General features: G+C 43.4%; 50 protein-coding genes (2 of these 50 only partly in view). 35 read left to right on the top strand and 15 right to left on the bottom strand.

The window, feature by feature from the left end; all coding sequences use genetic code 11:
- Nucleotides 1-438, bottom strand: partial view of a TetR/AcrR family transcriptional regulator gene (locus tag DBZ36_RS12090; RefSeq protein WP_120355207.1) — the 5' portion only. Its footprint begins 216 nt before the window's first position; 438 of the gene's 654 nt are visible here — the first part of the coding sequence; the start codon lies at nt 436-438; its stop codon lies beyond the left edge, outside the window.
- A gap of 284 nt (nt 439-722) precedes the next feature.
- Here DBZ36_RS12090 and DBZ36_RS12085 point away from each other — a divergent pair, with 284 nt between their 5' ends.
- The 7 genes from DBZ36_RS12085 (at nt 723) to DBZ36_RS12055 (ending at nt 8,944) form a co-directional block, all read left to right on the top strand.
- Nucleotides 723-2,072, top strand: a complete 1,350-nt coding sequence (locus DBZ36_RS12085) for an NAD(P)-dependent oxidoreductase (protein ID WP_120355206.1) — start codon at nt 723-725, stop codon at nt 2,070-2,072.
- A gap of 1 nt (nt 2,073) precedes the next feature.
- A complete protein-coding gene (gene preA, locus DBZ36_RS12080; protein WP_120355205.1) occupies nt 2,074-3,348 on the top strand; it encodes an NAD-dependent dihydropyrimidine dehydrogenase subunit PreA in 1,275 nt (424 codons plus the stop codon).
- 19 nt (nt 3,349-3,367) lie between these two features.
- On the top strand, nt 3,368-4,693 hold the full coding sequence (locus DBZ36_RS12075; RefSeq protein WP_199711852.1) for an aspartate aminotransferase family protein: 1,326 nt from the start codon (nt 3,368-3,370) through the stop codon (nt 4,691-4,693).
- Nucleotides 4,694-4,704: 11 nt separating this feature from the next.
- A complete protein-coding gene (locus DBZ36_RS12070; protein ID WP_120355203.1) occupies nt 4,705-6,195 on the top strand; it encodes a CoA-acylating methylmalonate-semialdehyde dehydrogenase in 1,491 nt (496 codons plus the stop codon).
- A 173-nt stretch (nt 6,196-6,368) separates the two neighbouring features.
- Nucleotides 6,369-7,052 (top strand): SDR family oxidoreductase, encoded by a 684-nt coding sequence (locus DBZ36_RS12065; RefSeq protein WP_120355202.1) that lies wholly within the window; start codon nt 6,369-6,371, stop codon nt 7,050-7,052.
- Between the two features lie 142 nt (nt 7,053-7,194).
- Nucleotides 7,195-8,151, top strand: coding sequence for an SLAC1 family transporter (locus DBZ36_RS12060; protein ID WP_120355201.1), 957 nt, complete (start codon nt 7,195-7,197; stop codon nt 8,149-8,151).
- Nucleotides 8,152-8,374: 223 nt separating this feature from the next.
- Nucleotides 8,375-8,944, top strand: a complete 570-nt coding sequence (locus tag DBZ36_RS12055) for a hypothetical protein (protein WP_120355200.1) — start codon at nt 8,375-8,377, stop codon at nt 8,942-8,944.
- 57 nt (nt 8,945-9,001) lie between these two features.
- Here DBZ36_RS12055 and DBZ36_RS12050 read toward each other — a convergent pair whose 3' ends face one another.
- Together DBZ36_RS12050 and DBZ36_RS12045 are read right to left on the bottom strand one after the other, a co-directional pair.
- Complete coding sequence (locus DBZ36_RS12050) at nt 9,002-9,409, bottom strand: lysozyme inhibitor LprI family protein (RefSeq protein ID WP_120355199.1); 408 nt, start codon at nt 9,407-9,409, stop codon at nt 9,002-9,004.
- 49 nt (nt 9,410-9,458) lie between these two features.
- Entirely contained in the window at nt 9,459-9,857 is a 399-nt protein-coding gene (locus DBZ36_RS12045; RefSeq protein WP_147395023.1) for a hypothetical protein, read from the bottom strand.
- A gap of 260 nt (nt 9,858-10,117) precedes the next feature.
- On the opposite strand from DBZ36_RS12045, the gene DBZ36_RS12040 reads away from it, so the two are divergent.
- The 6 genes from DBZ36_RS12040 (at nt 10,118) to DBZ36_RS12015 (ending at nt 16,549) form a co-directional block, all read left to right on the top strand.
- The gene (locus DBZ36_RS12040) at nt 10,118-11,134 is read left to right on the top strand and encodes a TRAP transporter substrate-binding protein (RefSeq protein WP_120355197.1); all 1,017 of its coding nucleotides are present in this window, start codon (nt 10,118-10,120) and stop codon (nt 11,132-11,134) included.
- Nucleotides 11,135-11,189: 55 nt separating this feature from the next.
- Complete coding sequence (locus DBZ36_RS12035) at nt 11,190-11,735, top strand: TRAP transporter small permease subunit (protein WP_120355196.1); 546 nt, start codon at nt 11,190-11,192, stop codon at nt 11,733-11,735.
- A complete protein-coding gene (locus DBZ36_RS12030) occupies nt 11,728-13,050 on the top strand; it encodes a TRAP transporter large permease (RefSeq protein WP_120355195.1) in 1,323 nt (440 codons plus the stop codon). The genes DBZ36_RS12035 and DBZ36_RS12030 overlap by 8 nt, the downstream gene beginning before the upstream one ends.
- Before the next feature lie 35 nt (nt 13,051-13,085).
- The gene (locus DBZ36_RS12025) at nt 13,086-13,577 is read left to right on the top strand and encodes a gluconokinase (protein ID WP_120355194.1); all 492 of its coding nucleotides are present in this window, start codon (nt 13,086-13,088) and stop codon (nt 13,575-13,577) included.
- Between the two features lie 30 nt (nt 13,578-13,607).
- The gene (gene edd, locus DBZ36_RS12020) at nt 13,608-15,398 is read left to right on the top strand and encodes a phosphogluconate dehydratase (RefSeq protein ID WP_407641488.1); all 1,791 of its coding nucleotides are present in this window, start codon (nt 13,608-13,610) and stop codon (nt 15,396-15,398) included.
- A 143-nt stretch (nt 15,399-15,541) separates the two neighbouring features.
- The gene (locus DBZ36_RS12015) at nt 15,542-16,549 is read left to right on the top strand and encodes a substrate-binding domain-containing protein (protein WP_120355192.1); all 1,008 of its coding nucleotides are present in this window, start codon (nt 15,542-15,544) and stop codon (nt 16,547-16,549) included.
- 56 nt (nt 16,550-16,605) lie between these two features.
- Here the strand turns inward: DBZ36_RS12015 and DBZ36_RS12010 are convergent, their stop codons facing one another.
- Nucleotides 16,606-17,520 carry an aminoimidazole riboside kinase gene (locus tag DBZ36_RS12010; protein WP_120355191.1) on the bottom strand — a complete coding sequence of 305 codons (915 nt, stop codon included), beginning with the start codon at nt 17,518-17,520 and terminating at the stop codon, nt 16,606-16,608.
- Nucleotides 17,521-17,739: 219 nt separating this feature from the next.
- Between DBZ36_RS12010 and DBZ36_RS12005 the strand changes: the two genes are divergently transcribed.
- From DBZ36_RS12005 to DBZ36_RS11970, 8 genes are all read left to right on the top strand, one after another.
- A complete protein-coding gene (locus tag DBZ36_RS12005; protein ID WP_120355190.1) occupies nt 17,740-18,756 on the top strand; it encodes a LacI family DNA-binding transcriptional regulator in 1,017 nt (338 codons plus the stop codon).
- Nucleotides 18,757-18,930: 174 nt separating this feature from the next.
- Nucleotides 18,931-20,193 carry a sugar ABC transporter substrate-binding protein gene (locus DBZ36_RS12000; protein WP_120355189.1) on the top strand — a complete coding sequence of 421 codons (1,263 nt, stop codon included), beginning with the start codon at nt 18,931-18,933 and terminating at the stop codon, nt 20,191-20,193.
- 142 nt (nt 20,194-20,335) lie between these two features.
- Entirely contained in the window at nt 20,336-21,397 is a 1,062-nt protein-coding gene (locus DBZ36_RS11995; protein ID WP_199711851.1) for a carbohydrate ABC transporter permease, read from the top strand.
- Nucleotides 21,398-22,300 (top strand): carbohydrate ABC transporter permease, encoded by a 903-nt coding sequence (locus tag DBZ36_RS11990; RefSeq protein ID WP_120355188.1) that lies wholly within the window; start codon nt 21,398-21,400, stop codon nt 22,298-22,300.
- A gap of 65 nt (nt 22,301-22,365) precedes the next feature.
- Nucleotides 22,366-23,823 carry a glycoside hydrolase family 32 protein gene (locus tag DBZ36_RS11985; protein WP_120355187.1) on the top strand — a complete coding sequence of 486 codons (1,458 nt, stop codon included), beginning with the start codon at nt 22,366-22,368 and terminating at the stop codon, nt 23,821-23,823.
- The gene (locus DBZ36_RS11980; RefSeq protein WP_120355186.1) at nt 23,823-24,908 is read left to right on the top strand and encodes an ABC transporter ATP-binding protein; all 1,086 of its coding nucleotides are present in this window, start codon (nt 23,823-23,825) and stop codon (nt 24,906-24,908) included. Before DBZ36_RS11985 ends, DBZ36_RS11980 begins: the two co-directional genes overlap by 1 nt.
- An 83-nt stretch (nt 24,909-24,991) precedes the next feature.
- Complete coding sequence (locus DBZ36_RS11975) at nt 24,992-25,981, top strand: LacI family DNA-binding transcriptional regulator (RefSeq protein ID WP_120355185.1); 990 nt, start codon at nt 24,992-24,994, stop codon at nt 25,979-25,981.
- 143 nt (nt 25,982-26,124) lie between these two features.
- Nucleotides 26,125-28,068 (top strand): alpha-amylase family protein, encoded by a 1,944-nt coding sequence (locus DBZ36_RS11970; protein WP_120355184.1) that lies wholly within the window; start codon nt 26,125-26,127, stop codon nt 28,066-28,068.
- Nucleotides 28,069-28,129: 61 nt separating this feature from the next.
- On the opposite strand, the gene DBZ36_RS11965 is transcribed toward DBZ36_RS11970, so the two are convergent.
- From DBZ36_RS11965 to DBZ36_RS11955, 3 genes are all read right to left on the bottom strand, one after another.
- Nucleotides 28,130-28,837, bottom strand: a complete 708-nt coding sequence (locus DBZ36_RS11965; RefSeq protein WP_199711850.1) for a carbohydrate ABC transporter permease — start codon at nt 28,835-28,837, stop codon at nt 28,130-28,132.
- 119 nt (nt 28,838-28,956) lie between these two features.
- The gene (locus DBZ36_RS11960) at nt 28,957-29,826 is read right to left on the bottom strand and encodes a carbohydrate ABC transporter permease (protein WP_199711849.1); all 870 of its coding nucleotides are present in this window, start codon (nt 29,824-29,826) and stop codon (nt 28,957-28,959) included.
- A 312-nt stretch (nt 29,827-30,138) separates the two neighbouring features.
- Nucleotides 30,139-32,502: a glycoside hydrolase family 2 protein gene (locus DBZ36_RS11955; RefSeq protein ID WP_120355182.1), complete on the bottom strand. Its 2,364-nt coding sequence runs from the start codon at nt 32,500-32,502 to the stop codon at nt 30,139-30,141.
- A gap of 275 nt (nt 32,503-32,777) precedes the next feature.
- On the opposite strand from DBZ36_RS11955, the gene DBZ36_RS11950 reads away from it, so the two are divergent.
- On the top strand, nt 32,778-33,548 hold the full coding sequence (locus DBZ36_RS11950; protein WP_120355181.1) for an IclR family transcriptional regulator: 771 nt from the start codon (nt 32,778-32,780) through the stop codon (nt 33,546-33,548).
- A 33-nt stretch (nt 33,549-33,581) separates the two neighbouring features.
- Here DBZ36_RS11950 and DBZ36_RS11945 read toward each other — a convergent pair whose 3' ends face one another.
- Both DBZ36_RS11945 and DBZ36_RS11940 read right to left on the bottom strand, forming a co-directional pair.
- On the bottom strand, nt 33,582-34,655 hold the full coding sequence (locus tag DBZ36_RS11945; RefSeq protein WP_120355180.1) for a glycoside hydrolase family protein: 1,074 nt from the start codon (nt 34,653-34,655) through the stop codon (nt 33,582-33,584).
- A gap of 75 nt (nt 34,656-34,730) precedes the next feature.
- Nucleotides 34,731-35,978, bottom strand: coding sequence for an ABC transporter substrate-binding protein (locus DBZ36_RS11940; RefSeq protein WP_120355179.1), 1,248 nt, complete (start codon nt 35,976-35,978; stop codon nt 34,731-34,733).
- 343 nt (nt 35,979-36,321) lie between these two features.
- On the opposite strand from DBZ36_RS11940, the gene DBZ36_RS11935 reads away from it, so the two are divergent.
- Nucleotides 36,322-37,425 (top strand): ABC transporter ATP-binding protein, encoded by a 1,104-nt coding sequence (locus DBZ36_RS11935; protein WP_120355178.1) that lies wholly within the window; start codon nt 36,322-36,324, stop codon nt 37,423-37,425.
- Nucleotides 37,426-37,433: 8 nt separating this feature from the next.
- Nucleotides 37,434-38,516 carry a glycoside hydrolase family 117 protein gene (locus DBZ36_RS11930; RefSeq protein ID WP_120355177.1) on the top strand — a complete coding sequence of 361 codons (1,083 nt, stop codon included), beginning with the start codon at nt 37,434-37,436 and terminating at the stop codon, nt 38,514-38,516.
- 55 nt (nt 38,517-38,571) lie between these two features.
- Here DBZ36_RS11930 and DBZ36_RS11925 read toward each other — a convergent pair whose 3' ends face one another.
- A complete protein-coding gene (locus tag DBZ36_RS11925) occupies nt 38,572-39,663 on the bottom strand; it encodes a mandelate racemase/muconate lactonizing enzyme family protein (RefSeq protein ID WP_120355176.1) in 1,092 nt (363 codons plus the stop codon).
- A gap of 442 nt (nt 39,664-40,105) precedes the next feature.
- On the opposite strand from DBZ36_RS11925, the gene DBZ36_RS11920 reads away from it, so the two are divergent.
- The 5 genes from DBZ36_RS11920 (at nt 40,106) to DBZ36_RS11900 (ending at nt 45,849) form a co-directional block, all read left to right on the top strand.
- Nucleotides 40,106-41,575: a mannitol dehydrogenase family protein gene (locus DBZ36_RS11920; RefSeq protein ID WP_120355175.1), complete on the top strand. Its 1,470-nt coding sequence runs from the start codon at nt 40,106-40,108 to the stop codon at nt 41,573-41,575.
- Between the two features lie 10 nt (nt 41,576-41,585).
- Nucleotides 41,586-42,602 (top strand): alcohol dehydrogenase catalytic domain-containing protein, encoded by a 1,017-nt coding sequence (locus DBZ36_RS11915; RefSeq protein ID WP_120355174.1) that lies wholly within the window; start codon nt 41,586-41,588, stop codon nt 42,600-42,602.
- 8 nt (nt 42,603-42,610) lie between these two features.
- On the top strand, nt 42,611-43,639 hold the full coding sequence (locus DBZ36_RS11910) for an Ldh family oxidoreductase (RefSeq protein ID WP_120355173.1): 1,029 nt from the start codon (nt 42,611-42,613) through the stop codon (nt 43,637-43,639).
- A gap of 11 nt (nt 43,640-43,650) precedes the next feature.
- On the top strand, nt 43,651-45,078 hold the full coding sequence (gene aldA, locus DBZ36_RS11905; protein WP_120355381.1) for an aldehyde dehydrogenase: 1,428 nt from the start codon (nt 43,651-43,653) through the stop codon (nt 45,076-45,078).
- A gap of 75 nt (nt 45,079-45,153) precedes the next feature.
- The gene (locus DBZ36_RS11900) at nt 45,154-45,849 is read left to right on the top strand and encodes an SDR family oxidoreductase (protein WP_120355172.1); all 696 of its coding nucleotides are present in this window, start codon (nt 45,154-45,156) and stop codon (nt 45,847-45,849) included.
- Between the two features lie 45 nt (nt 45,850-45,894).
- Here DBZ36_RS11900 and DBZ36_RS11895 read toward each other — a convergent pair whose 3' ends face one another.
- The 5 genes from DBZ36_RS11895 to DBZ36_RS11875 form a co-directional block, all read right to left on the bottom strand.
- Nucleotides 45,895-46,662: an FCD domain-containing protein gene (locus DBZ36_RS11895; RefSeq protein ID WP_120355171.1), complete on the bottom strand. Its 768-nt coding sequence runs from the start codon at nt 46,660-46,662 to the stop codon at nt 45,895-45,897.
- A 256-nt stretch (nt 46,663-46,918) separates the two neighbouring features.
- Nucleotides 46,919-47,899 carry an ABC transporter permease gene (locus tag DBZ36_RS11890; RefSeq protein ID WP_120355170.1) on the bottom strand — a complete coding sequence of 327 codons (981 nt, stop codon included), beginning with the start codon at nt 47,897-47,899 and terminating at the stop codon, nt 46,919-46,921.
- A 38-nt stretch (nt 47,900-47,937) separates the two neighbouring features.
- Nucleotides 47,938-48,891, bottom strand: a complete 954-nt coding sequence (locus DBZ36_RS11885) for a sugar ABC transporter substrate-binding protein (protein ID WP_158589090.1) — start codon at nt 48,889-48,891, stop codon at nt 47,938-47,940.
- Nucleotides 48,892-48,922: 31 nt separating this feature from the next.
- Nucleotides 48,923-49,921: an ABC transporter permease gene (locus DBZ36_RS11880; protein WP_120355168.1), complete on the bottom strand. Its 999-nt coding sequence runs from the start codon at nt 49,919-49,921 to the stop codon at nt 48,923-48,925.
- Between the two features lie 11 nt (nt 49,922-49,932).
- Nucleotides 49,933-51,438 carry a sugar ABC transporter ATP-binding protein gene (locus DBZ36_RS11875; protein ID WP_120355167.1) on the bottom strand — a complete coding sequence of 502 codons (1,506 nt, stop codon included), beginning with the start codon at nt 51,436-51,438 and terminating at the stop codon, nt 49,933-49,935.
- Nucleotides 51,439-52,111: 673 nt separating this feature from the next.
- Here DBZ36_RS11875 and DBZ36_RS11870 point away from each other — a divergent pair.
- From DBZ36_RS11870 to DBZ36_RS11845, 6 genes are all read left to right on the top strand, one after another.
- Nucleotides 52,112-52,897, top strand: a complete 786-nt coding sequence (locus tag DBZ36_RS11870; protein ID WP_120355166.1) for an enoyl-CoA hydratase/isomerase family protein — start codon at nt 52,112-52,114, stop codon at nt 52,895-52,897.
- 22 nt (nt 52,898-52,919) lie between these two features.
- Nucleotides 52,920-54,374: an aldehyde dehydrogenase family protein gene (locus DBZ36_RS11865; RefSeq protein WP_120355165.1), complete on the top strand. Its 1,455-nt coding sequence runs from the start codon at nt 52,920-52,922 to the stop codon at nt 54,372-54,374.
- Between the two features lie 191 nt (nt 54,375-54,565).
- Nucleotides 54,566-54,796 (top strand): hypothetical protein, encoded by a 231-nt coding sequence (locus DBZ36_RS11860; RefSeq protein ID WP_120355164.1) that lies wholly within the window; start codon nt 54,566-54,568, stop codon nt 54,794-54,796.
- 121 nt (nt 54,797-54,917) lie between these two features.
- Nucleotides 54,918-55,586 (top strand): FadR/GntR family transcriptional regulator, encoded by a 669-nt coding sequence (locus DBZ36_RS11855; protein ID WP_120355163.1) that lies wholly within the window; start codon nt 54,918-54,920, stop codon nt 55,584-55,586.
- Between the two features lie 747 nt (nt 55,587-56,333).
- Nucleotides 56,334-57,482, top strand: a complete 1,149-nt coding sequence (locus DBZ36_RS11850; RefSeq protein ID WP_120355162.1) for an ABC transporter substrate-binding protein — start codon at nt 56,334-56,336, stop codon at nt 57,480-57,482.
- On the top strand, nt 57,479-57,671 hold the 5' end (the start) of the coding sequence (locus tag DBZ36_RS11845; RefSeq protein WP_120355161.1) for a CaiB/BaiF CoA transferase family protein. Its footprint extends 953 nt past the window's final position; only the first 193 of its 1,146 coding nucleotides appear in the window; its start codon is at nt 57,479-57,481; the stop codon falls past the right edge of the window. The genes DBZ36_RS11850 and DBZ36_RS11845 overlap by 4 nt, the downstream gene beginning before the upstream one ends.

The following is a 57,671-nucleotide window of genomic DNA, read 5'->3' as shown; positions in this document are numbered from 1 at the left end:
CTGACAGGTGCTTTCAAATTGTTGCTTAAGTTGTGTTTCCAATTGCTCACGCAGGAAAGGTGCACCATGTAAGATCTCTGCTGCAAAAATTTTGGAACCGTTTGGAGAGTCTTTGGATTGCTTAATCTTCTGCACGATGTAGTTACGAAGGGCGTCACGCGGATGTTGATCACTCGTCATTTCATCCATGTGTTTCATCCACACCACTAGCATATGTTCGAGAACTGCCTTATACAGCGCCTCTTTGCTTTTGAAATAATACAACACATTTGCTTTAGGCAAATTAGCGCTTTGAGCGATCGCTGAAATAGTCGTTCCGCTATAACCTCGCTGGGCAAACAATTGTTCAGCAACGGACATGATTTGCTGAAGATTGTCATGACGGATATCAACTAGTTTTCTTCTTTTATTCTTTGTTTCACTTATAGAGTTTGCCATTTCGTCGCAGTTTTCCTGTGCACTCAAATGCAGCTTAAGCCTCATATTAGTGCGTTATTGTTGCATAAAACTTGCCTGAGAAGGTTAATAAAAGGCCCGCTGTAACGCTTAAATTTTAAAAATAATTCTTTCCCAAGCCCTTGCCTACTGGCTTTGCTGAGAATATGAACAACAAAAATCAAAATCTATTGACCGATCGGTTAAACCATGGCCTGCCTTTTGCACCTCTTAAGTAGTAATCAATAAACACGCCAAGCGTGCGCAACTTAGGAGTTAAACGCTTTATGACCTCGATAACTGGGAAGTATACACCGCAACAACTCGCGCTAGACGAGATGTTTAACGACATAAATCCTGCCTTAAGTGCTCGCCAAGCAGGGATTGAAAGCTCGCGTTGCTATTATTGCTTTGACGCACCATGTATCAAAGCTTGTCCATCCAAAATAAACATCCCAAGCTTTATCGCTAGTATCGCAAGTGATGACCTTAGCGGAGCCGCACTCACCATTTACGAAGAAAACATTTTAGGTGGTAGCTGTGCACGCGTTTGTCCCACAGAAATCCTTTGTGAGCAGGCCTGCGTACGCAACCTTGAAGATGAAGCCGATCCGGTGAAAATTGGTCAACTTCAGCGTCATGCAACCGATAACGCCAGTTTTGTTGGGCATCCATTTAAGCGCGACCAATTAAGTGGCAAACGCATCGCAGTTGTAGGGGCTGGACCCGCAGGTTTGAGCTGCGCCCACCGCCTTGCCAAAATGGGTCATGATGTAGAAATTTTTGAGTCCCAATCCAAAGCTGGCGGTCTAAACGAATACGGTATTGCCAAATACAAAATAACTGAAAATTTTGCCCAACAAGAAGTCGACTTTATTCTTTCTATTGGTGGTATCAAACTACATACGCAAACAGCATTGGGCCGCGATATACAGTTAAGTGAACTCAAGTCTCAGTTCGATGCCGTATTTTTAGCTATTGGCCTTCAAGAAGCCAAACCCCTAATGCTTGAAAACGAGCAGCACCCTCAGGTACATGACGCTATCGACTTTATTAGTGAGCTTCGCCAAGCTCAGGACATAAACCAACTTAACATTCCCAAGCACAGTGCAATCGTGATCGGCGCTGGTAACACTGCAATTGATATGGCCTGCCAGCTAAAACGTTTGGGCACCGAAGAAGTCACTTTGGTTTATCGACGTGGTGTTGAGCACATGAGCGCCACTGAACACGAACAACAGATAGCTAAAAACCACCAGGTACAGATAAAAACCTGGAGTCGTCCGACTTCAATCAATGTGGATGATTCAGGACAGTTAAAAAGCCTTAGTTTCGTTAAGACAAAGGCTGTTGAGGGACAACTACAAGATAGCGAAATTCACTACGACATTGCATGCGAAGCAGTCTATAAGGCCGTAGGGCAATCAATGAGTTTTCCTAAACTGCAAGATACAATTCCGACACTAAGCAATGGGAAAATTTCCACCTTTAAGAACCAACTTACCAGTATAGACGGTGTGTTTGCAGGTGGGGATTGCACCCATATCGGACAAGACTTAACCGTAGAAGCCGTACAACAAGGCAAGTTGGCCGCACATGCCATTCACCAATACTTAAACCCACTACAGGAGCACTAACATGGCTGATCTATCAATCGAATTCGCAGGAATCAAAGCACCTAATCCATTTTGGTTAGCTTCCGCTCCACCGACAGATAAAGCCTATAACGTAGAACGTGCTTTTGAGGCTGGTTGGGGAGGTGTGGTTTGGAAAACCCTTGGTGAAGACCCAGCTGCGGTAAACGTGTCGTCACGTTATTCCGCCGTATTTGACGCAAATGGTGAAGTTTCCGGATTTAACAACATTGAGCTCATCACGGACCGCAGCCTAGAAGTGAATCTACGAGAAATCGAGGCGGTTAAGAAGAGCTGGCCTGATCGCGCCGTGGTTGTATCGTTGATGGTGCAATGCGAGGAAGAAAGCTGGAAAAAGATTGTTAAACAAGTTGAACAAACCGGGGCCGATGGCTTAGAGCTAAACTTTGGTTGCCCTCACGGTATGCCCGAGCGCGGCATGGGTGCAGCGGTGGGTCAAGTACCCGAGTACGTCGAAATGGTAACCCGCTGGTGTAAAACCTATAGTCGCTTACCGGTCATCGTAAAACTTACACCTAATATAACCGATATACGGGTAGCCGCGCGCGCAGCAAAAACTGGTGGTGCCGACGCCGTATCTCTCATTAATACCATCAACTCTATTACCGGGATCGACCTCGACGATATGGTTGCACGCCCTATCGTTGATGGGAAAAGTACTCACGGCGGATACTGCGGCCCTGCAGTGAAGCCAATCGCTCTAAACATGGTGGGCGAGATTGCCCGCGACCCGCAAACCTATGGACTACCAATTTCCGGAATTGGAGGTATTGGCAATTGGCGAGATGCTGCCGAATTTATAGCCTTAGGGTCAGGTAGTGTGCAGGTCTGTACCGCGGCCATGGTTTATGGCTTTCGCATTGTAAAAGAGATGAAAAGCGGTTTATCCAATTGGATGGATAGCAAAGGCTATGAATCTATTCAAGACTTTCAGGGACTGGCAGTGCCAAACACTACCGACTGGAAGTATCTGAATATGAACTACAAAGTTGTCGCTAAAATTGACCAGGACAAATGCACCGGGTGCGGCCGTTGCTACATCGGTTGCGAAGACACCTCGCACCAAGCGATAGACATCAAGTCGCATGATGATGGAACCAACAGCTTTGAAGTTATCGATGCAAAATGCGTCGGTTGTAATCTTTGTGAGATCTCATGCCCAATCGAAGGCTGTATCAAAATGGAAGTTCAAGACACTGGTTTAGAGCCAATGAATTGGACTGAAGATCCTCGTAACCCTTATCGAGATGCCTCGTAAGCCTTGGGAGAAGCAAGCTATGTCGACACTTACTCAGCGACAACTCGATAGTTGGTGGATGCCCTATACCGCCAATCGCGAGTTTAAGAAAAACCCGCGTATCATTACCCAAGCCAAAGGCGCCTATTTTACTGACGACCGCGGACGGAAAATATTTGATGGGCTTAGCGGGCTTTGGACCTGTGGTTTGGGGCATGGCAATGCCAAAATAAGCGAAGCCATTTATCAACAAAGCCAAGAACTAGACTACGCACCAGGATTCCAATATGGGCATCCTATGGCGTTTAAATTTGCTGAGCGTTTGGTTGATTTTATGCCCACAGGGCTAAAACACGTATTTTTTACCGGCTCAGGTTCAGAGGCAGCAGACACCTCACTCAAAATGGCTCGAGCCTACTGGCGCGCAAAAGGTATCTCAAGTAAAACCAAGTTTATTGGACGAATTAAAGGCTACCACGGGGTAAACTTTGGCGGCTTTAGTGTTGGTGGTATTGGCGCGAATCGTGCCATGTATGGGCAAGGCATCGACGCAGACCACCTAAATCATACCCAACTTGATGAAAACCTTTTTAGTCGTGGGCAACCAAGCAGTGGAGCGCATCTCGCCGAGCAACTTTTAGAGTTGATTACTCTGCACGACGCCAGCAATATTGCAGCGGTGATCATAGAGCCGCTGTCTGGATCGGCTGGAGTAATACCACCACCAAAAGGCTACTTACAGCGTATTTCTCAAATTTGTCGCGAACACAATATTTTGCTGATTTTTGATGAGGTGATTACTGCCTTTGGTCGTATGGGGGCCAAAACTGGTGCAGAGGCATTTGATGTCGTACCCGATATGATGAATATCGCAAAACAAATGACCAATGGGGCTGTGCCTATGGGCGCAGTAGTTACCAGCAGCGACATTTATCAAACCTTCATGGACAGTCCTAGTAAGGACTATCTCATAGAATTACCCCACGGTTATACCTACTCAGGTCATCCTTTGGCCTGCGCCGCAGGTATGGCAACGCTCGATCTTTTGGAGCAAGAACAAGCCATTGAGCGGGTAGCTTCGCTATCGCCAAGCTTCGAAAACACACTGCATCAACTTAAAGGCATGCCCTATGTGACTGATATTCGAAACTTCGGCTTTGCCGGCGCTTTAACCTTGGAGTCGGCGCCCAACGAGCCTGCTTTAAGACCTTTTTTAGTCGCCATGCGCTGCTGGGAAAAAGGCTTTTATGTTCGTTATGGGGCTGATACTTTGCAATTGGGCTTGCCTTTTATTAGCACTGAACAAGAAATTGATGACGTCATTAACGCTATCGGCGAATCGCTGCAAGAAATCGCACTTACCTAAGGAATACAACGATGTATCAAATTGGACATTTTATCGACGGCGAGTCCGTAAACACTGGTGAAAGCTCTAGCCAGATCTACAATCCGTCAATCGGCGAAGTTGCAGGGCAAGTTTTATTGGCCGGTGAAAAAGAGCTAGAATTAGCACTTGAAGCCGCTAGCAAGGCCTTTCCTGCTTGGCGCAATACCGAACCAGTTAAGCGCGCCCGGATTATGAGCAAGTTCAAAGAACTGGTCGAACTGCATAGTGCTACCATTATTGAACTTATTGGCAAAGAGCACGGTAAAATTTCTCATGACGCAAAAGGTGAGATAGCTCGCGGCATTGAGAATATTGAGTATGCTTGTTACGTACCAGAGTTACTCAAAGGCGAATACAGTAAAAATGCTGGGCCTAGCATCGACACTTGGACAGAACTACAGCCCTTAGGCGTTGTAGCCGGGATCACTCCGTTCAACTTTCCTGCCATGGTGCCCTTGTGGATGTATCCGATGGCCATCGCCTGCGGCAATACCTTCATCTTAAAACCCTCTGAAAAAAACCCTAGCGCGGCGCTATTTATAGCCCAGTTACTTAGTGAAGCCGGATTACCTAAGGGTGTCCTAAATGTAATCAATGGCGATCAATATGCGGTTGAATCGCTACTAAAAGATGACCGCGTCAAAGCAGTGAGCTTTGTTGGTTCTACGCCTATCGCTAAAAGTATTTATCAACAAGCCAATGCAAACGGCAAACGCTGCCAGGCATTGGGAGGGGCGAAAAACCACGCTATTGTAATGCCCGATGCCGATATTGAAAACGCTAGCAATGCCTTATTAGGTGCAGCATTTGGCTCATCGGGCGAGCGCTGTATGGCAATTTCAGTTGCGGTGACCGTTGGGGATGAATGCGCAGAACAGTTAGTCTCAAGTTTACTCAAAAAAATCCCCCAATTAAAAGTGGGATCTTTTGAGCACGATAGCAACGATTTTGGACCCGTGATCAGTGCTGCGCATCTACAAAAAGTAGAACAGCTTATTCAAAGTGCTGCTGACGATGGTGCAAGCTTACTCATTGATGGCCGAAACACCCCCGTCAATGGGCCGTCAAGCGGCTACTATGTTGGTGGCACTTTAATTGACCACGTCAGCGCGGATATGCTTAGCTACCAAGAAGAGATATTCGGACCCGTTTTATTAGTGTTACGTTGTCAAAGCTTAGAGCAAGCCATGCAAGTTATCGCGGCGCACCCTTATGGCAATGGCACATGTATTTTCACCCGCGACGGTGAAGCCGCTCGTTATTTTAGCGATCATGTTGAAGTAGGTATGGTTGGTATTAACGTGCCTTTACCCGTACCGGTTGCCAGCCATAGTTTCGGCGGCTGGAAACAGTCTTTATTTGGCGATCTAAATGCCTATGGTCCGGATGCGGTGCGCTTTTACACGCGCAAAAAAACCATTACCCAACGCTGGCCGTCGTCTAGCCTTCGTGAGTCAGCACAGTTCGCATTCCCAAGCTAAACCAACGAAAAATATTATGGCGCGGCACTCTAGTCGCGCTTTATTGATCGCATATCTCCAAATAGCAAAACATAGAACTTCCTTATCTTTTAGATTTAAACAAGCCCTTACTTTTTAGATGATGAATGCTAAATTAAAGGGACTTAAATGGGACTTTCTGGGTTGAACAGTAAATGGAAACAGTTTTAATTACAGGCGCTTCACGCGGGATCGGACTAGAGCTAAGCCGTCAGTTTTTGCACCTTGGCTCTCGTGTTATTGCTACCTATCGCGGACAAGCCAGTGCGGCACTTGAGGCTTTAAAAGCAACTGGCGAATTAAGCCTTTACCCCTTAGAAGTCACCGACCCAGAGGCCATTGCGTCACTACAAGAGCAACTTAAAGCGACCCGCTTGGACATTCTGATCAACAATGCCGGTATCAAAGGCGATGAACATCAAAATCTAGATGATAGTGACCCGCAGCAATGGTTAAAAGTTTTTGAAGTAAACACCATTTCCCCTTTCCTTGTGAGTCGGGCATTTATCCCCAATTTAAAGCAAAGCGCCAATCCGCGGATAATCACCGTCTCTAGCCAAATGGGAGCGCTGAGTCATACAGGAACAGGTATGTACGCTTATCGAAGCTCGAAAGCGGCAACCAATAAAGTGATGCACACTTTGTCTCAAGAACTTGGACCATTAGGCTTTTGTGTTAACCCTATTCATCCGGGATGGGTAAAAACCGATATGGGCGGTGATAACGCAGAGCTAACGGTTGAGCAAAGCGTTACAGGTATTGTAAAACTTATCCAAGGTTTGACCTCCGAGCGTAATGGCACCTTCTACAATTGGGATGGCAGCGTTCATCAATGGTGAGGATTTGGAAAACGCTCTTTAGGATTTACAATCCGTAACATGTTTACATCATGATTTTTGACCCCTTATTGCGTTAGTATCAGATCGCATCATTGAGCCCTAAAACTAAATTGCCACGTTACTAAGCTAGGAATTAATAATCATGAAATCGCTAAGACACAAACTAAGTTCGGTGCCAAGCCCGCAATCAGGTTTAGCACTAGCGATTGCAAGCTTAGGTTTAACTTGGGAAGCCATTATACCAAGTGACAGTGTGGTCCAACATTTATCCGCCTTATTAGCCTTGCTGGTTCTTTTACCAGTCGTATTAAAGTTTGTACTTAGCCCTTCCCTTTTACTTAATGAGTTAAAAAATCCTGTAGCTGGCGCCATGTTACCGGTTATCACCATGGCAATAATGGTGATCAATGCGTCTATCGCAGATTACCATTTAGGACTTGCACTTAGCCTAAATGTGCTAGCCTTTTGCCTACAACTTGCTTTGTCCATTGGATTTATTGCGAGCAGGTGGAAAGACTTTAGCTTTGCTCAAATGATTCCCTGCTGGTTTATACCGCCAATAGGATTTGTGCTGTTAGTCTTGGTCAGTCCAGTTCCCTTGCCAAATTTGCTTTTGACTTTAATTTTGTATGGAGCCCTGTTGGCATATGCCTTGTTACTACCGTTGATCATGCTGAGACTAAAAAGCCAACAACTCCCCATTGCACAGCGGCCTATCCTTGCGATTATGGCAACCCCAGCCAGCTTAATACTAGCCGGCTTCTTGGACTCAGGTTTAGAGTTAAACAACGGCCTAATACTTGGTTTAAGCGTCATCGCAATTTCAATGACCATTGCGGTCTACATCGCCCTATTTGAATTGATAAAACTGGACTTCACACCCGCCGTAGCTGCGTTTACCTTCCCATTGGTCGTGAGTGCCACCGCACTTATAAAGCTACATACTTACATGCAAACCATGGAGACTAGCTCAACGGCTTTGGGTATTATTCAAGCTCTATACTGGTTGGAACTTGCCATTGCTAGCGCAATGTTACTCTACGTTATTATTAGATACCTTAAATTCTACAGCGGCAGACGGCTTGCCAAAATCCCTTAATACTGAGCGTGACTGCCAAATGAGCGTAAGTCGATTCGTAAAAGTAAGCGTTTATCTGAGATGCCTTGCATGAGCTAAAACTCAACAAGCTAATTTGCTGAACTATACTCAAAGGAGGCGCGCTAGTCGCGAACCATTTTCAATAAGGGCTAAGCTTATTAGTTTTTTGATTTAGAGATTTAGGCGAACAAATAAGCTGCCTGTAAACAGTTTTGGAGACTATATGTTACTGCTAGATAAAATTGTAAGCACCTTCTCTGATTTGATTATTGCGCTGCCGGCAAAAGATAAAGCCAATAGAACAGAAATACGTGAGGTTCTGCTTGGAGTACAAACTCAGATGGAAAGGTCAATTGAATTGACGATCGTTTATATCAACGCCAGCAAACAAATCCCTAGCTCACAACAACTTTCCGTCCACCTAAAACAAGCTCCGAGTGCGCTAATAGGCAGCTACAATGAACATGAAGTTTGCACTAAGCTTTACGGCTTGGCGGATCGTTTTAAGTCAGTTTTTTCATCAATCAAAGGTTCAATCGCCATGGGGCAAATAAACGCTGTAGAAAAACTTATCTGTGAGTTAGCTTCAGGTGAAAGCATCGTCATCGAGGGGCTAAGAAATACAACCGAGCAAATGTACCTCTATGGGGAAGAGCTAAGTTATCTCACTGATGTAGAGTTTGAGCAAAAAAAGACTGAAATCTTTTGTTGGCAAGATCAGGAGTGCAAAGAACTAAGGGTTCAGCTCAATTCGTTCCGAGCTTCGGTAAAAGATGTACTAGACCGAATGTGATGCGAATTGATACATACTTTCCCAAACTGGATTTCCAATAGTTCCAATTGGCCGTTACTACGGTTGTTCTAACACCGGTGGAGTGCTATCCATATAGGTTAAGTAATTTTCCCACAGATCGAAACTGCGCTGTTTGGTAAGCTTTATTTGGCACGATAAAGACATCAATCCGCGAATACTGCCTTCTCTCCACATGGTATAAACAGCATCACAGTGAGCTTCACGATAGGCTAGCCACTTAACTTGAGCCTGTCCTATCGCGTCGACCAAAGGCTGATCAAAGCTGTTATGCGATAGGCTCGTTTCTAAGTAACGCTGCATTTGCTGTTCTGCTTTTGCAAGTTCTAGCCCTTCGCAATAGTTAATGTCTGGTGTAGAGACTGCATTCTCACAATCAACCACTTCATTGGAGGCAAACGCACTGTGAAAGGAAAATATTAGATATAGAACTAAGTACTTTTTCATTTCATTCCTTTTGGATTAAACGTCGCTTAAAAGCTGCGATTTCCCTCAATTATGGCAAATCTATACACTTAAACGAACCTAAAATGGCATCATCATTTTGGTCTCGTTGATAGATCAAAAAAGTTTGATTACATTCCTGAGTTTGCCATGGCCTGCAATAGCTCACCGATAATGAGCAAGTTGTTTCGAAACACCCCGCTGACAAAGGATTGAGTTTATGCGCAATGCTAGAGCTGAGCATGTCGCTAAGTACCGAACCTACAGTTTGCTGCTCGTATAGCCCGCAACTGTAATTATCCTCACTAATTTCTTGCTCCAGATTACGGCCAATCTCCGTCACTATATGACGCGCGGCATGCCCATCAGCATCTGGAACATTTATATAGATATAGTGTCCAGCAACACCAAACAAACAACCACATCCAAGGACTAGAACGTTCTTAAACACACTTTACCCTGCCGAAAACCCAATTCTCGTAAGCATACACCAATACTAAGTCTTTCATTCTTTGTATAAAAAAGCTTGTCATTGAGTAGAGCTGATTTCCAATAAGAGTCGCCATAAACTTGAAAAGACCTTACTTACAGATAAATGTGCATTTTTTAAACTAATTGTGACCAATGTCTAAGATGTTACTCAATGTTACCGGTAACTTTGCTCGTGTTCCCGGTAACACCGGTTTAGCTACCAGAGTAAAGGATTAACTCATGACAACTAAAGTAAGCACCATCACCAGTGCTATTGCACTTGCCCTACTGTCGTCTTCAGTATTTGCAGCTGAGTTCAATTACAAGTTCCAATCTAGCGACCCATCAGGTGATAAAAACTTCCAAGTTCAGAAGGAATGGACCGAGCGTGTAGAGCTTATGTCTGGAGGTCGCATCGATATAGACCTGCTACCGGTCGCCTCAGTGGTCAAACATACTGAAACCTTGGATGCCATCAGAATGGGCGTACTTGACGGTCATATCACCGCAACGGGCTACTTTTCAGGTAAAGATCCAGCCTTTGGACTGATTGGTAACATGGTTGGAGCTTGGTCTGACACCAGCCAATTGTTGCAATATATTAATTATGGCGGTGGCTATGAATTGATGACTGAACTGTATGCGCCCTATGGAGTGAAGTATTTAGGCGGCTCAACCACTGGTGTTGAGGCTTTTGTATCCAAAGTACCGCTGGATGGCGTTGATGACTTAAAAGGCCTGAAACTTCGCGCACCAGAAGGCTTGGTCCAACAAATTTTTGCTGCCGCTGGAGCTGCCCCGGTTAATTTACCCGGTTCTGAAGTTTTTACCGGCCTAAGTAAAGGCGTTATCGATGCGGCTGACTACACCGTATTTTCCACTAACCACAAAGCAGGTATGAACGACATAGCACCTCACCCTGTTCAGCCTGGCTTCCACTCACTGCCAACCATCGATATCTCGATGAGCCAAAAGAAGTGGGACAAATTGCCGGCTGATCTGCAAGAAATAATGACCGTTTCAGTACGTGACTTTGCTCAGGACATTACCACTCAACTCAGTATCGCAGACCAAATGGCGGTTAAAGAAGCTCAAGCTAATCCCGATATCACAATACATGACTGGTCAGCTGATGAACGTAAAAAGTTTCGTAACATTGCCATGGGTGAGTGGGAAAAATATGCCCAGCGCTCACCAAACGCACAAAAAGTATATGAATCAATTACAACTTATCTAAAAGACTCTGGTCTTCTATAACAAGCTATTACGTAGGGGGAGTAAGTCGTACTCCCTACAATTTCGGATTTTTCATATGAATAGCTCAGACAACATTGAGGCCCCAAGGCCTAACAATATCTTAGACAGATCGATAGCCAAAGTAAGCGAGCTACTCAGCCTACTATTTGCTTTTACTGTCCTTATCTCATTTTACGAAGTACTTAGTCGCTATGTATTCAATTCGCCGACAATCTGGGTCCATGAAACGGCTTCGTTTCTTGGAGGGTCACTATTTGTCATTGGCGGCGCTTACGCATTAGCAACCGACAAACATGTGCGCGTTGTTTTAATTTATGACTCGGTATCAGCTAGAACTAAACGCTACCTAAACATCTTCCATCATTTGGCTGGATTGTTATTCAGCGGGCTTTTGGTCTTTGCGGCATGGCAAATGGTTAGTAACTCTTGGTTTACACCATGGGGAGAGATGCGTCTTGAAACCTCAGGTACTGCTTGGGATCCCCCATTCCCAGCCCTACTCAAGGGCTTAATTCTCGTGACCGTGAGTCTGATGTTTATTCAGTTCACGCTGCACTTAATTAGTGAAATCCAAGGATTACAGGAAGAAGACGATGTTTGATTTATCTTCGCTCGGTATTGCATACGGTAGTTTGCTGATGCTGGTACTGATGATTGGCTTACTGTTAACGGGTATGCAACTAGCGTTTGTCACCGGTTTAGTCGCACTGATTTTTACGCTCGGCTGGTTTGGAGTCGATGCCCTACCTCTGGTTACTAGTCGAATTTTCAGCTTCGTTAGCGGTTATGTGTTTTTAGCTGTGCCTATGTTTGTATTAATGGCCGCGCTATTAGACCGTTCAGGGATCGCTAGAGACTTATTCGATGCGATGAAATCAGTTGGACGTCGAGTGCGTGGCGGTGTGGCGGTACAAACCTTAATCGTCGCCGTGATTTTAGCCTCTATGTCGGGGGTTATTGGAGGTGAAACGGTATTGTTGGGTATTATCGCACTGCCACAAATGCTGCGCTTGGGTTACGATCGCAAACTAGCTATTGGTACCACTTGTGCCGGCGGTGCTCTAGGCACCATGTTGCCTCCAAGCATTGTATTGATAATCTACGGCTTATCGGCCTCAGTATCAATTGGCGATTTATTCAAAGCCTCATTTTTACCGGCATTAATCCTCGCCCTATTTTATATCGCTTATGTGTTAATTCGCTGCAAACTTAACCCGAGTTTAGCGCCACTCCCCAGCGAAGAAGAACTTGCGCGCGATGCTCAAAATAACCCTAGTTTCTTCAAAGCACTTTTTTTTCCGCTGCTTTCAGTCGCAACCGTACTCGGTAGTATTTACACCGGTGTTGCATCTGTAACCGAAGCTTCAGCTTTAGGTGTTGTCGGTATCGCAATTAGTGCTGCGATACGTAAAGAACTCAATTGGAACATGCTTAAAGAATCAACCATAGCAACCATGCGCACTTGCGGCATGATTATGTGGATAGGGATTGGAGCCTCCGCTTTAGTCGGGGTCTATAACCTGATGGGCGGTATCGATTTCGTTGAGACCAGTATTCTCACGCTTAGTGGTGGCGATGCAATGACCACCCTCATTATTATGATGGTCATCTTGTTTGTGTTGGGTATGTTTCTAGATTGGGTAGGCGTTGCACTACTAACAATGCCTATTTTTGTACCTATTATCATAGGCTTAGGCATGGATCCAGTATGGTTTGGTGTAGTTTTTTGTCTCAATATGCAAGTTGCTTTTTTATCGCCACCTTTTGGACCAGCAGCCTTCTACTTAAAATCAGTTGCCCCCAAAGACATCAGTTTAGGCGAAATTTTCACAGCACTACTACCCTTTATTGCCCTGCAAATCTCAGTGCTTACCTTGGTCATTCTGTTTCCTAAGCTGGCGTTGTGGTGGCAGTAAGCATATCGATTATCCCTTTAGTTAAAGTGAACTCCATGAAAACAAAAGTCGTCGTTATGGGCGTTTCAGGATGTGGTAAGTCATCGATCGGTAAGGCTTTGGCAAAAGCCTTAGACCTTAATTTTTTCGATGGAGATGACTACCACAGCCAAAGCAATATTGAAAAAATGCAAAGCGGTGCACCACTAACTGATGACGACCGACAGTCTTGGCTACTCAAACTTAGCGAATTGATTCTTGAGCAGCCAAATCTGGTACTCGCGTGCTCAGCGTTAAAACCCGAGTATCGCAATATCTTACGTCGCCAGTGTAGCGAGCTTCAGTTTGTCTATCTCAAAGGCGATTTTGACACTATCTGGTCGCGAATGAGTAGTCGAAAGAACCATTATTTTAAGGGGCCAAGCATGCTAGAGAGCCAATTTAAAGCGCTAGTTGAACCCTCAGAGCGAGAAGCAATACACGTTAGTTTGAAACAAGCTCCAAAACAAATGATTCAAGAGATTTTAGCCAAAATTAAAGCGCTTTAAGCGCTCAAATATAGGACCTACACAATGACGATTAATGCTGTGGTAGCCGAAGTGGCTAAAGTGATAATCCAACGAAGTAAGCAAAGCCGTAGAACATACCTCAACAACATCAAAGCTCAAGCTAACAAAGGTAAACAACGTAGTGGTCTAGGTTGTGGAAATTTGGCGCACACCGTTGCCGCTAGCAGCGATGCGGATAAAGTAGCCATTTTAGATTTCACCAAAACTAACTTAGGCATCGTCACTTCTTACAACGACATGTTAAGTGCGCATCAACCTTATTCCAACTACCCAGAAATAATAAAGGGCGCAGTTACCAGTCTAGGTAATAGCGCTCAAATCGCCGGCGGTGTTCCGGCTATGTGTGATGGGATTACCCAAGGCAATCAAGGCATGGAACTGTCACTGTTTTCGCGTGACCTAATCGCCCAAGCCACTGCCATTTCATTAAGTCATAACACCTTTGACGGCACCTTATTATTAGGTGTCTGCGATAAAATAGCCCCGGGTCAGCTTATCGGCGCTCTTGCTTTTGGCCATTTACCGACGGCATTTGTGCCATCTGGACCAATGGCCAGTGGTGTAAGCAACGATGAAAAAGTAAAAACTCGCCAGCAGTTTGTTGCAGGAGAAATTGATAAATCAAACTTGTTAGCTATGGAATGTAAGTCTTACCATAGCGCTGGTACCTGTACTTTTTTCGGAACCGCAAACACCAACCAACTGGTATTGGAAGCCATGGGCTTAATGCTACCAGGCTCAGCTTTCGTTCATCCCAATGACCCCTTGCGTAACAAACTAACTCAACACATTGCTACCTACCTTGCCAGTGTTTCAGCCATCAATAACAGCCCTAAAGCACTTGCTTATGTCGTGGACGAAAAATCAGTTATCAATGGTTTGGTAGCCTTGTTAGCGGCTGGAGGCAGTACCAATCACACCATTCATTTAGTCGCGATTGCTAAAGCTGCTGGGTGGCTAATCAATTGGGATGATCTAGACAAACTTTCACAAGTGGTGCCAATGCTCGTAAAAATGTACCCCAACGGTAGCGCTGATATCAACGATTTTCAGAACGCCGGCGCGGTACCAAGTTTAATGGCAAACTTAGCTCAGCGCGGGCTTATTTTTATGGATGCCAATCCAGTATATGGCAGCATGAAGGACTATGTGACCAGTCCATATTTAGATGCAAACCAAGAGCTTAACTATCAACACGCAACCCAGAGCAGCAACACAAAAGTATTAGCTAGTTATGATCATTGCTTTAGTCCATCCGGCGGATTAAGACTGCTCAGCGGTAACCTTGGGCGAGGCATCATGAAGGTCAGTGCAGTGGCCCATGACCAACAGCGAATCAAAGCTCCCGCTCGCGTATTTGACTGCCAACACGCCGTTGAACGCGCCTACAAATTGGGACAACTACAACAAGATTCAGTGATTGTGGTGCGTTTCAATGGGCCGTCGGCTAATGGCATGCCTGAGCTACACAAATTAATGCCAATTATGGGCAATCTGATGAAACAAGGCTTTAAGGTGGCACTTTTAACCGACGGTCGATTATCGGGCGCTTCAGGTAAAGTACCGGCAGTAATCCACATCACTCCAGAAGCGAATCGAGGCGGGCTATTGTCCAAAATTGTAGATGGTGATTTAATCGAAGTGGATGGCAAGAGCGGAAAGGTAAACGTATTGGAAAATATTCAACACCGAGACGCCTGCGACTACAAACCTGTTGAAACCTTTGGCAGTGGTCGCGACTTGTTTAGCTTATTTCGCGAAAGCATCTCGAGTGCGGAACAAGGCGCGAGTATTTTCTAATCCTCGGCCATTGCAAAGCCAGCTGACTGCTCTAGCACTTGCTATAGAGGTTTTGCAATGCTCCGCTGTTACTTACTGATATCGAAAGTATTTAAAACTTTGTCGACTCAAATTGGCAATCACACTGACTATGTATGGGATCTATGAGCTTTAAGAAACAGCGACCAACCCTACAGGATATTGCGGATAGAGTTGGGGTTACAAAAATGACGGTAAGCCGTTATTTGAGAGATCCGAACAAAGTTTCCGAGTCTGTAGGAAGCAAAATACAGCAAGTTGTTATCGACATCGGTTATGTACCTAACCGCGCTCCGGATATTCTGTCGAAAGCTAAAAGCTATTCCATAGGTGTATTACTGCCGTCACTGACTAATCAGGTGTTTGATCACGTGCTTAGAGGCATTGAACATGTAATTGAACCCCAGGGTTATCAGGCCATGATTGCGCACTATGGCTATGGGAAACACGTTGAAGAAAAACGCATAGAAGTGCTACTAGGCTACAACGTCGACGGTATAATTCTATCGGAAAGTTTCCACACCGAGCGCTCAAAACGCATACTCAATGCCTCGGGTATTCCGATTGTTGAAATCATGGATTCAGTGTCTCCCCCCATGCAACAAGCCGTTGGTTTTGACAACGCTAAAGCCAGTATGGATGCCACAAATCTACTTATTTCTAAAGGACGAAAACGCATCGTCTACTTGGCAGCGCGTATGGATGAGCGAACTCAGTTAAAAATTCACGGATATGAAACCGCCTGTGAAGCCGCGAATATAGAACCTCGACTGGTTAGTACCATTGAAGCGTCATCCTATAGCTTGGGCGCTAAGTTGCTGCAAGAAGCGGTGAACAAATACCCAAATTTTGACGCTATTTGTTGTACCAACGATGACTTAGCCATTGGCGCTCTATTTGAAAGCCAGCGCCTTGGAATAAAAGTACCCGAAGACCTATCGATTATCGGGTTTCATGGTCACAACATTGCCAGTGTGATTAGCCCAAGTTTAGCGTCCGTTGTTACTCCACGTGAGCAAATTGGTAAAATCGCTGCCGAAAAACTGATCTATCGGCTTAATCATCCAAATCAGCCTATACTCACGCGAGTAACCAGCTTACAAACTGAATTCTTTTTTGGACAAACCTTTTAGCTCAAGGTCAAGTTAATCAACGCTCAAACTTTGGTAAGTCTAGTAAAAGCTGTTGATTACAGAAAAGCTCGTAGTTGAGTTTCGCTTGGTAAGGCTGTCATGGCGCCTTTTTGAGTCGTTGCTAAAGCCCCACAGGCGTTGGCCCAGTTAACGGCGTCTTCTACTATCGTCCACTGCTGCCAGTCTTGAGTTCGCGCTAAATTAGCCAGTAAACCTCCAACAAAAGCATCACCAGCGCCAGTTGTATCAACCGGTACAATGGGTACTCGTGCAAGCAAGCGTTGCTCCCCTTGAAAGACAACCAAAGCACCTTTAGCCCCTTGAGTGACGATCACTAAGCTTGCGCCATAGTCGGCAACTTTGTTAAGCCCTGCTTGTTGGCTATCCGCTCCGGTGAGAAACAGTAACTCGTCGTCAGAAAACTTAATCACATCGGCCAAGGAAAGTGCTTGAGCTACAACCGACTTAATCTGATCTGGATGTTCCCAAACCTCTTCGCGTAAATTGGGATCAAAGCTAACAAATCCACCAGCTGCTTTAATATCCCGCATCGCTTGTAATGTTGTGCTGCGGCTTGGCTCATTGGCCAAAGATATTGAGCACACATGTAACCATTGATTGGCTTCAAACTTTGGGATATCGCATGGCTGAAGAAACTGATCGGCACTAGGCTTCACCATGAAAGTGAAACTACGCTCGCCTTCAAATAAATCCACGATGACTGTTGATGTGCGTTGCTTTGGGTCAAGTACCATCGAACTGGTATCAACTGACTCGTCTTGCAGCGTTTGCAACATAAACCGCCCTAAAGGGTCTTGTCCAACTCTACCTATAAACGCAGCCTTTCCTCCTAAGCGAGCAATCGCGACGGCTACATTTGCTGGTGCACCACCAGGACATTTAAGATAAGTAGTTTGTGTATCAGGAATGAGATCAACAACAGCGTCGCCGCTTACCCAAACATTGTTCATTTTAGTATCACCTCGTTGTTACGAATAAAACAACTATCCGCTAAAACGATTTAGCAGTAAAGTTTTTCGTAAAATCAGATATGCTTATCGTTCAAAAATGTGAGCTGAACAGAATTTTTTGACCACAGTTTTACAAACTGAAAACTAACGATTTCAATTGTTGGGTGTGCGAAGTAGCATTGCAAACCCAGCGGTCGACAATGCATTAACGTGGTAGATATGAGCGTAGATGAAAATAAGAAAAATCTGAAGATAGCCGACATCGCAGCACTTGCCGGTGTGTCTAAATCTACGGTCAGTTTTGTCCTAAATGGTCATGCCAAGAAACATCGCATCACCGAAGACACCGTCAAAAAAGTAGAGCGGATTGTAAAAAAATACAATTACCGCCCGAATCGCTATGCGCTTGCATTGAAATCTAAAATCAGCTCTACGGTTGGGATTGTCATACCAGACTTATGTAACATTGGGTTTGCTAACGTAGTCAAAGAACTTGAAAGACTTTATCGCGATAATAATTATCAGCTGTTAATCGCTAGTTCTGAAGACAATATTGAACTTGAAAAAGCCTCTGTTCAAAGCTTACTGGATAGACAAGTTGATTTACTAATTGTAGCGTCAAGCATGAGTGACGATAGCTACTATCGTGATATTCATGCTACGACGCCGGTGCTGTTCTTTGACCGCAATATTCAGAGTGATTATATTTCTTCAGTGTGCAGCGACCAAGTACAATCAACCAGACAAGTAGTCGCAAAACTAGCCCAAGGTTTATCTGAATGCGTGTACATAGGAGGGCAATTTGAGCTAAGCCCTAGTCGAGACCGCTTAGAAGGTTTTAAGCTAGGTCTTTGCGATGCTAAACTAAACTTTAAACCCGAGCACGTTTTCCACAAAGACTATCAAAGCGACTCCGGGTATTTGTTAATGTCAGATGTAGTTTCTCAGTTTAATGGCCTTCCCCCGGCCCTCTTCACGGCATCGTATTCACTTTTAGAAGGTGTTTTAAGGTACTTAAGTGAGCATAAACTACTTGCCACTGATATGAAGATTGCCACGTTTGATAACTATTCCATATTAGATTGCTTACCCAAAAGCATTGACTCAATAGAACAAGATTGCCAACTGATCGCGAAAACTTTGTTTGATAAGGCTGGCGCTTTAATGGGGAATTCAGCGATGCCAAGACTCTCGATAATACTGCCTTCTAAACTGCATTTACGATCAAAAAATTAAAATCAGCGACAAGCGGTTACGAAAGCACAGTCATACCCATACTAGAAAAAAATGTGTGAGCTAAACCTGCAAAACCGATTTAGCAGTGTTGCATGAGTATACATCTGTGCATAGGATTTACCCATCCAATATGATTGGACAAAAATTACAACGTTGTCATAATAAGGAATTATCATGCAAAAACTTACATGCAGTGTTTCAGCACTCACTTTGGGGATCATCTCTGCAACAGCAATGGCAGCCCCACAAGAAGTCACGATTTGGCGACACCAAACTGGCGAAGCAGAAATGAAAGCGTCTCAAGATATGGTCAATCGCTTTAACGCTTCTCAGGACCAATGGACCATCGTTCAAGAGTCAATCCCAGAGGGTACTTATACCCAAACGGTAACAGCAGCCGCCAAAGCAGGCCAACTGCCTTGCATACTAGACCTTGATCAACCGCTGGTACCCAATTTTGCCTGGAATGAATTCTTGCGCCCATTAGATGGGTTTATGGATGACGAACTTCTAGCTCAAATTAATACATCTGGCAAAGGTACGTACAACGGTAAGGTGTATTCTGTCGGCCAATTCGATGTAGCGTTGTCCCTTTTCACAACTAAATCGCTACTAAAAGAAATTGGTGCTAGAACTCCGACCGTTGATAAGCCTTGGACTAAAGATGAGTTTATGGCTGTTCTAGAAAAGATTAAAGCAACTGGCAAATTTCCATATGCTTTTGACATTGAAGCTGGGAATACCGGTGAATGGGTTCCGTATGCCTGGTCTCCGATGATGATTTCTTGGGGAGCTGATCTGATCGACAGAACCAACTATGTTGAATCTGACGGCACGCTCAACTCCGATCAAGCTATTGAGTTTGCAGAGTGGATGCGCTCGTTAGTCACTGATGGATATATTGATCGCCGACCATCTGATTCGGATGGCTTTCCCGCTGGCCGCGTTGGATTGCAATATACTGGATCGTGGGCAGTCGGAAGGTTTGATGAAAAATTTGGTGACGACTTAGCCATTTTACCTGTGCCTGATTTTGGTAATGGACCATCAATTGGTGGCGGCTCCTGGCATTGGGCGGCGACAACAGCCTGCAAGACTCCTGATGCGGCAGCCGCTTTTTTGAATCACCTTGCCTCTGCACAAGAAATTGCCAACATTTCAGTTGCAACCAGCTTGATTCCTACGTCTGATAAAGCAGCAGCTTTAACCCCACATTACCAAAATGGTGGTAAATGGCGCGGATTCTACGAGTTCTCTGGTCAATACGCTCAATTACGTCCTGAGACGCCTGCTTACGCGGTTATTTCAAGCTCCTTTGATAAGGCGATGCACGATGTACTCGATGGAAAAGACCCAGTAGAAGCATTAGATATTGCTGTCGATAACATCGAAGCTTCCATTGAGAGAAACAACGGTTATGGCTTTCCAATGAAATAAAGCAAGTGAACCATGGGTCTCAAATTGGTGAGGCCTATATTCTTAATTTATGGTGACACTAATGAATAAAACTGTGACATCGTTGAAGGTGCCCAATCCTAAATCAACGGCATCAAATTCAACTCCAGCGAAGATAAGAAAAATGAATATTAGTACAAAGTATGGCATTGGGATGGGATCGCCCGCGTTTATAGGACTTGGCTTGTTTCTGCTGATCCCTTTTATAATGGCGATCTTTATGTCTTTTACCAATTCTCGCTTGCTGTCACCTAATGCCACCGAATTTGTCGGTATAGACAATTATGCACAACTATTATCGGTGAACTACATAGTACTTAATGCTGAGCGCAACGATGAAGGCCTTATCAAACTGGATAAAGATGGTGACATTAAATATCCGAGAGTACGCCGTCATTTAAAGAGTAATTACCCTGAATTAAGGTCTTACTACGAGTTAACATCGTTCTCATGGGGCGAAAATGACAAGGTTGTAATTCTAGCTAGAGATCCCATTTTTTGGAAATCCCTCTACAACACCATCGCTTTTGCATTGATGGTCATTCCCTTGCAATGCGGTTTAGCGCTTGGCCTAGCTTTACTGATTAATCGCAAACTGAAAGGCACCAATTTCTTCAGAACGCTATATTTTGCCCCCGTAGTCACTTCTATGGTCGTGGTCGCAATCGTATGGACTTTCTTGTACCACAAAGATTTTGGATTGATTAATCAATACATCAACACGCTCACGTTTGGCTTGGTAGACAATATTAATTGGCTGGGGGATGAACGGTGGTCAATGAAAGCGATTGTAATTATGTCGGCATGGCAAGGCGCTGGTGTACAGATGTTAATTTTCCTAGCTGGGCTGCAAGGGATCCCGGTTGACCGTTATGAAGCAGCATCAATTGATGGTGCAAACGAGTGGCAAAAGTTCCGATATATCACCCTACCCGGTCTTAAACACACCATTACTTTTGTCATGATTTCGACGACGATTGCAGCATTTGGGTTATTCGTTCAGGTCGATGTAATGACCGGTGGTGGCCCTCTTGATTCAACGTCGACAGTCATGCTGCACGCGATAAACAAAGGATTTAATGAACAAGACACCGCCTACGGTTCAACAATTACCGTGATGTATTTCATTATCATTCTAAGCATTGCACTGCTTCAGAAAATGTACTTTTCCAAGAAGGAGGCTTAAATGAGCTCTGCAATTGTATTAAACACGGTTGATCCATATGCGACACCGAAAAAGGTACTAACGTATGCCGTGATGTTGATTCTGGCCTACATCTTTATCTTTCCACTTTTGTTCATGTTTTCTAGCGCTCTTAAGCCCCAGGCGCAGATTTTTGAAGATTTATACAGCATAGCTGCGGTACTTCCTACCGGTGATATTTCATTGGACAACTATGTTAGCGTGTTCGAATCAAGTCGCATTGGCTTGTATTTTTTCAACTCGTTTTTTATCACAACTACGACTGTAGTTTTAAGTTTGCTAGTTAACTCTATGCTTGCTTATTCCTTAGTAAGGTTGGAGTGGAAAGGTCGCGGCTTCATCCTAACCTTTATCATTGCTCTAATGATTATCCCACTTGATGGGATCGCGATACCCCTCCTTATGTTGGTTTCACATCTGCCTTGGATTGGTTGGGATTCTGGCTTGGTATTAGAAACAACTTGGCTAAACACCTATCACGTACAAATTTTGCCATTGATTGCCAATCCATTTTTTATCTTTCTGTTCGTATCCTTTTTTAAGGATATTCCAAAAGAATTTGACGAGGCAGCAGCAATTGATGGCGCGACTCCGTTTCAAATCTACTGGCGCATCATTTTACCAATGTCCAAGCCAGTAATAGCAACGGTGGCAATTTTGCAGTTTCTTGGAGGTTGGAACCAATACTTATTTCCGGTTTTATTTACCCAGTCAGAAGGCGTTCGACCAGTCATGCTAGGTATTCAACAATTTTTCGGAAATAACACTGAGTGGGGAGAAGTCATGGCATATGCGTCTTTAATTACCCTACCGGTATTACTCGTATTTCTTATATTCCAGCGTCAGTTTGTCCAGTCAATGGCCGGCGCAGGCATCAAAGGTTAATCAATATTACAACTGAGCAAAACGCTTTGAGCTTGCTTTGCTCAGTAAAAATATAGGTATTATAAATGTTACTTTCTAAAGACCCGTATCGCCCTGAGTTACACTTCACAGCTCCGTTCGGATGGCTAAACGACCCCAATGGATTAGTTTATGTAAATGGAGAATGGCACCTCTTCTACCAATACTACCCTCACTCAAACCAATGGGGAGATATGCATTGGGGACATGCCGTTAGTCATAATTTTCTGGAATGGAAACACTTACCCATTGCATTAAAGCCCAACGAACTAGGCGTATGTTTTTCAGGCTCAGCCGTGATAGACAAAAACAATGTGACAGGATTCTTTGATGAAGGCGATCTTAATTTGGTCGCTTTTTATACCAATACAATTGGCTTATCGAGCAATCAGCCTGATGGCTTACAAATGAGCTCAATTGCATCTAGTAAAGATGGTATTAGTTTTGACCAGCATCTTGCGATCAATCCAATAATTCCTAATTCTGGAAGTAAGCACTTTCGAGACCCTAAGGTTGTATGGCACGAAGAAGCCCAACATTGGAACATGGTGGTAACCGAGGGCGAAGAAATTGGGATTTACTCTTCAATCAACCTCAAACAGTGGAAGAAAGAATCCAATTGGGGTCGCCACGAGTCCTTCCACAACAATAGCCCTTGGGAATGCCCAGACTTATTTCCAATGATTGACGATCAAGGCGTAAAACGCTGGGTTCTTGTGATCGGTATCATAGAGCGCAATGTTTATACTCCAGGTTCCGGTACACACTATGTAATAGGTGATTTTGACGGGAAAACATTTTCCAACATCAATCCTGCAGACACCGTGTTGTGGATGGATTACGGCCGCGATTTCTATGCGACTCAAAGTTGGTCAAATACACCGGATAACCGCTGCGTAGCAATCGCTTGGATGAGTAATTGGATGTATGCCAATGAAGTCCCCGCAACTTCGCACCGCAGTGCGATGAGTTTTCCTCGCGAGCTATCCTTAGTAACGACAGCCCAAGGTTTGCGGATTGCGCAAGCGTTTCCATGTGAAGGTTTGGTTCAAAATAAAAACTATATCAATGAAACCAAGCTGCAACTAAATCAGAGTGTTGAGCTCAGTCCAAGCAATCAAGCTAGTGTCATGCATATGACCTTAAATATGTCCGAGGGTAGCGCATTCACGCTTGCACCATTTACACATAACAATCTGGTCTATCACTTTAAACGTCAATCTGACGACATCGTTATCAGCAGTGTACGTAAAACAGATGTCGCTGGTTCTAGTCGTTTCAATCAAGATTTTCCGCATGAAAACTGCTTTGTGGTTCGAGCAAGTGACCAGCTGACACTGTCAATTGTTCGCGACCGAACAAGCTTCGAACTGCTGGTATCTGATGGCTTGTATAGCTCTACCGAGAGCATGTTCAATCAAGACTTCGGTCCGTTTAACATCACCGCTACCGAAGGTTTCATCAACATTATTTCATTTAACGAATTAGTCAAAGAGGTGCTCTAATGGGCAGTGTAAAGTTAGGAAATGTCGTCAAACGTTTTGGGGATACTCAGACCATCCATGGGGTTGACATCGAGATAAAAAATGGCGAATTCGTAGTATTTGTAGGACCATCAGGTTGCGGTAAATCGACCCTATTACGAATGATCGCAGGTCTTGAAAGCATTACTGAGGGAAGTATTGAAATTAATGACCAAGTTGTAAATCACCTCCAGCCTTCTCAACGCGGAATCGCAATGGTATTTCAATCCTATGCCTTGTACCCACATATGACCGTTCGCGAAAACATCGGATTCAGCATGAAACTCGCTGGTACCAACAAAGAGGAGATGAATAACAAGATAGAACTGGCAGCCAAGTCCCTAAAACTCGAACCATTATTGGACCGAAAACCTGCCAATATGTCTGGTGGACAACGCCAACGAGTGGCTATCGGACGGGCTATTGTTCGCAATCCAGAAGTTTTTTTATTTGATGAGCCGCTTTCTAATTTAGATGCTGAATTACGAGTGCAAATGCGTATGGAAATAGCGCGTTTACACAAAGAACTCGACTCAACAATGGTCTATGTGACACACGATCAAGTTGAAGCAATGACATTGGCTGACAAAATAGTGGTCTTAAATGAAGGACGGGTGGAACAAATTGGCAGCCCTCTTGAGCTTTATCAGTATCCTATGAACTTGTTTGTGGCCGGATTCATTGGTTCTCCTAAGATGAACTTTCTACAAGCTGAAGTAATAGCCAGCGATGATGATGGGGTGGCCGTTAAACTTGGTGATGGCAGTTCAGTTACTCTACCGAACCGTACAAGAACACTGAAAGCGGGCGTACGAGTCACTATCGGAGTTCGACCAGAGCACTTAAACGCAGTCAGCGACGCGTGTAAAACATTTCGAATTACAGTCGAACCGAACCTTGTAGAAAATCTTGGTGGACACAGTTTTCTATATACACAATTTGCAAATGATCCTGTTTCAGTTGAGATGGAAGGGATTTACATCCATGATGACAACAGCGATATTTTGCTTGAGGCTGATATCGAAAATGTACATCTATTTGATGAAAGTGGCTTTGCGGTTCGTTAGTTTATTGATGGTCTGTCAGACAGCTTTGGCAGCCCAATTCTCCGCAAAAATAATCAACTAATCTTATATAAGTTAAAGACGACATGAGTAATATAAAAGATGTTGCTGCTCACGCAGGTGTTTCGTTTAAAACCGTAGCTAGGGTTATCAACAATGAGCCACTCGTGCGTGATAGAACTCGAGAGAAAGTCTTACGCTCAATAGATGTACTGAAGTATCGACCAAACACCTCAGCAAAAATGATGCGGAATCAAAAATCAGGCGTTTATGGGGTGCTTATGGAAACGAATCATTCTATGGCACCTGCGGTTAGCATAATTCAAGAAGCGCAACGCTATGCAAGAACCAATAACAAATTAGTCATTACTGCCAACGTTAACAAGAATGACCGTGCACTAGCGATTGAACAAATGCTGAATCTACGGGTCGACGGTATTATTTACGCAACCATGTACCACCAACAAGTTGAGCTTCCTTCTGAACTTGAAGGAACGCCAGTTGTACTAGCAAACTGCTTTAGTGCTGACAAAGCGATTCCCGCTATCGTACCTAACGAACATCAAGCTGCCTTTGAGCTAAGCCAACGCCTACTAAATAAAGGTTATCAGAGAATTGCGTTCTTAAATATTCATCAAGATGTTATTGCATCTTCGGGGCGTTTAAGCGGTTATCAGGATGCCCTTGCTAAACACAATATTGCATTTGATCACGCCTTGCTTCACTACGCAGAAGTTGAAAGTTCGAAAGGAGTCATACAAATTACGGATCAAATTTTAGATACCCTATTTAATGCAAGCGATCCCCCTGATGCTATCATTTGTGGTAAAGATGAAATTGCACTTGATGCTTATCTCTATTTTGCCAAGAAAGGGATTGAGGTTGGCAAGGATATTGGCATTGGTTCCTTTGACAATATGGAAATAATCACCAAAAACATGAAGCCAAAGCTATCGACCATGGAGCTTCCACACGACAAGATGGGTCGCCTTGCAATGAAATATCTACTTGGAAGTACTTTGGAAAACAATCTCCATCAGGTTGATTGGGATTTTGTTGAAGGACATTCCTTTTGAAAGTTTTTAAAATACGACAGCGTTTTTCGCTTCGATCTTAGACGCTGCCTGCTAAATCGTTTTAGAACACGGATCACGGTATTTATCTTGAACTCAAGTGATAATCGCCGCACTAAACTACACAGTTTTATTCAGGAACGCCCATGCTGACATTCGCACAAGGCCATAAAGCTCTACATCAAGTGCTCAACACGATAGAGCTACCCAAACTAAGTAAAAAAGACGAAGCCATATTCTTAAAACGTCTTGAACAGCATTTTCCCAAACTCGCTCAGAATCTATATGAGCTCTACGGTGATCACTACGACTTCTTTTTGCATCTGCAACAGTTGGTATTCACCTTAGCCAGCAATTTTTCAAACCGTAAACTTGCATTGAAGAAGCGCGATAATGAGCGTCTAGCCGACCCGACCTGGTATCGCAGTGAGCAAATGCTGGGCATGGCTGTATATGTAGATCTCTTTGCAGGTGACCTCAAAAAACTAAAAACTAAAATTCCTTATCTGCAGCAATTAGGTGTCAATTACTTACACCTTATGCCTTTATATCTATGTCCTGAGGGCGATAGTGATGGTGGTTACGCCGTTTCTGATTATCGAAAAGTCGACCCACGACTCGGCAATGAAAAAGATCTTATAGCTTTAGCTAATGCGCTGCGCGAGGCTGGCATTAGCTTGGTGCTTGATTTCGTCTTTAATCACACCTCAAATGAACACCAATGGGCAACAGCAGCCATTGCTGGCGATCCACAAATGCAGGACTTTTACTATTTCTTTGAAAACCAGCACGAAGTCGAAGAATACAATCAAACCTGCCGTGAGATTTTTCCAAGCGTACGCCGCGGTAGCTTTACCTACATACCCAAAGTCAAAAAATGGGTTTGGACTACCTTTAACAACTTTCAGTGGGACTTAAACTATTCAAACCCTGCAGTGTTTACTGCCATTACCGACGAAATGCTGTTTTTGGCCAACATTGGTTGTGAAGGCCTTCGATTAGATGCCTTAGCCTTTGTCTGGAAAGAAAAATGGACTAGCTGCGAAAACCTCCCCAAAGCACATACGCTCATTGAATGCTTTAGCACCTGCTTAAAAATTGTGGCACCAAGTGTTGTGTTTAAATCTGAAGCCATTGTCCACCCCGATGAAGTTGCTAAATATATTGGAAAAGAACAGTGCCAATTGTCATATAACCCATTGCAAATGGCATTACTTTGGGAAAGTCTAGCGACCCGAGAGACCAAGCTTCTCAGCGCAAGCTTGAAAAAGAGTTTTGAGATTTCCCAAGACTGTACTTGGGTTAACTACATTCGCTGTCACGACGATATAGGCTGGACCTTTGATGACGACGTTGCACAAAACTTGGGTATTGATGGGCAGGATCACCGCCGTTTTCTCAACCAATTTTATACGGGACGTTTTGAAGGTTCATTTGCGCAAGGGGTTCCATTTCAAGAAAATCCAAGTACCGGTGACTGCCGTGTTTGTGGGTCGCTAGCAGCTTTGAGCGGCTTAGAATCCGCAGTGGAATCAAACAATAAAATTGAGATGGGATTAGCACTCAAACGTATCCGTCTACTCAACAGTATCAACTTGAGCATCGGTGGGATCCCGCTCATATATCAAGGTGACGAACTAGGAATGTTCAACGACCACAGCTATCTGGAAGACCCTTATAAGAAGGACGATTCTCGCTGGGTTAACCGACCGCAAATCACCGACAGTGATATTGCTGAGGCGCAATCAGGTTCGGGCGTACAAGCTCAGGTTTACCAAGACCTCAAACAAATGGTTTCTATACGCCAAGCCAACCCAGTATTTGGACAAGCCCGTACCCAAATATTAGACACCTATCGATCTAACCTATTTGCATACGCGCGCATCGCAAACAATGGTGACAAGCTGCTGGCTATTTGTAACTTTAGCGAACATCAGCGGCGTATTCCGGCATCCATTTGCGATATTTTGGCAGCTGAAAAAGTCGTGGACTTATTGACTGAAAAGCAAATAAACCAATATGGTGATATCGAACTTAAAGGCTACGATGTGTTGTGGTTAAAAACAGAAGAAAACCAACTTAAGGCTTAAATAAAAACGGGCTTCTAAAACAATCATTAGAAGCCCAAACCAATAAATATATCTAAGAAAACTAGCTTTTGACTGCCCCTGCCGACATTCCCGCAACAATCTGTTTTGACAGCAACAAGAAGAATATTAGTAAAGGAGCAGATGCTAACACCGCAGCTGGAAATAGCTGGGTTGGATCAACGTTATATGTTCCTAAAAATCTCAATACAGCAGTCATAATAGTGAATTTACTATCGTCCGTAAGAAATAGCATTGGATTCACAATGTCGTTCCATACGGTTAATGTCACAAACAACGCGAGGGTACCCGTAATAGGTTTGAGCATAGGTAAAATGATATACCAATAGGTTTTTAGGAAACTTGCCCCGTCAAGACGAGCAGCCTCTTCAAGCTCAATAGGAATACTCTTCATAAAGCTGGTATAAAAAAACACGCCTAATGGCAAATTCGCTACGGTATACACGATAATCAAACCCACATGACTATTTAGCAAGCCCAAATCGCGCATAAATAAGTACAGTGGCGTCAAACCAGCGAATGGTGGTATCACTAGTCCCAAGGTGATAAATATGTAGACGAAATTAGAGACCTTGTTGCGAATTCTTGCTAATGGATAAGCGGCTAAAGATGCAATGATCGATACACAAATAATCGTCAACAAGGTAATCATAACCGTGTTAAACATCGATTGTGCGTAGTTCATCCCCTCCATTACCGAACCGTAATTGTCTAAATTGATCGTTTTTGGCAAGCCTAGTGGGTCTAGCATGATCTCTCGTCGTGTTCTCAACGACATAGAAATCATGAAAAAAACAGGCGTTAGCATGACAAAGCCAACAGCTATCATAAGAGTAGAATATACATATTTCTTAGCTTTAACAGTCAACATTAGAGACGGTCCTCACGTGAACGAAGGTAAGAGTTTTGAACCATCGCCACTATTGCAACAGCTAGTATCATCAAGACTGACAGAGCGGCAGCCATGCCAAACTTAAACTCTTGGAATAGCAATAGGAAAATCTTTAGACCCATCGTCATAGTCGCGTTGTCAGGACCACCCAAGGTCATAATATAGGGAAACTCAAACGACTTAAGGGTACCAATTGTCGCTAAGGTAATATTGACTGTAATTGCAGGTGCAAGCAGTGGGATATCTAAATGTAAAAATCGTTTAAACGGAGAAACGCCATCAATCCGGGCAGCATCACGCAGTTCAGTAGAAATCCCCGCATACCCGGCTAAGAAGATAGCGGTGGAATAGCCTACAAACATCCAAACGTGGACACCAGCAACCGAAAATAAGGCTATAGACGAATCTCCCAACCATACACTTTGTAAATTGGATAAACCTATCATCGCCAGTAACTCATTAATCCCTCCACCCATAGGGGCATATAGGTATTGCCAAATGTAGCCTGCAATAACCAAAGACAGCATTGAGGGAACAAGTAGCGCAGTTCTTAGAAAATTTCTTACTCCTGGAAGTTCATTAAGAAAAGCGGCAAACATTAAACCAATGCCGTTTTGGAAAACAACAACTACAAAACCGTAAATGAAGGTATTCGTCAGAACTTTGGTATACTTTGCATCGGCGAAGATAGTTTTATAGTTTTCTAGCCCTACCCAGGTGGCTTCACCAACACCGGAGAAATCGGTTAAAGATAGCGAAACCCCTTTCATTAACGGATATATCGAAAACGTTAAATAGAGTAGAAGTGCCGGCAAGATAAACAGCATCCGGCGGTCAAAGTTTGTCATTTTTAGTTCCCTTATTTACTGAATTCATGCCCTAAAGCACAACTTACAGTACCAATAAACAAATTGATTAACCAATTTCAGGTAAAGATAACATAAACACATACAAGCAAGTGTGAGCCAAATCGTAAAACCCCTAAAATATTGGCTTTCAGAAAGATTTAGCCCCACCAAAAATCATCAACCAATAGTCACAAAATCACAATGGTTAAGAAATTTTCCATAAAAATCGTGTTTTATTTTTCCCAAAAGTCAAACTAGTACTTCTGCACTAGCCTAACTTTCAAGGTCCTAAGAACGAACCGGTTTGGCGTTTTAGTCCAAGTTCCAATGCTCTGGCCAGTAGCGATATACACTTAAGCCATACTTGTCTGCATTTTTCTTACTTAGGGCTAGATGCTCGAGACTACGCTGCTTAGCCAATGATTGATCTCCGATGAGCAACTCATAGCGATTACTTGATAGAACTGAATCACCATCCTTCAATTTCAGTACAACAGTAAAGCTGTCGCTTAAATGCTCAGGAATAAGGCATTCTATTTCTTCAAATAACTTTGAACTGTCTTTGAGCACATCGATATCCAAAATCGTACCCGTTGCCAATTCTTGCTCTGACGCTAAAATCTCCCAAGTCAGTGTCAATCCAGCATAAGAATGGTGAAAGTCATTCACTATCCAGATTTTGGCCACAAAACTACTACCTGGATTCCAACGACGTTTCTCAAACTCTAAACTGGGCAGCAAGGGCTGATATGCCTTATAAACATAATCATAGGAAATTTTCTTTTCACCATAATAATCGACAATTCCCCACTTGATATCCGGCCAATGCGTTATAAAGTGACACAATGACACGCCACTCATTTTAGGCTTACGGCGTCGATAGGTTTCTAAAGCAAACTGCAGTACTGTGCCCTGAGCAATCTGGGTCGCTTCAACAAACTCTTCCAAAGATCCCATTTTAAAATCGTTAAAGACCTCAAAATTCAAGTTCTTGAGAATATCGATATCGGCCCAGTGATAACCCCAAGACAATCCCATAGGCCAGAGTTCATCTTCAGGAATAAATTTAGCTAAACTCTCAACACATGGTGCAGAAGCAGCGGTTAACTCGGGGATTATCGCGCAATCTAAAGATGGGTAGTATTCCTCCATAAACTCGATTCCGCCACCATAATAATGCTCATTTGCATGTATCGATTCTTTGGTTTTGAATCCAAGGTTTACGGCTGAAGCAGAGCTCAATGGTGACGCTAGCCCATAAGGAACATCTGTTAATTCGGCAACGGCGTCGCCTATATCAAGCATTAACTGTTTGTTGCCACTCTCTTCATGAGCACCAGAGAAGAATACTTCTTCACCGCCCATCCAAAAAATGAGAGATGGATGGTTACGTCGCTCTTTTACGGTACTAACGCATTCGTGAATAACGCCACTAACGAAAGATTCGTCACTTGGATAAGCTTGAGTAGCTAAGGTAAAGTTGGTCCAAACCGTGATTCCTAACTCATCACACAAACGGTAGAACTCTGGTGTTTCTGGCGGATGCCAGCCAAATATTCGAAGGTTATTAATATTTGCATCGCGAACAGCTTTAACTCGATCTTGATACTTCTCAAGACTATTACGGCCATAGAAAAATGAAGGTTGTCCACCCCAACACGCAGAGCGCAAGAAGTGACGACGTCCATTGATCATAAAGGTCCACGGATACTCCGCTTCTTCTTGGGTGAAGCCAGGGTTCATCTCCATTGTCACTTCACGCACGCCAACTACGTCTTGTAGTCGATCAATAACAACCGTGTCTTTCTCAAGTGTAATCTCTAACTCATAAAGATTTTGATCTCCCATGTCCCAGGGCCACCAAAGTTTTGCGTCTTCAAGTGTAATACGGCATTGCTGTTCTGATTGTCCGGGCTGTACAGTCACTGGGAAGGAATGTATCACCGGATCCGTATCGCTAAAATTATGTCCTTTGAATACGCACTTGGCTTGATAGCTCTGGGCTATATCGGTCATGTTTTCAGTTTCAAATGACAACACAGCCGCAGCGTCGCTACCCTGAAGTTTAAAGTCCACACGATAATCATTAAGTCTAACGGCCTCTGTTACTTCTATGTGAATCGGCCGCCAAATACCAAAAGGCACTAAGCCAGTAAAATAGTCGCCAGAGAAGTTAACTTTTTTACCGCCACAATTTCGATAGTTCTTTGGTGGCGGATTAAGCTTTATCATTAGAATATTTGAGCCACCACGCCACTGTTCGAGATTGACGTACTCAGATATGTCAAAGTCAAAGCTAGAGAACATTCCCTCATGTTCACCAAGACGGATACCGTTTAGCCAAATCTCGCAACTGTAATCAACACCAGAAAAGACCAAACGAAATTGTTTACCCGACAAGAGCTCATCAACATTGAAACGATGGGTATACCACCACTCATAGTCTCCAACCCACTTAGCCTTATGCATATTGCGTCCGAAGTAAGGGTCTTCGATTTCCCCAGCTTTGTATAAGTCGGTATAGACGTCGCCTGGGATAGAGGCGAAGTTCCAACTAAAGGTTGTACCTTGATATTCAGCTGGCAATAAATGGAACTGCTCTTCGACCCCCTGCCCCGGGCGCATACGCTCCATTTGCCAGTGATTTCCGCTCAAATCTATAATTTTACGAGACATTTGTTATCCTTTATATTTGAATGTATCATTTACATACAAATATACCCTTCATATTGATCCCCTGCAATTTTACTTCTGTGATCATTGACAGTTTTTTGAACATTGATCACTCACTCAAGGGATAAAAATGACTTTTAGGAAGATTTGTAATCTCGGGTGTAAATCTAAGTCTATGTTAGAATTACCAATAACTATGGAACTCACATAGGACAACACATGAACTTAATAGCACTTTAAATTGTAAAAATGATTGGTATTAATCTAGGAAAAAGCCAGTGACAGCCACTACGACTAACAAATACGCCGCCCCAGCTTTAGAAAAAGGCTTAGATATCATTGAGTACCTTTCAAGCGTAACTAGCCCACAGTCACAGGCAGAAATTGCACAAGGCTTAGGTCGTGGACCCAACGAGATTTATCGCATCTTGATAGGACTCGAGACGCGAGGCTATTTACTAAGAGATCAAATTTCTAGTAAATATAAACTTTCTTTAAAATTATATGGTTTAACCCGATCCTTGTCGCCAATTGACCAGTTGCGTCAACAAGCTATGCCTCTAATGGAAGAGCTTGCAGTAGAAATTGGTCAGTCCTGTTATTTAGGGGTTTTATATGAAAGTAAGGTGATGATAATTGTACAAGCACGACCCCAAAGCCCTATCAGTTTATCCATCAATGAAGGTAGTTTGTTGCCAACGTCAGCCACTAGTCCAGGTAAAATTTTATTGGCGCATAGCCGAGACACCGTTCGAGATATGATCCTGGAACGAGATGAAAGATACCTGTCGTTTAGCGCCAGCAAAAAGGCTTTATTTTTAAAAGAACTGCAATCAATCCAAGAGAATGGCCATGTTAGTGGAGAAAGCAGTATTGCGGATGGCGTTATTGATTGTAGTGTTTTGGTAGGTCGCAACCAGGGAGAGATTATAGCTTCACTGACCGTCTCGTCACTCAGCTCTAAACTTAGTAAGCAAACGCAATCAGAGACGATCATTGAGAAACTCAACACGACTTCTAATCAGATTAGGCAGAACCTCGGTCTTTAAGCAAATTGGCTACGCAAGTACCTTAGACCTATATTAGTCGCCGATTTTTAGAATGACAGAGCTTGAGGTATGGTAATGCCCGCCTACGCAACAACAATATAAGTAGGCTGGCTTTTGATCAATCATAAGCACTTGTGGCCGTTCAAGAACCCCCTGCCTGTCAAAGTTGGATTCATAGTCGATATTCCCCATATGCTCGCTGGCTTTTCGAAACGCAATTTTTGGCAAGCCCCAATCTAAACCATCAACGGATTGGAAATGTAGACCGACTTGGTTATCAAAATAACCCATATCTCGGGTAAGCATATGAAAGCGATTACCTAGCATAAATACATAAGCATCTTCACATTGAACGCTTGGTCCCAAATGCGAGAAGTCTATAAGTGGGTTGGAATCAACTTTGATATATGGTCCCTCAATTTTTTGGGCGATCGCTAGTCCATACTGACGGTTACCATTATTAAACTCAGCGCTTTTCTTATTCCAAGCCTTATAGTACAGCCAATGTTCGCCATTTGGATGGTGAAGATAAGCTGGATTAGACGTAACAAAGTCATCCCATTGACCTTGGATTCCAGGCGCTACCAATGCAATCGTTCCAATTTTTTCCCAAGGTCCGTCTAACGATTTAGATACTGCCCCGCCAACAGCTTTTGTCGCAACTAAGGCGTGAAAGTAAGGCCAAAACTTTTCTTTGTCATCAATGCTTAATTGAATTAACTCATTCCTACTAATCCCTAATTCTTTTCCACAACTCCCCATATAAAACATGACGTAGCCGTCGTCAGTTTTGTGAATAGTAGGATTATGTATCGACCAGCCATCCCAACTATCGTCGCCATCAGTCGTCAAAGCCACGTTTACAAATTTAAATGGTCCCTCTGGACTGTTAGACACACTATGGGCAACTTCACAACATAATACCCAGCCATAATGGGATGCACGGTTAGTCCAACGACTATAGAATAAATGTACCTTGCCCTGTTCATCTAGAATAGGTGATGCGCCCCATATATGGTGATCAGGGCTCTCTAGTGCACGCCCTTTAGACTGCAAATTCGAAAACAGGCTTGATTGATTAGATGCTAATAACGATCGCTCTGACATATAAACTCCACAAAAAAACCCTAACATAGTCAGGGCTTAGAAATAGTACCTTATGTTATTGCGGCAAAGATTAGATTATAAGTTATTGTCTCTAATCTCGTCCCAACGCTTAAATATTGTATCTAGGTCTTTATCGGTATCGAGCATATAAGCCACAATGTCATCAGCCATTGCTAGGGTAAGTTCTGAACTCCAAGTTCCTAGAGGAAACGCTACAAAATTCCCGTTAGCACGCGTTTGAGTGTAACCACTTGCTAGTGCTGGTAGTCCATCTGTGCCACCAACCAGCGGAGATACAGCTGTATCTGCCTGCACAAATAGCTTCAAATTTTCATCATGCGACCAGAAATCAATCCATTTTTTAGCAGCATCTACATTTTTTGCAGACTTAGGAATAGACCAACCCGGACCAATATAGTCCATGGTTACCCCTGCATCATTCGCAATGGTAGGGAAAGGTTGAACTTCGTAGTTTTCAGGTAATTCGTCGTTACTAAACGGCGTGATGTTCCACAAACCTTGAGGAAGCATCGCTACCCGACCGCTTTGAAATGTAGATAAACCAACGGACCATGGGTCGGTGCCCGCACTAATTTTAGCATCATAACATTTAGCTTCTTTTAGCTTTTTAAGCGCCAGCATTGCTTGTCTAAAGCCTTCATCTTCGACAAAATTTATTTCGCCACTGTTAAGCTTGTCGATTTTGCTTTGGTCAGGTTTTGCGTCTAAACCTGCTAGAGCCATCGAATCTACCAACATGTGAGGGCTCCAACCACCATTATTCGCCGGCAAAATCATTGGGATCACACCAGCAGCATTAAGCTTTTCACAAGCTGCGATCATGCCATCGATAGATGTCGGATACGCCTCTACGCCGGCTTTGTTGAACAGATCTTTGTTGACGTACATACCCATGCCACTAATTTCAAGCATCATATAGTGAACTTTGCCGTCTATCTCCAACAGTGGTTGCAAATCTTTTTGTATGCGTTGAACAAAGGGTTCAGCACTTAAGTCCATAAGTTGGTCGTCGCGCGACCAAATTGCCATAAAGTCCCGGTCAACCATAACGACATCAGGAGGATCGCCAGCCAATAGACGAGCAGGTATTACTGTTGCAGTGTCATTGCGAGAGACATAGGTCATTTTCAGTTTGATATCTGGGTTTTGTTCTTCAAAACGCTCAATAATCGCAGGGAAATTTACCGTTTCTGCACCATAGCCTTTCCAAGAACTAACTTCTAAAGTCGTGGCGGCTTGCGCGCTAGCCCCAATTAGCATAGCAATTGCTACTGCACTCATTTTTAGCTTATTCGATCTCATTGTCTTTCATCCTTTGTAAGGTCGAGGATTAAAATACTCGTCAATAGCATTGACTAGTTCTGAATTCCAAACCCAAACCTATCTAATCATCATTAGATTCACATTTTTGGTCATTCATTTACGAAGCTATGAACACACCATAAAGTCCAATACTGCAACAGTCGTATACTCAGTAAACTATTCTTACCTATTCTTACTTCGTCACTGTTAATTGTATTCTAAACACAATTGGACAACCAATTAGCGTTATAGATCACAAAAAGGTTAACCTAACCAATTTTTTCGATTGTATTGGGCGTACAATACCCTCAATACAATACGTACATTTAATGGTGAATTGACAATGGCTACAATAAAGCTAGATAAATTGTTCAAGAGATATGGACACACAGAAATCATACACGGCGTTGATTTAGATATAAAAAGCGGCGAGTTCACAGTATTTGTCGGACCCTCGGGTTGTGGTAAGTCAACACTGTTACGCATGATCGCTGGACTCGAAGATATCAGTGCCGGTGAGCTATACATTGACAATGAATTGGTAAACCAAGTTGACCCGTCGGACCGTGGTGTCTCAATGGTGTTCCAGTCGTACGCACTCTATCCCCACATGACCGTAGCTGAGAATATGGGCTTTGGACTAAAAATGTCAGGTAAGTCCAAAGATGAAATTAACAAGTTTGTCCAACAAGCGGCTGATACACTTCAATTAGGTCCTTTGCTAAAACGTAAACCTAAGGAATTATCGGGTGGGCAACGTCAGCGTGTTGCAATTGGACGGGCTATCGTTCGCGATCCAAAAGTGTTCTTATTTGACGAACCGCTGTCAAATTTAGATGCAGAGCTTCGCGTCGAGATGCGTTTAGAGATCTCTCGACTGCATCAAAAGCTTAAAAATACCATGGTATACGTGACTCATGATCAAGTAGAAGCGATGACCTTAGCTGATAATATCGTGGTTCTAAGAGACGGTTATATTGAACAAGTCGGTAGTCCAATAGAACTCTATAATTTTCCCGATAATCTCTTTGTTGCTGGATTCATAGGATCTCCAAGAATGAACTTTGTCCCAGTGACCTTGAGCGCCATTGAAGCGGACGGTGTAGTGGTTAATTTCAGCAATGGTCAATCAGCTAAACTAGCGGTCAATGGTTCTAGTTTAGAAATTGGAAAAACACTCACTTTCGGGATACGGCCTGAACATATCCATCTAGACATTGCTGGAGATTTTAGTTTTGACATCAATGTCGAAGCTGTTGAACGGCTTGGCAATAGTACATTTTTATTTGGTGAATTCGCCAAAGAAGCAGGTTTCAAAGTTCATATTGCTGGCGATAAAAATGTAAGCGGCGGCTCAACAGTTAAGGCTGGTTGTGATTTGAATCAGGCCCACTTATTTGACAACAACGGACTACGAGTGCGTAGCTTAGTAGAATCAAACGCCTAGGATATCTAATGACAGTAAACAAACCCTTAAGTCTTGCTTCAAAGCGTGCTCTGGAGCGTGGTTACGACAGTAAAAACAGTGACTGGTTTATCGAATTTGAAGAAAGGGATCTCTTCGGCGATTTTGCGTATAAAGAAGGCATAATCCGCCGTGACCCAAGTGCCGTTATTTTCCACGAAGAGCGCTATCATTGTTGGTATACCAAGGGAGAAGGTGAAACAGTTGGATTTGATACAGATAATATTGATGACAAAGTTTTTCCATGGGATAAAACCGAAGTCTGGCATGCGAGTTCAGCAGATGGTTTAGAGTGGCAAGAGCACGGTCCGGCGATTCAAGCCGGAGCCCCTGGTCAATATGATGACCGTGCGGTATTCACACCAGAAGTGTTAGAGCATCAGGGCAAGTTTTACCTTGTATATCAGACGGTCAAAACGCCTTACACAAACCGACAATTTGAGCAGATTGGGATTGCATGGGCTGATTCTCCGTTTGGCCCTTGGCATAAGTCCGATCAAGCCATACTTTCTCCAGAAAAAGATGGCCAATGGCTAGGAGATATCGATAACCGATTCTATGTGACGAGTAAGGGCAGTTTTGATAGCCACAAAGTGCACGACCCGTGCCTGATGTTTTTCAAAGATCAGTTCTATCTTTACTATAAAGGAGAAACAATGGGTGAAGGTATGAACTTTGGAGGCCGGGAAATCAAACATGGTGTTGCTATAGCTAACTCTATTTTAGGGCCGTATACAAAGTCAGAGCTAAATCCAATTTCAAATAGTGGCCATGAAGTTGCTATTTGGCATTGTAATGGTGGTATTGCCTCATTAATTACTACCGATGGCCCGGAAAAAAACACCATTCAGTGGGCCGCTGATGGCCTTAACTTCGAGATTATGAGTCATATCAAAGGGGCTCCGGAAGCACTTGGGATTTTCCGAAACCCATCCTCAAACACACTACCTTTGCCCAGCTTAGAATGGGGACTTTGTCACAAATACGACGCGACATGGAATTGGAATTACATTTGCCGTTATCGAGTAAAAAGACAAACACTGGAAGCCGATACCTTTCAAAATACCAACTAAGACCTCTATATACTAAAAACGCCTCATTTGAGGCGTTTTTTATCAGGTTTTTAAACTAGGCAACTTTATGCGCTTTGAGCTTAGACCAGTCAAACTCTACCCCTGTCCCTGGAATATTCGGAGCTTGCGCGCGGAACTCTTTAACCAATAAAGGACGCTTTGTGTATTCATCAATTGGAAAACTATGCACTTCTAACCAACCGCCATGCACTTGCGATGATATTAAACTCACGTGTAATTCTTGCATACCATGAGAACATACTGGAATACTGTAGTCCTTCGCCATTGCCGCAACTCTTAACCAGCCCGTTATCCCCCCACAATTAGAAGCGTCAGGTTGAACGAATCCCAATTTAGACTGCTCGAATGCGTAGCCAAATTCATGAATGGTATGTAGATTTTCCCCCATTGCTAATGGAATATTGGTTTGCTCTGCTATTTTTGCGTAAGCTAAATAATCATCAGGAATGGTTGGCTCTTCAAACCATGTGATGTCATTACTTTCTATCGCTTTGGAGAATTCAATAGCCTGATCAACATTTAAAGAATAGTTAGCGTCTACCATGAAAACTATATCGGGCCCAATTAGCTGTCGTACCGCATTCACCCTTTCAATATCGCGATTTATGTTTTCGTGACCTACTTTAATTTTAACGGCGTTAAAACCACGGTCCAAATAGGATTGAATGTTGGTTAATAGTTTTGGCAGCGGAAACATCAAATCAATGCCACCACAATAGGCTTTACAGCTTTGTGCATTTGAGCCTGCCATTTTCCATAAGGGCTGGCCTTCCAATTTACCTTTAATATCCCACAACGCGATGTCCACTGCAGAGCTAGCGAAAGAAGCAATCCCTCCTCTAGCGACGTAATGCAAATGCCACTCTAGAAAATCATATATACCATCTATATCTTGACCGTCACGCCCTATTAGCTCAGGTGCAATATCATGATCAAGCATCGCTTTTATTGCATAGCCACCTTTACCCCCAGTGTAGGTATAACCTGTGCCTTCGACGCCGTTATCTAAAACAATGGTAGTGGTAACTAATTCAAAAAAATGGTGGTCTCCATGCTTGGCATCCGATAACACTTCTGCCAACGGCACTCGAAACAGCTGAGTAAATACTTGCTTAATGTTGTGCATTACACTTCCTTTGTAAATTGAGGCAAGTACTAATTGAACCAACTTGCGTAGTACCTAGAGAAGATAAGCGAATTAGGCCTTATTAGGGAAATCGCCCGTTGTTACTAAATCGAACAACATAGGTAAACCTAATTGCTATTTTATTCATCGTCATAGCGCTAAAGAAGGGCTCAGACTAGCCATATAACGAGTTTACGAACCTACATAATAAATAAAACCTTGCCCGTGGTAAACCAGTGAAGGAATAGTTCAACAATCTTTAACGCTAAAGTGTGAAGCAAACACGCCTACAAAACCCTCTATTTAAAGGCCTGACGGTGAGCACCACCAATTTTGACGACTGCTAACGCTATAACCAAATCAAAGATGTGAGCCAGCTCACAACACATTTGGTTCAATATGTCGTACAATCACCCCAAACTGGTAAACCAATGATGAGAAAATGACTATTACACAACTCGACGAAGCGGATCAATCAGCATCCATAATCCGTACTCAATACCCTCGCCACGAATTGGTAAGCAAAATTGTACATATCGGATTTGGCGCATTTCACCGAGCTCATCAAGCTGTTTTTACAGATTTGTGCAATCAAGCATCAAAGGAATACTGGGGCATTTTCGCTGTCAACATGTACGGGTTCGATGATCTAATGCAGCAGTTCTCGGCGCAAAATCATTTACTGACAGTGACTGAAAAAGGAGCAGAACAGACTCAAACACGTCTTGTTCGTTGTTTCACCGGAAGTTTACATACCCAACATGATGGCATTGAAGCCGCGATTGCCAAAATTGCAGAGCCCCAAGTTTCCATTGTTTCGTTAACGATCACAGAGAAAGGCTACTGCTCAAATCATCATGACGGCCTTAACTTAGACCACCCCTTGATTGCGGCCGATTTAAAAAACCCGAGCTCTCCGCAATCCGCAATTGGATTAATAAGCCAAGCGCTAGCGCGCCGTAAGCAGCTTGGCCTGCCACCTATCAGTATCATGTCCTGTGACAACATCCCTGAAAACGGAGATTTAACCCGCTTAGCGGTTACTAATTTTGCTCGCGCAATCGATAGTGAGTTAGCCGATTGGATCGACGCAAAAGTAAGTTTCCCAAATACAATGGTCGACCGTATTGTTCCTGCGATGACTGACGAGAGTTTTACACAAATTGAATCTCTAATATCAATGCCTGATCCATGTGGCGTAATCAGTGAAGATTTTAGGCAATGGGTAGTTGAAGACAATTTTGTTGCAGGTCGACCAGATTGGAATTTTGCTGGTGCAATGCTAGTTAAAAACGTGTTGCCCTATGAAGAAATGAAACTAAGAATGCTAAACGGCAGCCATTCTTTTCTCGCTTACAATGGCTCCCTTTGCGGACACCAGTATATTTTTGAGTGTATGCAAGACAGCGAATTACGCCAACTCACTTTAAAACTAATGCTAGATGAGCAAGCGAAATCACTGAGCTCAGAACTCGATGTAGATTTGGAGCAGTACGCCCAAACTTTAATTTCTCGATTTAGTAATACCAATATTAAGCATATGACTGCTCAAATCGCTTGTGATGGAAGTCAGAAACTAAGTCAACGTGCAGTAGACCCATGTTTACGACTCAATCAACTAGGTATACAAAGCACTATCCTTCCGCTGTTGATCGCAGGCTGGATGCACTATGTACAAGGCAAGCATACCGCTAACTTCAAACTTGTTGACCCGATGGCCGCCGAAATAGAAGCGAAAATCAGTTCAGCTCAAACCAGCAAAGACATCGTTAACAACCTCCTGAGCTTAAGCGCGATATTTAAGCCTGAATTTGCAAATAATGTAGCCATCACGAGCAGTATTCACCGCCACTACCAAGACATTGATAGCAATGGCATGTCCGCTCTACTACATCAACTCAACAAACAATAGGGACATCTTCATGAAATCACTTGTCTGTGAAAAACCATTTGAGATCGCTTACAAAGAAGTATCAATTCCAACCATCGGAATTGACCAAGCATTGATCAAAGTTAAAGCTGTAGGAATCTGTGGTACTGATATTCATGCTTATGCCGGACGACAACCATTTTTTTCTTACCCAAGAGTGTTGGGGCATGAAATCTGTGGTGTTGTGGAAACTGTAAATTCAGCTAGCAAGCTCAAAACTGGCCAACAAGTTGTTGTTGTTCCATGCGTGGCTTGCGGTAAATGCTCAGCTTGCATGGAAGGTAAAACCAATTGTTGTGAAGATGTCTCACTATATGGTGTACATCAAGATGGGGGCTTCCAAGAGTTCTTAGCTGTTAACGAAACAAACCTAATTCCAGTACCCGCTTCTATAAGTCCAAGCGCGAGCTCTCTAATCGAATGTTTTGCTATAGGTGCGCACGCTAATGCTCGAGCTCAAACAGCGAAACAACAAAACGTTCTGGTTGTTGGTGCCGGTCCTATCGGCATTGGAGCGGCTGCAATAGCAAAAGCTCGCGGTGCTAATGTAGTTGTTGCAGACATCGCAGAAAGCCGTCGTGAACATATCAGTGCCCAGCTTGATATTCCAGCTATTGACCCGACTTCAGAGAACTATATTGAATCTTTACGTAGCCACTTTAATGGCGAATTAGCGTGCACAGTCCTCGATGCTAGTGGCAATAAACAGTCAATGACCAATAGTGTCAATCTAATTCGGCACGGTGGGAAAATTGTATTTATTGGTCTGTATATCGGAGACCTACAACTGGATGACCCAACTTTCCACAAGAAAGAAACAACCCTCATCGCTAGTCGCAATGCAACTAGCGATGATTTCGACATGGTTATCAAATACTTCGAAGATGGCGCTCTTAGCGAATCAATGATGCTCAATCAAACCTTCGACTTTGCAACGGTAGGGCTGGATTACGAGCAATCAGTTGTTAACAACAAGACCCTTATCAAAGGCGTTATTCAATTTAGCTAGGAGTTACAATGACCGTTCACAATGTAGAAATACAAAAGCTAACACAGCTAACTTTTGACAGACTTCATGAAGTAGGGCTTTCAAAAGAAGTAGCTCAAGAAGTTGCCGATGTACTCGTCCACGCTGACTCCAGAGGAGTACATTCCCATGGGGTAATGCGTGTTGAACACTACTGCAAACGTATCGCAGAGGGTGGACTAAATATCGACGCAAAAATGGCCATTGAGAAAGTATCACCTTGCGTTTCTATTTTGGACTCTGACGACGGAATGGGCCATAGCGCGCTTATTGCAGCCACTAACGAGGCGATGAGCCTCGCAAAAGAGAATGCGCTGGGTTTTGTTAGTGTAAAGAATACCTCTCACTGTGGTGCATTGTCTTATTTCGCAAAAATGGCAACCGATCAAAACTTGATTGCGATTGTTATGACACAAACTGACACCTGTGTTGCCCCTCATGGGGGAGCGAAACCCTTCTTAGGCACTAATCCAATTGCATTTGGGTTCCCAGTGTTGAACTCCGAGCCGATGATTGTCGATATGGCTACCAGTGCAACTGCATTTGGTAAGCTATTACTTGCTAAGGAAAACAACACTCCTTTAGGTCCAGGCTTAGCGATAGATAAAGATGGGTACGAAACACAAGATCCCCATGCCGTTGCTACATTACTACCCTTTGGAGGTCACAAAGGCTCTGGAATTGCCTTAGCGATTGACGCTTTAACGGGTATTCTTATGGGAGCGAACTTCAGTAACCATGTTCATCGTATGTATGATGATTATGACAAGATGCGTAAGCTATGTAGCTTAGTTATTGTTATTGATCCCAGTAAGTTTGGCGGCCATGCCTTCTCAGGAATGATGGCCCAAATGATTAAAGAACTACATGAAGTGCCTCCGGCTCCCGGTGTTGAGAAGGTCATAGCGCCAAATGAACCGCAGGTTGAGTATTTGAAGCAGTGTGAGATTAATGGTATCCCTGTAGATTCAGGTAGTTACGATTTCTTGTCTACTCAACAAAGGATGGAATTGAGTTGAAAAATTACCAAATGTTCGTGGACGGCCAGTGGATAAACGCCAACGCAGGCCAAACGGTTGAAGTTTTAAACCCCGCAACCGAAGCGTGTATCGCGACAATTCAAGACGGTGACGAAAGCGATGCAGACCTAGCGATACAAGCGGCTAAAAAGGCGCAAGTTGCCTGGCGTAAACGCCCAGCACGCGAACGTGCTGAACTGATGCGCGAGTTTGCAAAAGAGATTAGAGCGCAACAACACAGCCTTGCTGAACTTTTAGTTCGCGAGCAAGGAAAACTGCTAAAAGTTGCGCTTGGTGAAGTCAATGTCACTGCATCATTTATTGAGTACGCCTGTGATTGGGCGCGCCAAATGGATGGTGACATTGTTAAGTCCGATAATCCGAATGAACACATTTGGATACATAAAATTCCGCGAGGGGTTGTCGTCGCTATTACCGCTTGGAATTTTCCATTAGCTCTCGCCGGACGAAAAATAGGACCCGCGCTAGTTGCCGGCAATACTATCGTGGTTAAGCCGACATCAGAAACGCCATTAGCAACCCTTGAACTTGCCAACATTGCACAAAAGGTTGGTATTCCGGACGGCGTTCTAAACATTGTAACGGGTGGCGGACGAACCCTTGGTGACGCCTTGGTTAAACATCCTTTAACCAATATGATTACCATGACCGGCAGCACTCCAGCAGGTCAAGCCATCATAAAGTCTGCATCGGCTAATCTTGCACATGTACAACTAGAGCTTGGGGGGAAAGCGCCTTTCATCGTACTTGAAGACGCTGATTTAGAACAGGCAGCTGCAGCCGCATTGCATTCTCGTTTTGACAATTGTGGTCAAGTTTGTACATGTAATGAGCGTATGTATGTTCATGAAAACATTTACGAAGCTTTTATGACCATCTTCCTAGGCAAAGTAAAAGCGCTAAGAGTTGGCGATCCAATGCTCGATAGTACGGATATGGGGCCTAAAGTAAACGCGCGCGAACTAGAAACCATGGAGCACCTAGTGGCAACAAGCCTTAGTGAAGGGGCAACGCTAGCTTTTGGTGGTAAACGTCTTAATCAAGGCGAATTTGCGAACGGTTACTGGTTTGAACCCACTATTTTGACCGATGTTACACAAAAGATGACCATCGTTCATGAAGAATCCTTTGGGCCAATTTTACCCGTATTGAAATTCAGTACGCTTGAGCAAGTTATCGACTATGCAAACGATTGTGAATATGGCTTAGCTGCAATGGTGTGCACTAAAGATATGAAAACGATCATGCGTCTAGTCGACGAACTTGAAGCTGGCGAGATCTACATTAATCGTGGTCACGGTGAACAACACCAGGGCTTCCACAATGGCTATAAGCTTAGTGGGACCGGGGGCGAGGATGGTAAATACGGCTTCGAGCAATACTTGGAGAAAAAGACCTTCTACGTTAACTTTGACTGAGTTAATAGCGCTTATTAGATTTAAGCCAGCGAGCTAAAACGCTGGCTTTTTTGTACCACCAAGATAGGTAAACACATGGCGAATATTCTTGTGACCGGCGCAAACCGAGGCATAGGTTTAGGTTTGGTTCAACGCTACTTAAAGCAGGGGCACGCTGTTATCGCAACTTGTCGAAATATTGATACGAGTCCCGAACTAAGCAAACTGAGTTTGCAGTATTCAAAGCTACGAATTCAGCTCCTGGACGTTAATGATGAATCTTCAATAATTGACCTTGGACATTGCCTAACAACGCTTCAAATGACTCTCGACATGCTCATCAACAATGCGGGTATAAGTATCATGGAACCCTTCGAGCAGTGGTCTATTGACGCGTTTGAGCAATCTATGCGCACTAATTGTATCGGTCCTGCATTGCTGGTACAAAACTTAATAAAGCAATGCAATACGCACGCAAAGATTATCAATTTTACGTCCGGTGTTGCCTCGATGAGTCATGCGAGCAACAGCCTTCAACACTCCTTAGATGCTTATGCGGTCAGCAAAACCGCACTTAATATGTTAACTATTCGGTTGGCAAGCTATTTGGCTGAACGCGACATAAGCTGCTACGCCCTTAATCCCGGTTGGGTTCAAACCCAAATGGGAGGACCTAAAGCGGATGATAGTGTCGAGCAAGTCGTAGAGAAACTAGTCCCACTCATTGAGGGCCTGAAGCGAGAACAAAGCGGACAGTTTATAAATATTGATGGAGAGATTTTGGCATGGTGAAAAACCTTGCCCGCAGAGAATACGGGCAAGTGCTTACGTATTCTTTTAGCTTTCGCTGCTCACATCTAAGGTCGGTACAGAATTAGCAGTGTACATATAACCATCAAAATCAGGTTCATCAACATTTGCTAACTTAAATAGTTCTTGTTTGGCATGTTCTATGTGCTGCCATACGACTAACTTAGCTTCTTGTGGTGAACGACGCTGCAAAGCCATTAATATCTTTTTATGGTCAGATAGCCATAAGTTTTGCAGACGTTCTTCATGCAAAAACTGATTATTCAGGGCTTCCCATAAGGAGTTGTTCGTCCGTACATTTGCCCACATCGACTCGGCCATTTGGATAAGTAGATTGTTTTGTGTCGATTCTGCAATCATTTTATGAAACTGATGATCCAATTCGTTAAAGCGTAAACTATCACCATTAATTTCTGACTCTTGCTCCACTAACAACATGCGCATTTCTTTTATTTCATTAGCTTTAATCTGAGTCGCTGCAAATGAGGCAATGTTTGTTTCGAGTAACTGACGCGCCTGTAATAGTTCGAAAGGACCAATCTCACTTATTGCATCTTCCAAAACCGTATTGCTATCAGAAAAATCAAGGAAGAAAATACCGGCGCCCTGTTTCACCTCAACCAAACCTTTAAGCTCAAGCATAATTACCGCTTCGCGGATTATGGCTCTACTTGCACCGAATTGCTCACTAAGCTCTCGTTCGGATGGAAGGCGCGCACCAGGAGAGAACTCGCCAGATAACAACAGTAATTCAATCTTGCGGCCAATCTCTTGATAACGACGTTGGTTAGACATAAGTTTCTTAACTCAAATGGACTTGTATTAATAATACCACTTAACGCATAGAAATGGAGTTTTGGTTAAAGACTTTTGACATTGGTCAACACGACTGAAGCTTAAACAGTGTTGTCACAACCAAAAATAGACTCTGTTCCTAAATGTTTAGTCATACTAAAGAACGAACTTAGCTAATAAGTGAGCTAAGTTTACCACTATGCGGGAATAAACTCGAAAGCCCCTAATACAGCACGGGCAGCTTTCGAATCTATGTTTATCGTTTATTACTACTTAGTTTCATCGCTAAGCCATTACCTACAAAAATAAGTATGCCTTGAATGATTAATTGGTCGTAGAACGGAATACCCATTAGGTTTAATCCGTTGGTCAATATGGCTAGAATCCCAACCCCTAAAATTGTCCGTGTTATCGACCCTTCCCCACCGTTCATGCTTGTCCCACCGAGAACGACTCCTCCGATGATGATTAACAGAAGCGTGTCGCCGACTCCTGGGATAGCGTTGCCTAAGTTGGCAATACTAATCATGCCGGCAATGCCCGCTAAAACACCTGAAATCATATATACACTGAGTTCGATTTTCTTGGTATTTATACCTGTATATCGGGCTGAATCACGGCTACTACCAAATAACATCAACTCACGCCCCCAAGTGGTTTGGCTAAGTCCAACGATGGAAACAATTAAAATAGCTATGCATATCAGCATCACCCCTGGAATTCCCCATAAGGTGTAAAAACCGAAATCAAGAAGCGCATACGGCGTACCTTTTACAGCAATACCTTGGGAAATAACGAAGGCTAAACCGCGAGCAATCAGCTGAGTTCCCATGGTTGTTATAAATGGCGTCAAACCACAATATCCAATTAGAAAACCATTGAGCAGCCCAAACCCCAAACCAACGCCTACAGCAGCTGCCGATCCCAAGGCAATACTTCCGGTACTCGCCATTACAGTGCCAGCAACAACTGCACTGGCGCTAATAACTGTCGATATTGACAAATCAATACCCCCAGTTAAAAACACCAAAGTCATCCCAATTGCTGCGATCATTACAACTGAATTTGCTGCCAAAATCGACTCAGCATTACCAGCCGTGAGGAAGTAAGGAGAGAACGAAGAGAATGCAATAATCAAAGAGACAATGATTGGCACCGAAGGATACGTCTTCAATGCGCCCAGAGAGTTTCTGAGCTTAGCTTTGCTGCCACCTTCGGCCTTATATACACTATCCATTTTTGCACCTCTATGAATTTGGTTTGCTCAATTAGGTATTACTTGGCGCCCCAAATCGTCGCTTTATTACTTTCGATGTTCTCACTCGTATAAAAGCTTCCAGGTATTACATTGGTCATCTCAACTTTTTCACCGTTGATAAGCGCTGTTGCCAAATGCACTGCGGTTTGCCCGGTTAATGCCAAATCCATTACAACAATACCGTCAGCAAAACCTTTACGCGTTGCTTCATAGCCATCGTTACTACCATTGACACCCGTTACCACAACATGGCCTTCTTCACCGACTGATTTCATCTTGTCGATATCGGTTAGCACCGTTTCAATACTAGGAATTTGGGTATCAGTTGCAGCGAATACAGCCTTAATATCAGGGTTCGCTTGAAAAGCATTTTGGGTAGCTGCAAGGGCTCTAGCTGAGTCCCAATCCGTTGGCATCGCTACGATTTCAACATTAGGTAATTGCTTTAGCGCATCGTTAAAACCTTTGCTTCGATCAATACCATTTTGGTCGTTAAGTGCGCCTAAGAGTTCAAGTACGACGATATCTCCACTTAGGCCTTTTAGTTGGTCAACCATGTGTTGGCCAGCAGCCAAGCCATCAGAAATCGAGTCAGGCCCAACAAAAGCATCAACAGCACGACTATCAGGAAGTGCTCTATCATAGGCAACCACCGGGATACCAGCACGTTTAGCACCAATTAATGCACGTTCAATCGTGTTCTGATCAACCGCACAGACTAGTATGGCATCCACTTCTTGGGTGACCAGCGATTGGATCTGTGAATTTTGGGTTTGCGCATCACCGTCGGCAACCACTTCTATTAACTTATAACCTTGTTTTGCTGCTTCAGCTTTAATCGCGTCGGTAACACCAACACGACTTTCAAATAATTGGTCAACCGAAAGACCAATGGTGATATCTTTTGCAAAAGATAACGTCGAACTTGCGAGCATGGCAATAGCCACTATAGAACCTAGTACTTTACTCATTTTCATTTCCTTGTAGGGTACAAATCTTAATTTATGCCACACCACTGGTGCTTTTTATTCTTAAAGCTTTCTGCTCCAATAAATGTTTGGCCTGTCTTTCAAAAGATACTTTGTCGATAATGACAGCGGCTAATAGGACAACGCCTTTAACAATGTCATAGATATAAGGTGAGGCATTGAGTAGGTTTAGTCCGTTATCAATTAAGACTAAAAATACCGCTCCAATAACACTCCCAACAATGGTTCCTGATCCTCCAGATAGCTTGGTCCCTCCTAATACCACAGCTGCAATAACGGTAAATTCGATACCGATTCCAATTCCTGATTGCAAACCACCTACTCTCGCTAAAAGAATGAGAGCTGCGATTCCTGTTGTTAAGCCACCAATGACATAAACCAAAATGGTCACCCAATTAACGGGGAGATTAGTTTCTCTGGCTGATTGTTCCGAGTTGCCAATGGCTTTCACGTATAGTCCGAAGCGAGTTTTATTGAGTAAATACAAACCCAGCACAAAAACGATTGCTAACAACAGAATAGGGACTGGAATCCCCATCAATTTGCCATTGCCTAAAAAGCCCATTTCACGAGGAACAGGGATGTTTTGTGCGCCGGTTAAATGAATTGCCATCCCTCTATACATCGTATATGTCGCTAAAGTCGTAATTAAGGGGATGATCTTGAAACGCACCACCAGCAGCCCGTTTACCGCGCCGAGTAAACACGCACATCCAATAGCGGCAGTAAATGCCATGCTATATGAGCCTGTTTCCACCATGATTTTTGCGAATAGAGAAGATGTGAAAAATAAAATTGCTCCCATCGAAATGTCGATACCGCCGGTTAGGATAATAAAAGTCATCCCCACCGCCATAATTGCAGTCACGCTGGCTTGCACTAAAACAGACTGGATGTTGGAAAATGTCAAAAATGCTGTCGAAACTAAGGACAAGGCGATACCCAGCGCTAGCGTAGCCAAGGCGATTGCCAGCCATTTTTTACTTGAGAAAGTTTGTTTAAATCTATCCATGAAAATCACTCTTAATGGGCTTGTTCGAAGGCAGAGCTGGCCGCCAGTGAGATAATTTTGACCGAGTCAAACTGGTCTCTTTGGAATTCACCCACCATATGTCCAGTTCGCATGATAGTAATTCGGTGTGATACTTCGAGTAGTTCTGGTAAATCAGACGATACGATGATCACTGCCACACCACTTTTGGCCAGCGCTGCAATCATGTTGTGAATGTCAAACTTTGCACCAATATCAACGCCCTTTGTTGGTTCGTCCAAGATGCAAATATTCGGTTGAGTTGCGAGCCATCTTCCAAGCATGACCTTTTGCTGATTTCCCCCGCTCAAATTGTTAACTTGAGAGTCGATATGAGGAATAGCGACATTCATTTTCTTGACAATTTTTTGGGCTTCTACAGACTCGCCACGAAAACCAAAGCCCTTAATCCGGCGAGAAACGAAACGTAGAATATCGGCTGCACTAATGTTTTCTTTGACCGGTCGGATACCAAAAAGTCCCTTACCTCTTCTATCTTCGGTGACGTAGCACAGACCAAGCTTTTTCATCGCGGCTATAGAGACCTTATTGACTCTTTGGCCATGGATATATATCTCGCCCTCTGATTTTCGTATGCCAAAAAGCGACTCGACAACTTCAGTACGCCCTGCGCCCATTAACCCAGCAATACCAAGGATTTCGCCCTTGTTAACCTTAAACGATACATCATGAAAATCGTAAGAGCTTAGGCTCTGAACGCGAACCGCTTCGACATCGGTTGGTATACCTATATCGATACTTGACTCTGCAATGGTTCGACCAACCATCATCTCTTCAAGCTTACTTCGAGGGACATTTTTCAAATATCCATTGCCCACTTGTTTTCCGTCACGCAATACGATGAACTTGTCACTCATGCGATAAACTTCATCCATAAAGTGGGAGATAAATATAATAGCGACCCCTTTTTCACGAAGGCGGTCCATGATGACAAATAATTTCTCTCGCTCTGGCGCAGTTAATGACGTCGTTGGCTCATCAAGAATGAGTAACTTATCGGCGTGCAACAAAGCTTTGGCAATCTCAACCACTTGCTGCTTGCCTGCACCAAGAGACTCTACGCTAGCTTTGGTATCGATCTCTATTCCAAGGAAGTCAAGTTGCTCTTGAGCAACGCGGTCCGCTTGTTTCCAATCTACATTAGCCTTTGCACCTGGGAGGTCTGTGATACACATGTTTTCGGCAACACTAAGACTTTGAAACAAGCTGAGTTCCTGATGAACTGCCGAAATCCCATGTTCCAGACCTTTAATTTGTGTTACCGGAGCTCCTGCGACAAAAATCTCACCCGAAGATGGCTGAAGCAAACCGCACAGCATGTTCTTGGTTGTAGACTTACCAGCACCATTCTCTCCGACCAAGGCCACGATTTCTCCGGGATAGACGTCAAACGAAACATCATCTACAACGGTTTTCCCTGAAAACGACTTCCTAAGATTTTTAACCGACAAAATAGGTGCAGCTTGTAGATCGGGCATGACTAAAAATCTCCGTTTTATGTAGCCAAGGCAACTCAGATGACTGACTCATCAACAAGCAATGGGTGTTTACACTTCCGTGATATTTTTGCCCAAGCTGTATCCACTTGAGTCGCTATAATATCTACCTTTAAACGTTGCTAGTCTGTGACAGATGTCAATATTTCGACAAATGATTTACCAATTTACAATATTGTTAACCAAAAAATAACGAGGCAAGAAACTTATGATGACACCCTTTATTACTGGCACTTTGGAGCATTCAACTCTCTAAAAGAGAACTAATCCACCTTGTGTTATGTTTATTTGACACCTAAAGGAACACCTCTAACCGCAACACATGTTAACCTTTATTGAAAAACACCCCGCAAAGGATAACCAATGTAAACCAATCCAGTCGTGCAAAATAATTTGATAACCATTTCGCTTGTGTAAAAAGCCTTAAAATCACAAAACCATTGATACAATTGGTGCTACCACAAATAGTAAGCTGCGGTTTTTCGATTTAAATAACAACACAAATCGCCATTTAAAGGCGCTTTATGTGAGTTCGATCAAATTTAAAATCTAGATTGAAATAAATAATTGGTGCTACCAATTTATAAGGCATATAGTTTATACACATGACGCAAAGTTGTTTTGCTTAGTATCAGAGCAACTAAAGGAACTATAAATGGTTAATGAATCTTCTGTACTGTTTGAGAAACAAGGGCATATCGGAATTTTGACTCTGAATCGCCCTCCTGCAAACGCATACCACCTAGAGATGTTAAATTGCTTCAACACGTCCCTACGCCAAGCAATAAATGATCCCGAAATCAATGCAATCATCGTAGACAGTAGTTCTGAAAAATTTTTCTGTGCTGGCGCAGATATCAAAGTATTTGAAGCTAATACCACTGAAGAAAACGCCAAGATGATTTCTCAAGCTCGAGAAAACATGGCCCTTATTGAGAATTGTGAGAAAGTAGTCATCGCTGTCATCAATGGCCACTGTCTTGGTGGTGGCTTGGAAATAGCTCTTGCATGTGACATCAGATTTGCAGCTAAACATCAGTACTTAATTGGATTGCCTGAAATAAATCTAGGTTTGATTCCTGGCAATGGGGGAAGCCAAAGACTTACAAGGCTCATTGGTGTTAGTAACGCAATACAAATGCTGTCTACTGGCGACTCTATTTCGGCTCAAGAGGCTTACAGGATGGGGCTGATAAATCAGTTATTTGATTCCGAAGAGTTAATGCCCGCAGCAGTAGCATTGGCAAGTAAACTTGGACAAGGTCCCGCTTTAGCGATAGCAGCAACCAAAAAAGCTGTTTATGGGGGTGCACTTCTTCCAATGGCTGAAGCGCTCGAACTTGAAAAACGTTTAGTCGACACCTTATACGACACCCAAGATGGCCAAGAAGGGTTTAGAGCCTTTGTAGAAAAGCGACCAGCTCAATTTACCGGTAAATAAAATGACATTAGTGAGACCTATCATGAAACAGCAACAACTAGAACACTATTCATGCTACATCAATGGCGAGTGGATCGACGCCTTAAATGGCGACAAAACTGAAGTTGAAAATCCTGCTACCAATTGTGCATTTGCTACCGTGCCAAATATGTCTACAAAAGAAGCTGAACTCGCTCTAGTTTGCGCGCAAAACGCCGAAAAGGATTGGCGCGATTTACCAGCTATTCAACGCGCAGACTATTTGTTTAAAATGATCGAGAGCTTAGTTAAGAAACGCGATCTTTTTGCAAAGCTTTTAGTATTGGAGCAGGGCAAAACATTAGCGGAAGCTTATGGTGAATTTGACGATACTATTAATTATTTACGTTATTCAGCCGAAGCAGCTCGGCGCATAGAAGGTCAGATTTTTCCGTCAGACAACAGCGATGAGCAGCTTTGGATACAGAAAGTCCCCTATGGTGTTGTCGTCGCATTATGTGCTTTTAATTATCCTCTGGCATTGATCGGACGTAAGCTTGGTCCAGCTTTAGTAACCGGTAACACCGTCGTTTTAAAGCCTCACGAAGCCACACCAATTACTGCGATGGAGTTTTGTAAAACCCTTGATGAGATTGGACTTCCTGCTGGCGTTGTCAATGTCATAACTGGCGGCGGTGCAAAAGTAGGTGCGTACTTAAGTGCAAGCCCCATTACGAAATTAGTTACAGTCACTGGCAGTATCCGAGCTGGGCAAGAAATTACTCGCTCATCTGCAGATAACATTACCGCACTATCCTTAGAGCTTGGAGGTAAAGCCAGTTTTATTGTTTTAGAAGATGCAGACATCGACGCTGCTGTAGAAGCAGCCGTTATCTCACGTTACGCAAATTGCGGGCAAGTTTGTATTTGTAATGAACTCGTTCTCGTTCACGAAAAAATTGCGGATGAATTTACGCGTAAAGTTATCGAACGCGTGAAGCAGATCCGTGTAGGGGACCCTATGAGTGATGTCAATATGGGTCCAAGTGTTACCCAAGGTGGCTTACAGCGTGTCTACGATATTGTTGAAAAGACACTAGCAGAGGGTGCGACCTTGGCGCTCGGGGGTAAACGACCCGATGGTGAAAAATTCAAGCACGGAAATTGGATTGAGCCCACAGTACTTACCGATGTGAGTGCTGACATGACCGCCGCCAAAGAAGAAATATTTGGGCCTGTTATGCCGATTGTGACCATCTCATCTTATGAGCAAGCTCTCGAAATCACCAACCGGCGTAACGATGGACTTAGTGCCTACATTTATACTCAAAACTATAAAACATTTATGCACGCTATTAAGAATGTAGAGGTGGGCACACTATTTATTAACAAACAAATCGTAGGATATATCCAAGGCTATCATAGCGGCCACAAACGTAGTGGTGTTGGAGGCGAAGATGGTATTTACGGTATCGAAGGCTATCTACAAAAGCGCACCGTGTACTTAAATTGTAACTAAGTTAGTGGGTACCCACTATTTAGCCCCTAGATTACAAGGAATATTGCTTATGGCCAAACACATACAACTCAATGACACAAAAGGTATAGGTAGCGCTGAACTTCGTTCACCTCCAAAGCTGGAAAACCTTGATTATCAAGGCTGGAGGGCCCTGTCCATAGACGAGTCGGGCGTTTTTTGTTTTATGTTTTATGTTTGATATCGAAGCAGGCGCAGTTGAATATCCACTTCACGCCAGTGACAAGCCTTGGATAGCTTATGTGATGCAAGGTAGTGGCACGGTATTTTACGGCGATCAAGGTGGCAGCAAAACTGATGGCATCACTTTTAGTAATGGTGACTTCATTAGTTTTTCAGAAAATGCTCAGCATGGCTGGCTGTGCGACTGTGCCACCAAAATCATGTTAGTGAGAGCGTCGTAACCACCAAAAAAACGATGGCTTTGATTGATAGTTTGTTGTTGTTCAAGTCGCATCAATAAGAGGTTTTGTTGTCGAAATCAGGTATAGTTTCGGCAACAAACGTAGAAGAAAGCAAATCAATATGACGGCGACAGAAGAAATTATCGAATACCTTGGCGATCAAATTGTATCTGGCAAGTATAAACCCTTAGAAAAACTGCCTACTGAGCGTGATTTGGCAATACAACTTGGTGTCGCTAGAGGCCGAGTACGTGAAGCTCTTCGGGGATTATCGATGGCTGGTCTGATCGAAATCAAACGCGGTAATGGCACTTTCGTAAAGCCTTCAAGCGAATGGATGAACTCAACCACTGTAAAATGGGCATTTTGTGGTCAGTCAGCCAGTATGGAAGAATTGTTCGCAGTACGTGATGTCTTAGAAAAAGGCGTTTACAACTTAGCATTTGATAATTGTAGTAATGCCGATTTATTGATTATTGAGAAAGACCTTTCACTAATTTCTGAGCATATCAAATCTGACTTAAGTACTTATGCGGACTGCTTAGATCGCTTCGACCTTCAATTAGCTAAAGTAGCCCGAAATGTAATGTTTTTAAGCCTGTTTCAAGCACTTATTATTCTTCGCCGCAGAAATGTAGAAGCGATTCTCGCACTCAAAGGTAGTAGAGAACAAAGCCTTCAACTACGTAAGAGTATTTATACATCGTTCAAAAATAGAGACAAAAAACAAGCTCTCGATGCCATTGACAACTTTTTTGATAAAGCTCAACAGTTTGTAACAGACGAGTAGCAACATCACTTAGGTGACTATATTTGTTACAAAGCTGCCGCGCGCTTAAACTATAAATATATGTTTTATATATGATTTAAGTTTGGCACGCCTCATTATATGCTAAAGAAATAAGCGTTTTAGCCAAGGTCGCGCAACAAACGATCATCACTTAGTTTTATTGGTAAAACTACTGCGAGCTTGTAAGATTTTGCGCTATAGCGTCATTTCTTTACCGTTCTAACATGCTTCAACTCAATGCAATTTTAATCTCCCCACTACACCTTGCGGTCCCAAAATAACATCCCATTGAAATTCAAGCTGGGGATGTGCCTGTGATCGTTCCCTAATCTAAACGTCCTGACTTAACGTCAATAAGCATACGCTATCACGGTTGAATTAACCTTGTGAGTCTGTGCAAACCAGCTGTGTTTTACGATTTCCCACAAGTACACATAAAACTCCGAATTTGGTAGCACCAATGATAGTGTGATTACATTACAAAAAAACCATTCATTCCATGCATCATCTTATTAAAACGCCAAACTCCTTACAAATAGCCGCATACAAAGCTAATAAAACAAACTAAGTTCAATGCTTTATATATTGACTTTGATTTAATACCGATGTAAGTTCTAAAAATTGGTGCTACCAATTCAAAGAGTGATCGTGTTAACCCTTGCTTCCTAATATGGGAAATATGGCCAATAACCTAGCTATCACCGTTTTAAGAGCCCAATTCACTCGTAACAGGTATAGGAATTAACCATGATCACGCTTAAAGGTATTACTTGGAATCACACACGCGGTTTTTCGCCAATGGTTGCGACTGCGCAGCGATTTGAAGAATTAAATCCCGAATATCGGATAATCTGGGAAAAACGCTCATTACAAGCATTCGCTGACGAACCCATAGATGAACTAGCGAAACGCTTTGACCTACTCGTAATCGATCATCCCTGGGCTGGATTCGCTGCAAAAACCGGTGTAATTGAGGCATTTGATAATTTACTCTCTAAGCCCTTTTTGGATGATCTAGAAGCCAATTCAGTTGGACATTCCCACAACAGCTATCGTTACAATGATCAGCAGTGGGCTCTAGCAATGGACGCAGCTACTCCGGTCGCCTCCGGTCGAGAAGACCTACTAAAAAAACACGGCTTCACCATGCCGAAGACCTGGGACGATTTACTAGATTTGGCACGCGAAGGCTTGGTTGCCGTGCCTTCCATTCCGCAAGATACCTTGATGAATTTCTACATGCTTTGCTGCACCCTAGGTGAAGACCCATGTACATCAAACGATGAAGTTGTGAGTGATGACGTCGGCTTAAAGTCCCTACAAATGCTTCGAGAACTTTCTAGTCATCTAGACCCAGGTTGTTTTGATTGGAACCCTATCAAAGTTTACGAAGCGATGACGCAAACTGACCAATTTGCGTACTGCCCATTTGCTTACGGCTACGCAAACTACGCGAAACCAGGTTACGCTCGTAAACTTTTAACCTTCAGCGACACCGTAGAAATTGAAGGTAAGGGCCACCTCATTACAACCATAGGAGGAACAGGCTTTGCTATCTCAGCCAACTGTGACCACAAGGATGTAGCCGCTAAATACGCTGAGTTTATCGCTAACCCGGAAATGCAGGCCAATTTCTTTATCGAGTTTGGTGGTCAACCAGGGCATTTAAAAGCTTGGAAAAGTGAGTTTGCAAATGCATCTTCCCATAATTATTTTGAGCAAACACTTCCCACATTAGAGCGGGCGTTTTTACGACCACGCTACGCCGGCCACATGTATTTCCAAGATAATGCCGGTAGCCCTATTAGGGAGTATTTGATGAATGGTGGTGATGAAAAAATCCTTTTGAACAGACTCAATGAACTGTATGTCGAATCAAAAGGCATCACTCTATGAAACTTCCACTAAAAGGATTAACGGTTCTAGAATTTAGTCAATATATGGCGGGGCCTTATGCGGGTTTGCGACTTGCAGATCTCGGTGCAAGAGTGATTAAGATCGAACGCCCAAAATACGGTGATGCCTGTCGTCAGCTGGTTACCAAAAACATGAAAGCTGGCGGTGATAGTGTTTTGTTTCATACGG

The sequence above is a fragment of the Alginatibacterium sediminis genome, from assembly GCF_003610775.1.
Classification (GTDB): Bacteria; Pseudomonadota; Gammaproteobacteria; order Enterobacterales; family Celerinatantimonadaceae; genus Alginatibacterium; species Alginatibacterium sediminis.
Note: the sequence above shows the minus strand (reverse complement) of the source record. Positions and strands in the feature narration are given on the sequence as shown.

Coding starts and splice junctions, on each gene's coding strand:
- DBZ36_RS12085 (WP_120355206.1), top strand. CDS start 723: ATGACCTCGATAACTGGGAAGTATACACCGCAACAACTCGCGCTAGAC.
- preA (WP_120355205.1), top strand. CDS start 2,074: ATGGCTGATCTATCAATCGAATTCGCAGGAATCAAAGCACCTAATCCA.
- DBZ36_RS12075 (WP_199711852.1), top strand. CDS start 3,368: ATGTCGACACTTACTCAGCGACAACTCGATAGTTGGTGGATGCCCTAT.
- DBZ36_RS12070 (WP_120355203.1), top strand. CDS start 4,705: ATGTATCAAATTGGACATTTTATCGACGGCGAGTCCGTAAACACTGGT.
- DBZ36_RS12065 (WP_120355202.1), top strand. CDS start 6,369: ATGGAAACAGTTTTAATTACAGGCGCTTCACGCGGGATCGGACTAGAG.
- DBZ36_RS12060 (WP_120355201.1), top strand. CDS start 7,195: ATGAAATCGCTAAGACACAAACTAAGTTCGGTGCCAAGCCCGCAATCA.
- DBZ36_RS12055 (WP_120355200.1), top strand. CDS start 8,375: ATGTTACTGCTAGATAAAATTGTAAGCACCTTCTCTGATTTGATTATT.
- DBZ36_RS12050 (WP_120355199.1), bottom strand. CDS start 9,409: ATGAAAAAGTACTTAGTTCTATATCTAATATTTTCCTTTCACAGTGCG.
- DBZ36_RS12040 (WP_120355197.1), top strand. CDS start 10,118: ATGACAACTAAAGTAAGCACCATCACCAGTGCTATTGCACTTGCCCTA.
- DBZ36_RS12035 (WP_120355196.1), top strand. CDS start 11,190: ATGAATAGCTCAGACAACATTGAGGCCCCAAGGCCTAACAATATCTTA.
- DBZ36_RS12030 (WP_120355195.1), top strand. CDS start 11,728: ATGTTTGATTTATCTTCGCTCGGTATTGCATACGGTAGTTTGCTGATG.
- DBZ36_RS12025 (WP_120355194.1), top strand. CDS start 13,086: ATGAAAACAAAAGTCGTCGTTATGGGCGTTTCAGGATGTGGTAAGTCA.
- DBZ36_RS12015 (WP_120355192.1), top strand. CDS start 15,542: ATGAGCTTTAAGAAACAGCGACCAACCCTACAGGATATTGCGGATAGA.
- DBZ36_RS12010 (WP_120355191.1), bottom strand. CDS start 17,520: ATGAACAATGTTTGGGTAAGCGGCGACGCTGTTGTTGATCTCATTCCT.
- DBZ36_RS12005 (WP_120355190.1), top strand. CDS start 17,740: ATGAGCGTAGATGAAAATAAGAAAAATCTGAAGATAGCCGACATCGCA.
- DBZ36_RS12000 (WP_120355189.1), top strand. CDS start 18,931: ATGCAAAAACTTACATGCAGTGTTTCAGCACTCACTTTGGGGATCATC.
- DBZ36_RS11995 (WP_199711851.1), top strand. CDS start 20,336: ATGAATATTAGTACAAAGTATGGCATTGGGATGGGATCGCCCGCGTTT.
- DBZ36_RS11990 (WP_120355188.1), top strand. CDS start 21,398: ATGAGCTCTGCAATTGTATTAAACACGGTTGATCCATATGCGACACCG.
- DBZ36_RS11985 (WP_120355187.1), top strand. CDS start 22,366: ATGTTACTTTCTAAAGACCCGTATCGCCCTGAGTTACACTTCACAGCT.
- DBZ36_RS11980 (WP_120355186.1), top strand. CDS start 23,823: ATGGGCAGTGTAAAGTTAGGAAATGTCGTCAAACGTTTTGGGGATACT.
- DBZ36_RS11975 (WP_120355185.1), top strand. CDS start 24,992: ATGAGTAATATAAAAGATGTTGCTGCTCACGCAGGTGTTTCGTTTAAA.
- DBZ36_RS11970 (WP_120355184.1), top strand. CDS start 26,125: ATGCTGACATTCGCACAAGGCCATAAAGCTCTACATCAAGTGCTCAAC.
- DBZ36_RS11965 (WP_199711850.1), bottom strand. CDS start 28,837: ATGCTAGACCCACTAGGCTTGCCAAAAACGATCAATTTAGACAATTAC.
- DBZ36_RS11960 (WP_199711849.1), bottom strand. CDS start 29,826: ATGACAAACTTTGACCGCCGGATGCTGTTTATCTTGCCGGCACTTCTA.
- DBZ36_RS11955 (WP_120355182.1), bottom strand. CDS start 32,502: ATGTCTCGTAAAATTATAGATTTGAGCGGAAATCACTGGCAAATGGAG.
- DBZ36_RS11945 (WP_120355180.1), bottom strand. CDS start 34,655: ATGTCAGAGCGATCGTTATTAGCATCTAATCAATCAAGCCTGTTTTCG.
- DBZ36_RS11940 (WP_120355179.1), bottom strand. CDS start 35,978: ATGAGATCGAATAAGCTAAAAATGAGTGCAGTAGCAATTGCTATGCTA.
- DBZ36_RS11935 (WP_120355178.1), top strand. CDS start 36,322: ATGGCTACAATAAAGCTAGATAAATTGTTCAAGAGATATGGACACACA.
- DBZ36_RS11930 (WP_120355177.1), top strand. CDS start 37,434: ATGACAGTAAACAAACCCTTAAGTCTTGCTTCAAAGCGTGCTCTGGAG.
- DBZ36_RS11925 (WP_120355176.1), bottom strand. CDS start 39,663: ATGCACAACATTAAGCAAGTATTTACTCAGCTGTTTCGAGTGCCGTTG.
- DBZ36_RS11920 (WP_120355175.1), top strand. CDS start 40,106: ATGACTATTACACAACTCGACGAAGCGGATCAATCAGCATCCATAATC.
- DBZ36_RS11915 (WP_120355174.1), top strand. CDS start 41,586: ATGAAATCACTTGTCTGTGAAAAACCATTTGAGATCGCTTACAAAGAA.
- DBZ36_RS11910 (WP_120355173.1), top strand. CDS start 42,611: ATGACCGTTCACAATGTAGAAATACAAAAGCTAACACAGCTAACTTTT.
- aldA (WP_120355381.1), top strand. CDS start 43,651: ATGTTCGTGGACGGCCAGTGGATAAACGCCAACGCAGGCCAAACGGTT.
- DBZ36_RS11900 (WP_120355172.1), top strand. CDS start 45,154: ATGGCGAATATTCTTGTGACCGGCGCAAACCGAGGCATAGGTTTAGGT.
- DBZ36_RS11895 (WP_120355171.1), bottom strand. CDS start 46,662: ATGTCTAACCAACGTCGTTATCAAGAGATTGGCCGCAAGATTGAATTA.
- DBZ36_RS11890 (WP_120355170.1), bottom strand. CDS start 47,899: ATGGATAGTGTATATAAGGCCGAAGGTGGCAGCAAAGCTAAGCTCAGA.
- DBZ36_RS11885 (WP_158589090.1), bottom strand. CDS start 48,891: ATGAGTAAAGTACTAGGTTCTATAGTGGCTATTGCCATGCTCGCAAGT.
- DBZ36_RS11880 (WP_120355168.1), bottom strand. CDS start 49,921: ATGGATAGATTTAAACAAACTTTCTCAAGTAAAAAATGGCTGGCAATC.
- DBZ36_RS11875 (WP_120355167.1), bottom strand. CDS start 51,438: ATGCCCGATCTACAAGCTGCACCTATTTTGTCGGTTAAAAATCTTAGG.
- DBZ36_RS11870 (WP_120355166.1), top strand. CDS start 52,112: ATGGTTAATGAATCTTCTGTACTGTTTGAGAAACAAGGGCATATCGGA.
- DBZ36_RS11865 (WP_120355165.1), top strand. CDS start 52,920: ATGAAACAGCAACAACTAGAACACTATTCATGCTACATCAATGGCGAG.
- DBZ36_RS11860 (WP_120355164.1), top strand. CDS start 54,566: ATGTTTGATATCGAAGCAGGCGCAGTTGAATATCCACTTCACGCCAGT.
- DBZ36_RS11855 (WP_120355163.1), top strand. CDS start 54,918: ATGACGGCGACAGAAGAAATTATCGAATACCTTGGCGATCAAATTGTA.
- DBZ36_RS11850 (WP_120355162.1), top strand. CDS start 56,334: ATGATCACGCTTAAAGGTATTACTTGGAATCACACACGCGGTTTTTCG.